This window comes from Curtobacterium sp. L3-7 (assembly GCF_048756585.1).
GTDB lineage: Bacteria > Actinomycetota > Actinomycetes > Actinomycetales > Microbacteriaceae > Curtobacterium.
This window is the reverse complement of sequence record NZ_CP151474.1, coordinates 2,030,186-2,085,538: the sequence shown is the minus strand read 5'-3', so window position 1 is coordinate 2,085,538 and position 55,353 is coordinate 2,030,186. Positions and strand designations below refer to the sequence as shown.

The 55,353-nt window shown below is 69.8% G+C and carries 57 protein-coding genes (2 of these 57 only partly in view); 38 read left to right on the top strand and 19 right to left on the bottom strand.

Annotated features, from left to right (window positions below):
- Positions 1-259, top strand: the final stretch of a protein-coding gene (locus tag AAEP80_RS10175) for a S1 family peptidase (protein WP_420364327.1). It extends 476 nt beyond the left edge of the window; only the last 259 of its 735 coding nucleotides appear in the window; its start codon lies off the left edge, out of view; the stop codon is at positions 257-259.
- A gap of 212 nt (positions 260-471) precedes the next feature.
- Entirely contained in the window at positions 472-1,350 is an 879-nt protein-coding gene (locus AAEP80_RS10170; RefSeq protein ID WP_420364326.1) for a patatin-like phospholipase family protein, read from the top strand.
- Between the two features lie 13 nt (positions 1,351-1,363).
- Here the strand turns inward: AAEP80_RS10170 and AAEP80_RS10165 are convergent, their stop codons facing one another.
- Positions 1,364-2,557: an acyl-CoA dehydrogenase family protein gene (locus AAEP80_RS10165; protein WP_420364325.1), complete on the bottom strand. Its 1,194-nt coding sequence runs from the start codon at positions 2,555-2,557 to the stop codon at positions 1,364-1,366.
- Between the two features lie 47 nt (positions 2,558-2,604).
- Between AAEP80_RS10165 and AAEP80_RS10160 the strand changes: the two genes are divergently transcribed.
- From AAEP80_RS10160 to AAEP80_RS10140, 5 genes are all read left to right on the top strand, one after another.
- Positions 2,605-3,147, top strand: coding sequence for a QsdR family transcriptional regulator (locus AAEP80_RS10160; RefSeq protein ID WP_281264127.1), 543 nt, complete (start codon positions 2,605-2,607; stop codon positions 3,145-3,147).
- Between the two features lie 93 nt (positions 3,148-3,240).
- A complete protein-coding gene (locus AAEP80_RS10155) occupies positions 3,241-3,633 on the top strand; it encodes a lactococcin 972 family bacteriocin (RefSeq protein ID WP_420364324.1) in 393 nt (130 codons plus the stop codon).
- A gap of 55 nt (positions 3,634-3,688) precedes the next feature.
- Positions 3,689-5,656: a hypothetical protein gene (locus AAEP80_RS10150; RefSeq protein ID WP_420364323.1), complete on the top strand. Its 1,968-nt coding sequence runs from the start codon at positions 3,689-3,691 to the stop codon at positions 5,654-5,656.
- Complete coding sequence (locus AAEP80_RS10145) at positions 5,653-6,306, top strand: ABC transporter ATP-binding protein (protein WP_420364322.1); 654 nt, start codon at positions 5,653-5,655, stop codon at positions 6,304-6,306. Before AAEP80_RS10150 ends, AAEP80_RS10145 begins: the two co-directional genes overlap by 4 nt.
- 20 nt (positions 6,307-6,326) lie before the next feature.
- Complete coding sequence (locus tag AAEP80_RS10140) at positions 6,327-6,758, top strand: acyl-CoA thioesterase (protein ID WP_420364321.1); 432 nt, start codon at positions 6,327-6,329, stop codon at positions 6,756-6,758.
- A 119-nt stretch (positions 6,759-6,877) separates the two neighbouring features.
- Here the strand turns inward: AAEP80_RS10140 and AAEP80_RS10135 are convergent, their stop codons facing one another.
- The gene (locus AAEP80_RS10135; protein ID WP_420364320.1) at positions 6,878-7,318 is read right to left on the bottom strand and encodes a VOC family protein; all 441 of its coding nucleotides are present in this window, start codon (positions 7,316-7,318) and stop codon (positions 6,878-6,880) included.
- Positions 7,319-7,422: 104 nt separating this feature from the next.
- Here AAEP80_RS10135 and AAEP80_RS10130 point away from each other — a divergent pair, with 104 nt between their 5' ends.
- Positions 7,423-7,647, top strand: coding sequence for a hypothetical protein (locus AAEP80_RS10130; protein ID WP_420364319.1), 225 nt, complete (start codon positions 7,423-7,425; stop codon positions 7,645-7,647).
- A 251-nt stretch (positions 7,648-7,898) separates the two neighbouring features.
- Here AAEP80_RS10130 and AAEP80_RS10125 read toward each other — a convergent pair whose 3' ends face one another.
- Entirely contained in the window at positions 7,899-9,044 is a 1,146-nt protein-coding gene (locus AAEP80_RS10125) for a DUF5677 domain-containing protein (RefSeq protein WP_420364318.1), read from the bottom strand.
- A gap of 154 nt (positions 9,045-9,198) precedes the next feature.
- A complete protein-coding gene (locus tag AAEP80_RS10120) occupies positions 9,199-12,666 on the bottom strand; it encodes a proline dehydrogenase family protein (protein WP_420364317.1) in 3,468 nt (1,155 codons plus the stop codon).
- Positions 12,667-12,748: 82 nt separating this feature from the next.
- On the opposite strand from AAEP80_RS10120, the gene AAEP80_RS10115 reads away from it, so the two are divergent.
- The 6 genes from AAEP80_RS10115 (at position 12,749) to AAEP80_RS10090 (ending at position 19,966) form a co-directional block, all read left to right on the top strand.
- Positions 12,749-13,651 carry a LysR substrate-binding domain-containing protein gene (locus tag AAEP80_RS10115; RefSeq protein ID WP_420364316.1) on the top strand — a complete coding sequence of 301 codons (903 nt, stop codon included), beginning with the start codon at positions 12,749-12,751 and terminating at the stop codon, positions 13,649-13,651.
- A gap of 166 nt (positions 13,652-13,817) precedes the next feature.
- A complete protein-coding gene (locus AAEP80_RS10110; protein ID WP_420364315.1) occupies positions 13,818-15,407 on the top strand; it encodes a hypothetical protein in 1,590 nt (529 codons plus the stop codon).
- Positions 15,408-15,455: 48 nt separating this feature from the next.
- Complete coding sequence (locus tag AAEP80_RS10105; protein WP_420364314.1) at positions 15,456-16,898, top strand: LPXTG cell wall anchor domain-containing protein; 1,443 nt, start codon at positions 15,456-15,458, stop codon at positions 16,896-16,898.
- 219 nt (positions 16,899-17,117) lie between these two features.
- Positions 17,118-18,656 (top strand): hypothetical protein, encoded by a 1,539-nt coding sequence (locus AAEP80_RS10100; protein ID WP_420364313.1) that lies wholly within the window; start codon positions 17,118-17,120, stop codon positions 18,654-18,656.
- Positions 18,657-18,924: 268 nt separating this feature from the next.
- Positions 18,925-19,281 carry a VOC family protein gene (locus AAEP80_RS10095; RefSeq protein ID WP_420364312.1) on the top strand — a complete coding sequence of 119 codons (357 nt, stop codon included), beginning with the start codon at positions 18,925-18,927 and terminating at the stop codon, positions 19,279-19,281.
- Between the two features lie 40 nt (positions 19,282-19,321).
- The gene (locus AAEP80_RS10090; RefSeq protein ID WP_413602248.1) at positions 19,322-19,966 is read left to right on the top strand and encodes an FMN-dependent NADH-azoreductase; all 645 of its coding nucleotides are present in this window, start codon (positions 19,322-19,324) and stop codon (positions 19,964-19,966) included.
- A 57-nt stretch (positions 19,967-20,023) separates the two neighbouring features.
- Here the strand turns inward: AAEP80_RS10090 and AAEP80_RS10085 are convergent, their stop codons facing one another.
- Complete coding sequence (locus tag AAEP80_RS10085) at positions 20,024-21,070, bottom strand: MBL fold metallo-hydrolase (RefSeq protein ID WP_420364311.1); 1,047 nt, start codon at positions 21,068-21,070, stop codon at positions 20,024-20,026.
- A gap of 173 nt (positions 21,071-21,243) precedes the next feature.
- On the opposite strand from AAEP80_RS10085, the gene AAEP80_RS10080 reads away from it, so the two are divergent.
- The 3 genes from AAEP80_RS10080 to AAEP80_RS10070 all read left to right on the top strand — a co-directional run bounded on the left by AAEP80_RS10080 (position 21,244) and on the right by AAEP80_RS10070 (position 22,699).
- Positions 21,244-22,287: an ATP-dependent DNA ligase gene (locus AAEP80_RS10080; protein WP_420364310.1), complete on the top strand. Its 1,044-nt coding sequence runs from the start codon at positions 21,244-21,246 to the stop codon at positions 22,285-22,287.
- A 119-nt stretch (positions 22,288-22,406) separates the two neighbouring features.
- Positions 22,407-22,568, top strand: a complete 162-nt coding sequence (locus tag AAEP80_RS10075) for a hypothetical protein (RefSeq protein ID WP_413602251.1) — start codon at positions 22,407-22,409, stop codon at positions 22,566-22,568.
- Complete coding sequence (locus AAEP80_RS10070) at positions 22,565-22,699, top strand: hypothetical protein (RefSeq protein WP_413602252.1); 135 nt, start codon at positions 22,565-22,567, stop codon at positions 22,697-22,699. Before AAEP80_RS10075 ends, AAEP80_RS10070 begins: the two co-directional genes overlap by 4 nt.
- On the opposite strand, the gene ligD is transcribed toward AAEP80_RS10070, so the two are convergent.
- The gene (ligD, locus tag AAEP80_RS10065) at positions 22,696-23,715 is read right to left on the bottom strand and encodes a non-homologous end-joining DNA ligase (RefSeq protein WP_420364309.1); all 1,020 of its coding nucleotides are present in this window, start codon (positions 23,713-23,715) and stop codon (positions 22,696-22,698) included. The genes AAEP80_RS10070 and ligD overlap by 4 nt on opposite strands.
- A 39-nt stretch (positions 23,716-23,754) precedes the next feature.
- On the opposite strand from ligD, the gene AAEP80_RS10060 reads away from it, so the two are divergent.
- The 3 genes from AAEP80_RS10060 to AAEP80_RS10050 are packed head-to-tail and all read left to right on the top strand — an operon-like array spanning position 23,755 to position 26,455.
- Positions 23,755-24,663 carry a DUF429 domain-containing protein gene (locus AAEP80_RS10060; RefSeq protein ID WP_420364308.1) on the top strand — a complete coding sequence of 303 codons (909 nt, stop codon included), beginning with the start codon at positions 23,755-23,757 and terminating at the stop codon, positions 24,661-24,663.
- A complete protein-coding gene (locus AAEP80_RS10055; protein ID WP_420364307.1) occupies positions 24,660-25,862 on the top strand; it encodes a glycosyltransferase in 1,203 nt (400 codons plus the stop codon). The genes AAEP80_RS10060 and AAEP80_RS10055 overlap by 4 nt, the downstream gene beginning before the upstream one ends.
- A complete protein-coding gene (locus AAEP80_RS10050) occupies positions 25,859-26,455 on the top strand; it encodes a uracil-DNA glycosylase (protein ID WP_420364306.1) in 597 nt (198 codons plus the stop codon). The genes AAEP80_RS10055 and AAEP80_RS10050 overlap by 4 nt, the downstream gene beginning before the upstream one ends.
- Positions 26,456-26,462: 7 nt before the next feature.
- On the opposite strand, the gene AAEP80_RS10045 is transcribed toward AAEP80_RS10050, so the two are convergent.
- On the bottom strand, positions 26,463-26,891 hold the full coding sequence (locus AAEP80_RS10045) for a DUF6892 domain-containing protein (RefSeq protein WP_420364305.1): 429 nt from the start codon (positions 26,889-26,891) through the stop codon (positions 26,463-26,465).
- 125 nt (positions 26,892-27,016) lie between these two features.
- On the opposite strand from AAEP80_RS10045, the gene AAEP80_RS10040 reads away from it, so the two are divergent.
- A complete protein-coding gene (locus tag AAEP80_RS10040) occupies positions 27,017-28,489 on the top strand; it encodes an APC family permease (RefSeq protein WP_420364304.1) in 1,473 nt (490 codons plus the stop codon).
- An 84-nt stretch (positions 28,490-28,573) separates the two neighbouring features.
- Entirely contained in the window at positions 28,574-29,194 is a 621-nt protein-coding gene (locus AAEP80_RS10035; RefSeq protein ID WP_281264105.1) for a hypothetical protein, read from the top strand.
- Positions 29,195-29,235: 41 nt separating this feature from the next.
- Here AAEP80_RS10035 and AAEP80_RS10030 read toward each other — a convergent pair whose 3' ends face one another.
- The 3 genes from AAEP80_RS10030 to AAEP80_RS10020 form a co-directional block, all read right to left on the bottom strand.
- A complete protein-coding gene (locus tag AAEP80_RS10030; protein ID WP_281264104.1) occupies positions 29,236-29,673 on the bottom strand; it encodes a hypothetical protein in 438 nt (145 codons plus the stop codon).
- Between the two features lie 92 nt (positions 29,674-29,765).
- Positions 29,766-30,086: a hypothetical protein gene (locus AAEP80_RS10025; protein WP_281264103.1), complete on the bottom strand. Its 321-nt coding sequence runs from the start codon at positions 30,084-30,086 to the stop codon at positions 29,766-29,768.
- Positions 30,087-30,154: 68 nt separating this feature from the next.
- Positions 30,155-30,541, bottom strand: coding sequence for a hypothetical protein (locus AAEP80_RS10020; protein ID WP_420364303.1), 387 nt, complete (start codon positions 30,539-30,541; stop codon positions 30,155-30,157).
- A 94-nt stretch (positions 30,542-30,635) separates the two neighbouring features.
- On the opposite strand from AAEP80_RS10020, the gene AAEP80_RS10015 reads away from it, so the two are divergent.
- From AAEP80_RS10015 to AAEP80_RS10005, 3 genes are all read left to right on the top strand, one after another.
- Positions 30,636-30,968, top strand: coding sequence for a hypothetical protein (locus AAEP80_RS10015; RefSeq protein ID WP_420364302.1), 333 nt, complete (start codon positions 30,636-30,638; stop codon positions 30,966-30,968).
- Between the two features lie 121 nt (positions 30,969-31,089).
- Complete coding sequence (locus tag AAEP80_RS10010; protein ID WP_420364301.1) at positions 31,090-32,499, top strand: amino acid permease; 1,410 nt, start codon at positions 31,090-31,092, stop codon at positions 32,497-32,499.
- Between the two features lie 120 nt (positions 32,500-32,619).
- Positions 32,620-33,330, top strand: a complete 711-nt coding sequence (locus AAEP80_RS10005; protein WP_413602263.1) for a M23 family metallopeptidase — start codon at positions 32,620-32,622, stop codon at positions 33,328-33,330.
- Between the two features lie 69 nt (positions 33,331-33,399).
- On the opposite strand, the gene AAEP80_RS10000 is transcribed toward AAEP80_RS10005, so the two are convergent.
- Entirely contained in the window at positions 33,400-33,849 is a 450-nt protein-coding gene (locus AAEP80_RS10000) for a BLUF domain-containing protein (RefSeq protein WP_420364300.1), read from the bottom strand.
- 110 nt (positions 33,850-33,959) lie between these two features.
- On the opposite strand from AAEP80_RS10000, the gene AAEP80_RS09995 reads away from it, so the two are divergent.
- On the top strand, positions 33,960-37,223 hold the full coding sequence (locus AAEP80_RS09995; protein WP_420364299.1) for an SNF2-related protein: 3,264 nt from the start codon (positions 33,960-33,962) through the stop codon (positions 37,221-37,223).
- Positions 37,224-37,238: 15 nt separating this feature from the next.
- Here AAEP80_RS09995 and AAEP80_RS09990 read toward each other — a convergent pair whose 3' ends face one another.
- Together AAEP80_RS09990 and AAEP80_RS09985 are read right to left on the bottom strand one after the other, a co-directional pair.
- Entirely contained in the window at positions 37,239-37,787 is a 549-nt protein-coding gene (locus AAEP80_RS09990; protein WP_420364298.1) for a cysteine hydrolase family protein, read from the bottom strand.
- 10 nt (positions 37,788-37,797) lie between these two features.
- Positions 37,798-38,577, bottom strand: coding sequence for an aldo/keto reductase (locus AAEP80_RS09985; RefSeq protein WP_420364297.1), 780 nt, complete (start codon positions 38,575-38,577; stop codon positions 37,798-37,800).
- A gap of 85 nt (positions 38,578-38,662) precedes the next feature.
- Here AAEP80_RS09985 and AAEP80_RS09980 point away from each other — a divergent pair, with 85 nt between their 5' ends.
- The 4 genes from AAEP80_RS09980 (at position 38,663) to AAEP80_RS09965 (ending at position 41,913) form a co-directional block, all read left to right on the top strand.
- Positions 38,663-39,442 (top strand): HNH endonuclease family protein, encoded by a 780-nt coding sequence (locus AAEP80_RS09980; RefSeq protein ID WP_420364296.1) that lies wholly within the window; start codon positions 38,663-38,665, stop codon positions 39,440-39,442.
- Positions 39,443-39,509: 67 nt separating this feature from the next.
- On the top strand, positions 39,510-40,169 hold the full coding sequence (locus tag AAEP80_RS09975) for a GOLPH3/VPS74 family protein (protein WP_420364295.1): 660 nt from the start codon (positions 39,510-39,512) through the stop codon (positions 40,167-40,169).
- 241 nt (positions 40,170-40,410) lie between these two features.
- A complete protein-coding gene (locus AAEP80_RS09970; protein ID WP_420364294.1) occupies positions 40,411-40,842 on the top strand; it encodes an SseB family protein in 432 nt (143 codons plus the stop codon).
- Positions 40,843-41,214: 372 nt separating this feature from the next.
- Positions 41,215-41,913: a hypothetical protein gene (locus AAEP80_RS09965; RefSeq protein ID WP_420364293.1), complete on the top strand. Its 699-nt coding sequence runs from the start codon at positions 41,215-41,217 to the stop codon at positions 41,911-41,913.
- A 3-nt stretch (positions 41,914-41,916) separates the two neighbouring features.
- Here AAEP80_RS09965 and AAEP80_RS09960 read toward each other — a convergent pair whose 3' ends face one another.
- Positions 41,917-45,372, bottom strand: coding sequence for a TM0106 family RecB-like putative nuclease (locus AAEP80_RS09960; RefSeq protein ID WP_420364292.1), 3,456 nt, complete (start codon positions 45,370-45,372; stop codon positions 41,917-41,919).
- Between the two features lie 83 nt (positions 45,373-45,455).
- On the opposite strand from AAEP80_RS09960, the gene AAEP80_RS09955 reads away from it, so the two are divergent.
- The 6 genes from AAEP80_RS09955 (at position 45,456) to AAEP80_RS09930 (ending at position 50,076) form a co-directional block, all read left to right on the top strand.
- Entirely contained in the window at positions 45,456-45,737 is a 282-nt protein-coding gene (locus tag AAEP80_RS09955; protein WP_420364291.1) for a hypothetical protein, read from the top strand.
- The gene (locus AAEP80_RS09950) at positions 45,734-47,434 is read left to right on the top strand and encodes an alpha/beta hydrolase (protein WP_420364290.1); all 1,701 of its coding nucleotides are present in this window, start codon (positions 45,734-45,736) and stop codon (positions 47,432-47,434) included. Before AAEP80_RS09955 ends, AAEP80_RS09950 begins: the two co-directional genes overlap by 4 nt.
- Positions 47,431-47,916: a hypothetical protein gene (locus tag AAEP80_RS09945; RefSeq protein WP_420364289.1), complete on the top strand. Its 486-nt coding sequence runs from the start codon at positions 47,431-47,433 to the stop codon at positions 47,914-47,916. Before AAEP80_RS09950 ends, AAEP80_RS09945 begins: the two co-directional genes overlap by 4 nt.
- 118 nt (positions 47,917-48,034) lie before the next feature.
- Positions 48,035-48,466: a hypothetical protein gene (locus AAEP80_RS09940; protein ID WP_420364288.1), complete on the top strand. Its 432-nt coding sequence runs from the start codon at positions 48,035-48,037 to the stop codon at positions 48,464-48,466.
- 685 nt (positions 48,467-49,151) lie between these two features.
- On the top strand, positions 49,152-49,547 hold the full coding sequence (locus tag AAEP80_RS09935; protein WP_420364287.1) for a hypothetical protein: 396 nt from the start codon (positions 49,152-49,154) through the stop codon (positions 49,545-49,547).
- Positions 49,548-49,845: 298 nt separating this feature from the next.
- Positions 49,846-50,076, top strand: a complete 231-nt coding sequence (locus tag AAEP80_RS09930) for a hypothetical protein (RefSeq protein ID WP_420364286.1) — start codon at positions 49,846-49,848, stop codon at positions 50,074-50,076.
- A gap of 70 nt (positions 50,077-50,146) precedes the next feature.
- Here the strand turns inward: AAEP80_RS09930 and AAEP80_RS09925 are convergent, their stop codons facing one another.
- The 3 genes from AAEP80_RS09925 to AAEP80_RS09915 all read right to left on the bottom strand — a co-directional run bounded on the left by AAEP80_RS09925 (position 50,147) and on the right by AAEP80_RS09915 (position 52,540).
- On the bottom strand, positions 50,147-50,947 hold the full coding sequence (locus AAEP80_RS09925; RefSeq protein ID WP_420364285.1) for a hypothetical protein: 801 nt from the start codon (positions 50,945-50,947) through the stop codon (positions 50,147-50,149).
- Positions 50,948-50,987: 40 nt separating this feature from the next.
- A complete protein-coding gene (locus tag AAEP80_RS09920; RefSeq protein ID WP_420364284.1) occupies positions 50,988-51,512 on the bottom strand; it encodes a GrpB family protein in 525 nt (174 codons plus the stop codon).
- 83 nt (positions 51,513-51,595) lie between these two features.
- On the bottom strand, positions 51,596-52,540 hold the full coding sequence (locus AAEP80_RS09915; RefSeq protein ID WP_420364283.1) for an ADP-ribosylglycohydrolase family protein: 945 nt from the start codon (positions 52,538-52,540) through the stop codon (positions 51,596-51,598).
- A gap of 83 nt (positions 52,541-52,623) precedes the next feature.
- Here AAEP80_RS09915 and AAEP80_RS09910 point away from each other — a divergent pair, with 83 nt between their 5' ends.
- Positions 52,624-53,259 carry an NUDIX hydrolase gene (locus tag AAEP80_RS09910; protein WP_420364282.1) on the top strand — a complete coding sequence of 212 codons (636 nt, stop codon included), beginning with the start codon at positions 52,624-52,626 and terminating at the stop codon, positions 53,257-53,259.
- 207 nt (positions 53,260-53,466) lie between these two features.
- On the opposite strand, the gene AAEP80_RS09905 is transcribed toward AAEP80_RS09910, so the two are convergent.
- The gene (locus tag AAEP80_RS09905; protein ID WP_420364281.1) at positions 53,467-54,159 is read right to left on the bottom strand and encodes an SDR family oxidoreductase; all 693 of its coding nucleotides are present in this window, start codon (positions 54,157-54,159) and stop codon (positions 53,467-53,469) included.
- A 118-nt stretch (positions 54,160-54,277) separates the two neighbouring features.
- On the opposite strand from AAEP80_RS09905, the gene AAEP80_RS09900 reads away from it, so the two are divergent.
- Positions 54,278-55,090 (top strand): LysR family transcriptional regulator, encoded by an 813-nt coding sequence (locus AAEP80_RS09900; RefSeq protein ID WP_420364280.1) that lies wholly within the window; start codon positions 54,278-54,280, stop codon positions 55,088-55,090.
- Between the two features lie 44 nt (positions 55,091-55,134).
- Here the strand turns inward: AAEP80_RS09900 and AAEP80_RS09895 are convergent, their stop codons facing one another.
- On the bottom strand, positions 55,135-55,353 hold the 3' portion of the coding sequence (locus tag AAEP80_RS09895) for a DUF1653 domain-containing protein (RefSeq protein ID WP_420364279.1). It continues 6 nt past the right edge of the window; 219 of the gene's 225 nt are visible here — the last part of the coding sequence; the start codon falls outside the window, past its right edge — the gene reads right to left on this strand; it ends in the stop codon at positions 55,135-55,137.

Here is a 55,353-nt window from a genome sequence, read left to right as displayed (position 1 = left end):
CGACGGGCTCTACCAGGCGAGCGTCTCGCTCTCCGGGCACTCCACGGACGCGTACTCCGGCGACGCGCAGCACGTGACGGGGATCTCGGGAGCGTCGAACCACGGCGACTCCGGCGGGCCGCTCATCGTCGGTGGCGAGATCGTCGGTGTCTGCTCCACCGGTGACGTCGCCGACCCGGGCTCGAACACGAACGCCGGGTCGAACTACGCGATCCTGTCGCAGAGCGGCGACTGGATCGCCCAGACCGCAGGCCTGTAGTCGGCAGGCCGGGTCGCGTCGTCCGACGCGACCGCAGGTCGGACGGGAGGCACGGTGCGGGCCCGCACCGTGCCTCCCGTCCGTCAGTCCGCATTCCATCACCGGTATGCGTTCCCCCGAGCGGGCGAAATACCAGGGTGCGGATGCATGCCCACGCGGGTACTTCGCCCGTTCGTGGGTCGGGAAGGCCGCGAGGTTGGTAAGCATGGTGCATGAGCGAACTCGCGCCGCCCGCTGCCGGAACCCGAGCGATCGTCCTCGGAGGTGGTGGAGTCGCCGGGATCGCGTGGGAGCTCGGGGTCCTCTCGGCACTCGAGGACGCCGGCGTGGACCTCGCCGCAGCCGACCTCGTGGTGGGCACCAGCGCCGGCAGCGTCGTCGGGACCTTCGTGCGCAGCGGGGGCGTCCGCGGCGCGTTCGAGCAGCAGATCGCGCCGCTGCCGACGAGCTACGAGGAGCCCGGCGTCATCGACGGCGAGGCGATCCAGCAGCAGATCGGGCAGGTGCTCGCCGGCGCGACCTCCGAGCAGGACGGCCGCGCACGACTCGGCCACGCGGCGCAGCAGGTGACCGCCGGGCAGTCCGACGACGAGCGCGCCGCGACCTTCTCGGAGACCCTGCCGTCGACCATGTGGCCGGACCGCCCGCTCGCGATCACGACCATCGACGCGACCGACGGCACCTTCCACGTCCTCACCGCTGCCGACGGTGTCCCGCTCCCCCGCGCCGTCGCCGCGAGCTGCTCGGTGCCGTTCGTGTGGTCACCCGTCCACATCGAGGGGCGGCCGTACATCGACGGCGGGATGCGCTCGGCGACGAACGCCGACGTCGCCGCTGGGTACGAGCGCGTCCTGGTCATCGCCTGCGGCCCCGAGGCTCCGTCTCCGCTCGGGCCGTGGCTGGACCAGGCCGTCGAGGCACTCCGCGCGGGTGGGTCGAGCGTCGAGGTCGTCGTCGCGGACAGCGCCTCGACGCAGGCGTTCGGCGCGAACTCGCTGTCGTTGTCGACCCAGCGACCGAGTGCCGAGGCCGGTCGCGCGCAGGCCTCCGCGATCGCGGACCGGATCGCGGAGTTCTGGGCCGCGAGCTAGACGAACGCGGCGGCTAGACGAACGCGGCCTGGCCCGTGATCGCGCGCCCGACGATGAGGGTGTTCACCTCGCGGGTGCCCTCGTACGAGTAGATCGCCTCGGAGTCGGCGAAGAACCGCGCGACGCCCTTGTCGAGCACGATCCCGTTGCCGCCCTGCACCTCGCGGCACCATGCGACCGTCTCGCGCATCCGCGCCGTCGCGAACGCCTTCGCGAGCGCCGAGTGCTCGTCGCCACCCACTCCGGCGTCCTGCATCGCCGACGCCTGGGTGCAGAGCGCGATCGACGCCGTGATGTTCGCGAGCGACTTCACGAGGAGGTCCTGCACCATCTGGTGCGCGGCGATGGGCTTGCCGAACTGGATGCGGGTCTTGGCGTAGTCGAGCGCTGCCTCGTACGCGCCGACCGCGATGCCGACGGCCTGCCACGCGACCTCGGTACGCGTCAGGCGGAGCACCTCGGCCGTGGTGCGGAACGACGTCGCACGCTGCAGTCGGCGGGCCTCGGGGACCCGGACGCCCTGCATCACGATGTCGGCGTTCTGCACGCCGCGGAGCGCGATCTTGTCCTCGATCTTCGTCGCGGTGAACCCGGGGGTGTCCGTCGTGACGAGGAAGCCCTTGACCTGCCCGTCCGCGACGTCCTTCGCCCAGATCACGACGACGTCCGCGAACGTGGCGTTGCCGATCCAGCGCTTCTCGCCGTCGAGGACCCACTCGTCACCCTCGCGCCGCGCGGTGGTGCGCAACCCCTTCGCGGAGTCGCTGCCCGAGTACGGCTCGGTGAGGCCGAACGCCCCGATCAGCTCGCCGGCGGCCATGCGCGGCAGCCACTCCTGCTGCTGCTCGTCGCTGCCGGCGACGGCGATCGAGTTCATCGCGAGGCCGGACTGGACGCCGATGAACGTGGCCACGCTGGCGTCGACGCGACCGAGCTCGAGCGCCGCCCACCCGCGGTACACGGCCGAGTTCTCGAACTGCCGCACGAGCGGGACACCCGGCCCGTACATGCCGAGTTCCGCGAGCGGCTTGACGACCTGCATCGGGAACTCGGCGCGCGCCCAGTACTCGTCGGCGATGGGCGCGACGTCGCGCTCGAGGTACTCCCGGAGTCGCCCGATCGACGCCCGCTCCTGGTCGGTCAGCTGAAGCGCGAAGCCGTAGAAGTCCGATTCGAGCAGGGTCGTGGTGGGCGTCGTCGTTGACATGGGACCAACGATGCATCATTCTCGGAAACGTTGCAAGGGAGGCTCGCGTGTACACGTCGGATTCCGCGCTGCGCGCCTTCCGGGAGGCTCGTCACACCTTCATCGCCGGGTCCAGGATCGACATGGGTGCCTTGGCCGCGTCGCTCGGCGTGGACCGCACGTCCCTGTTCCGGTGGGTGGGCAACCGTGACCGGTTGCTGTCCGAGATCCTCTGGTCCCTCGCCGTCCCGACGCTCGACGCCGCTTCCCGATCGGCGGCGCCGTCCGGTGCCGAGCGGGTCGTCGACGTGCTGGACCGGTTCACCGCCGACCTCATCGCCGCGCCGTACTTCCGGGCGTTCCTCACGAGGGAACCCGCCCGTGCGCTGCGGCTCCTCACCACCTCGGACAGCGATGTCCAGGGACGGCTCGTCACCGCGATCACGGCGCTGGTGGCGGACTCGTTCGACCCGTCCCCGCTGTCCGCCGAGGAGCTCGCGCGGCTGCTCGTGCGGATCTCCGAGTCGTTCACCTACGCCGACCTCATCTCGGGCGAGACCCCGGACCCCGCACGGGCCCGAGCGACCTTCTCGTACGTGCTGCGTATCTGACGTATCACCGGAGGCATTCTTTCTGCTACGTTTCCTGGTGCCGGACCAGGGGGTCCGTCCGCGTCAGCGATGACGCCACCAGATTGGGGAATCATGCGAATTCGTTTCATCACAGCCGCAGTCACTCTCGCCGCAGCGGGTGCGCTCGCAGTACCGACCGCCGCGAGCGCGACTCCGGTCGCCGCGACGAAGACCGCGAACCCGGTCCTCGAGGAACACCGCGTGGCGATGCCGTCCGTCGGTTCCATCGCACCGAACTACACGGTGACGCCGGAGGGCGGCGGCTCGTGGACGTACGGGACGAACGGCCCGAACAACACGGCGTTCTCGAACTTCTACCACGCGTCCCGGAGGCACGGGTCCTCGGTCCAGAACGGCCAGGGCCACGTCTCACGGAGTCCGGACACCGCGGGCGGTGCGACAGCGAAGTCGTCCATCACGAAGACCTTCGCCGGCAACAACGCCTACTACCGGTTCGTCAAGTAGACCGATCAGGACCAGGCCCCCGGATCGGTGACGATCCGGGGGCCGCTCCGACGACATGTTCCGGACACTCATCGCGGGGACCGTCGCGCTCGTCCTCGGGCTCGCGTTCCTCGTCACAGCAGTCCTCGACGACCTCGCGCCCGCCGGTTCGACCGACATCATCACCGTCTGGGACGCCGACGCCTCAGACGACGGCGCCTTCCAGCGCCTTGTCCGTGATTTCGCCGCCGAGCACGACATGACCGTCCTGAAGGAAGAGCGAACCGACTCCGGAACCGGCGTCAGGCGAACGGAGTACGTCACGAACCGCGGAGCCATTCGCGGATTCGGTGCCCTCGACCACGATGTCGCGGGCTTCGATCCGACGCTCGTCACCACGTTCCGGCCGATCGCAGACCTCCCCGATAATCAGATCAACGGGATGTACGTCACCGATGCGGGCAGCGTGTCCGCGCGGGCGTTTGCGGCTTCGATGTCGAACGCCGGCGTCGCTGTGACGGTGAACCCGCTGTCACCGCTTTTCGTCTCGCTCTGGATCGTCAGCGAGGTCCCCGCAATCCCACTCACGGGGTGTCTCGTGGTCGCGATGATGATCGGCGTCGCCGGCTGGCAGGCTTCCCGCCGCAACGCCGTCGCGATCGCCGCTTCCCACGGTCGCGGCGTCCTGCGGTCCGCGAGCCTCGATGCCGTCGCGATCGCCGCGTGCGTCGTCGTCTGCGGTCTCGCCGGCATCGGTCTCACGGCCACGGCGCTCTCGATCGTCAACGGTGGGGCTCGACTCGGGACGTTCGTCGTCGCCGCAGGACTCGGCATCGTCGCGTCCGGGGCGATCCTGGCGTTCGTGACGCTCGCCACGGCGGTGGTTCCCGCCAGCTCGATCACCCGGAGCATCGCCGGCGAGCGTCCGTGGCGCACCCTGCTCGTCGTCGCGATGGTCGGCAACGTCGTCGCCCTCGCGCTGTCATCCGGTGCGGCCGCCTCCGCGTGGCGCAGCGTCGAGCTCGCACGGCTCGACACGTCGGAGCGCAGCGTGTGGCGCAAGTCGCTCGACAACGTCCAGCTGCGGTTCCAGTCGTCGTTGACCGAGTTGGACACGGCCGAGGTCGGACTGGCTGGCGTGTACACGCGTCTGAACGCCGCCGGGTCGGCGATCCTCGCCGACCACCCACTCGCACCGGACCCGGCGCGCCACGATCCGAACGACGGCAACGTCCTCATCGTGAACGCGCAGTACCTGCGGGAGCAGCCCGTCCGTTCTCCCGCCGGCAGCCGGGTGGTCCCGTCGCAGCTCGATCCCGACGCGCTCACCCTGCTCGTCCCGGAAGGTGAGCGACTGACGGGTGGCGAGCGTCGTGCGTGGCGGGACTTCCTGTCGTTCCAACGCGAGAACTCGACCGACCCCGGAGCGATCCCGACCACGATCGACATCGACGAGGTCCGTGTCGAACAGGGTCGGGTGTTCGACTACGCCACGGACGACATCGCGGCGACCAGCACGCTCGAGTCCCCCGTCATCGCCGTCCTGCCGGCTTCGACGGTCTCCATGTCGGAGAACTACCTGACCTCGAACATGACGACCGGTGAGATCGTCTTCACCGACGAAGCTGCGTTGCGGTCAGACCTGGAGGCGCACGGGCTGACCCGCAGTGTCGCCACCATCGAGCCGCTGCGGGACTTCGTGACCTACCGATCCGCCGTGATCGACCGTGGGCTCCGATACGCGGTCGCGGCGCTCATCGTGGTCCTCCTCGTGCTCCTGTGGTCCGCCGCGCTCACCGGTCGCGCGGTCACGATGATCCGGAGTCGCCGCACGATGATCGGGCTCCTGTACGGCCGTCGGCTCTCCGTCGCCGCGGCCCCGGTCCTCGCACTCCCACTGACGGTCATCGGCGCGACGACCGTGGCGCTCATCGTCGCCGGACCACAGGTGAGCGCGCCGGCGGTGTTCGCGAGCGCCGCAGTCGACATCCTGTTCGTGTCGGTCACGATCGCCCGACGGTTGCACAAGGAGGAACTGCGATGAGCAACGAAGCCATCCGTGCTGCGTCACTCGGCAAGGCGCACGGCGGGACACCGTTGTGGTCCGACGTCACGTTCGCCGTGCCAGCCGGCAGCTCGCTCGCCATCACCGGGCCGAGCGGGAGCGGGAAGTCGACGATGCTGCGCTGCCTCGGGCTCCTGTCGCCGCTCGACACCGGCACGATCGAGATCGAGGGTCACCATGTGACGAACGTCCGAGTGCGGCAGCGCTCGGCGTTGTTCCGATCGACGATCGGTCACCTGTTCCAGAACAGCGCGCTGGAGGACAACTGGTCGGTTCGGCAGAACCTCGACGTCGCGTTCATCGGATCATCGACGAAGCGCCGCGACCGCGCGCTCCCCCGACGTGCGGCTCTGTCGTCCGTCGGGCTGAACCGTGCGGAGGGAGCGAAGGCACACACCCTGAGCGGCGGTGAGCGTCAACGCCTCGCACTCGCACGACTCTTCATCCGCAGGCCGCCGGTCGTCTTCGCGGATGAGCCCACCGCGGCACTCGACGTCACCACCGGAGCGGCGATCCTCGCACGACTCTCCGAACTCCGAGACGCCGGTGCGGCCATCGTCGTGGCAACGCACGACCCGGCCGTCATGGCGTGGGCTGACGACGGGCTGGACCTTTCTCCGAGAGGATGAGGGTCACCGATCGGAGACCGATGACCATCGACGAGTACCCCTTCCGCCGCCAGTACCCCACGCGGTGGAACGACAACGACATGTTCGGGCACGTGAACAACACGATCTACTACAGCGCGATGGACAACGCCGCCACGTACTGGTTCCGTGAGCAGGCCGGGCTCGACCCGTTCACATCGGAGTGGATCGCCGTCCTGGTGTCGTCGAGCTGCCGGTTCGTCGAGTCCGCCGTGTGGCCGGACGTCATCGAGGTGGGGATGCGCTCCAAGCACCTCGGGAACACGAGCCTGTCGTGGGAGTTCGGCCTGTTCCGGCAGTCCGACGGTGCGCTGCTCGCGACGGGTGAGTTCGCGCACGTCATCATCGACCGCGAGGGTGCCCGCCGCCCGATCCCCCTGCCGGAGTCCCTCCGCGCGCTCGTCACGTCGACGATGGTGTCCGTCGACGCCTGACCGCGTCCGCGGCCGCGCGGCGCGTTCTGCTGCCGCACAACCGAAAGTAGTCCGCACCGCGGAGTTTCGCGGTGCGGACTGCTTTCGGTTGGGCGAGAGGACCGGCGTCGAGCGGCGCGTCAGCCCTTCAGCGCGGCGAGCTCCAGGTTGATGTCGTCGGGGTCCTGCACGGACAAGATCACCATGCCGGCGTCGCCGAGGTCCGTCACCTCACCGTGCTCGACCCCCGCGGCGTCGAGTCGCGCGGCCGCTTGGTGTAGTTCGTCGACCGAGCCGACGACGAAGCTCACGTGGTCGAGTCCGACCGTGTCCGGGTCGAACCGCTGCCCAGCCGGTGCGACCGGACGCAGCCCGAACACCTGGTCGCCGAGCCGGAAGACGCTGCCCCCGTAGAAGCGCTCGCGGTCCTCGCGGATGCCCGGCTCGTCGACCTGGTCGCTGAAGTCGATCGCCGGGTCGGTGCCGAGCAGCTGCTGGTAGAACGCCTTGCTGCGGTGGATGTCCGTCACGGTCACGCGGACGTGGGCCAGTGCGGACGGTCGTGCAAACGGTTCTGTCATGCGCCCGACCCAACGCCCGACGCCTCGGAGCGCCCCGTGCCCGCGCGCCGACCGGACAGCGGGAAGCGACACCTCCGGCCGTTTCCGTCGCTAGGGTCGGCCACGTGGGCGTGATGTTCTGGGTATCGATCCTCGCCGTCGTCTACGGCGTCGTGCTGAACGTCTTCCCGAAGTCCTTCGCGCGCTTCGGGAAAAAGGCCGAGGAGATGCAGGGTGACCGGTGGTCCGCGGCGGTCATCACGCCGGCGTGGGTCCGTGTGATCGGCATCATGTTCATCGTCGGGGGTGGCTTGTTCCTGGTGGAGCGGCTGCTCGGCAGAGGCCCCTGACTGCCGTCACGCCGACGCCCGATGTCGCCGCCCGACTAGATCAACGCGTCCGTCAGGTGGTTCGGCGTGCCGAAGCGTGCATAGTGCGCTCTTGAGGCAGTCTCGTGGTCGAGCACTGCGTGACCACGCTGACACGCGTATTGAAGAACGTTCTTCCCAGCGGCTGCCCGGCTGTGCTCGGAAACTAGACCGACGCAGCTCCGCTACGTCGGTTCGGCGCGGAAGCGCGTCAGCAGGAAGATCCCTCTCTGTCACTCGTCCAATCCGCGAAGCCAGGTGGAGCGGCCTCTAGGAACGACGCTCGCAAGAGACGTGAGCAAGCCAGGCTCGATAGTGATGTCTGACCAGAGCGCTTCAGTGCTGACGTCGAGGCTCACCATGGACGCTATTGCTGACCAGTACGCAGACTCCTCGTTCCAAAACACGTTCCAAGCAAAATCCTGCAGAACATCCGTGATACGCATCAGCCCCAGATTGAGCGCAGTAGCGGTCGCAGCGAGATTACCTGATGCTGGCATGAACACTGGCCCCTGTGCCAAGACTCGCTTCCTTAACATGGCTGTGGAAGAAGCACGCACCCCATGTCCGTGCTGACTCGCCCGTAGGTAACGAATGTAATCCGAGCGGAAGACGTGATCCGCAGGCACGGTCTCCTGCGCCAGGGCGATGACATCGGCTACGGTGAATCGGTTCTTCTTCGTGGGGAATCTTGAAGCCACCCAACCATACGGACCGAGTTCGCGTGAGGTATATATTCGCGATATGCGGTCAAACTCCCGTTGAACTCGCTGTCGGTAAGCAACGATCTGAGGGTCCGAGGCGTGAAGATCAGCAATTTTCCTCTGTGTTCGATGCTCCTCCGCCGCGGCGCTCACTTTATACACCCTGGCCGCTCGGTCACCGCCAGTCGCCAGCACTCGAATAACTGCCTCTAACTCGTAGATGGTGCGCCAGCGAACTTGCGCGGCGATGGGATGGCCCATCTCGAGAAGCACGAAAGCCTCCTCCGCGACGAGAAGTGCTTGCGCATGAACCTCAAGAAGCACGTCGACTACATTTCCCGCGCGCCGATCCGTTCGCCAACTGCTCGAAGAGCATTCATTGATGTGCCATAAAACGATCAGAAGTGCCCGGTAGTGACGCGTGACCGCCCCGAAACGCTCGTCAATGATGTCTGCTTCGGCTTTTCTGACTTCCACGGCCGCGCCGCCCAGCGACAGACCAAATTCCTGAATCAGAGCCTCGCGTGCATCGACGAACTCTAGCGGCGCGCCTGGCCGAGAGTCCTGATCGAGGCGATGCGATCGCGCGATACTTGCCCGGACGCTCCTCTGAAGGCTTTTCATTCTCTCTCGAATGAGAGCCGACCCTACCGCGAACGGCTCATCTTTTGACACAGAAGCATCGTAGCCAAATCCGGTGGCGTGAAGACACTCACGTGCGCTCGAGGCAGACAATTCGCCGCCTAGTCCCCGTGAGCACTTGGCTCCCAATCACGATTGATCGGTTGCGCTTGGGCCGAAAGAACGAACTACTCGTTGCGTGGGCGACTCAGATGAGGCGGTCTGTCAGGTGGTTGGGCGTACCGAAACGGTGCGCGGTGATCGACACCGCCTGCTCGCGGAGGAAGGGCAGCAACTCGATGCGCCCTGCCTCGGTGACCGGCGAGTCGTACACCGCGATGTCGGGGCGCCCATCGACCGCGGAGTACAGCGACGACGCGGACCCGCCGATGAGCCGCACCCGGGTCGACGGGCCAGCGGCCACGCGCGCCCCGAACGCCGCGTCGGACTCCGACGACGTGACCGACCGCACACAGTCGAGCGCGGCGATCGCGGCCGGCACGTCGCCCACCGAGGAGACGTCGATCGTCGTACCGGCCCGGAGCGCAGCAGCGACGACACGGACCAGATCCTCCGACGAGGACGACGCGGACGCAGACGACGACCCCACCCGCACGTGCACGCCCGGGTACGGCAGGTACCGCGCGACGTTCCGCTCCGCCGACAGCGCGGACACGTCCACCGCGGTCCCGAAGAGGGACGTCCACGCGAGCTCGTCGGACGCCACGGCTCGGGACACCGAGGACGACGAGACACCGGAGTCGCGGACGAACGCCGCGACCGCTGCCGACACGGGAGCCCCCGCGGTGGCCGGAGCCGGCGTCCAGGAGCCCAGCCCGAACAGGTAGTTCACGCCGCCGGCCTTGGTGCCCGCGCCGACGGCCGACTTCTTCCACCCGCCGAACGGCTGCCGACGAACAATCGCCCCGGTGATGCCGCGGTTGACGTAGAGGTTGCCCGCGTCGATGCGCGACAGCCACGTACCGATCTCGGACGGGTCGAGCGAGTGCAGCCCCGAGGTGAGCCCGTAGTCGACCTCGTTGACGATGTCGATCGCCTCGTCCAACGACGACGCGGTCATGATGCCGAGGATCGGGCCGAAGTACTCGGTGCGGTGGAACGCCGACCCACGCTTGACGCCGGCGCGCACGCCCGGGCTCCACAGACGACCGGACTCGTCGAGCTGCCGAGGCTGCACGGCCCAGCGCTGCCCGGGCTCGAGCGTGGTCAGCCCCTCGAGCAACTTGCCCTCCGCCGGCGAGACGACCGGCCCCATCTGCGAGGTCGGGTCGGTCGGGTAGCCGACCGTGAGCGACGACACCGCGTCGAGGAGCTGCGACCGGAAGCGCCGCGACTTCGCGACCGAGCCGACGAGCACCACGAGGGACGCCGCCGAGCACTTCTGCCCCGCGTGCCCGAACGCCGACGCCACGACGTCCTTCACCGCGAGGTCGAGGTCCGCCGACGGCGTCACGATGATCGCGTTCTTGCCAGAGGTCTCGGCGAGGAGCGGCAGGTCCTTCCGGAACGACCGGAACAGCGACGCCGTCTCGTACGCGCCGGTCAGGATCACGCGGTCGACGAGCGGCGACGACACGAGCGACTCCCCCAAGGACGACTCGGGAACGTCCATGAACGCGAGCACGTCGGCGGGCGCGCCCATCGCGTCGAGCGCCGTGTCGATCACCGAAGCCAGCACGGCCGCGCACCGGGCAGCGGGCGGCGCGGGCTTCAGCACGACGGCCGACCCGGCGGCGAGCGCGGCGAGCGTGGACCCGGCGGGGATCGCCACGGGGAAGTTCCACGGCGGCGTGACCAGGGTCAGCGCAGCCGGCGAGAACGTCGCACCGTCGACGTCGTCGAGTGACGCCGCGAGCTCCCCGTAGAAGTGGGCGAAGTCGATCGCCTCCGAGACCTCGGGGTCGGCCTGGTCGATGGTCTTCCCGGTCTCGGACGCCATCACCTCGACGAGGGCAGCGCGGTTCGCCTCGAGCGCGTCGCCGACGGCGTGGAGCACCGCGCCACGCGCCGGACCGGACCAGGTCCCCCAGACGGAACCAGCGGCGCGGACGCGCTCCAGGGCGGACGTGAGTTGCGACTCCGACTCGACCCGAGCCTCCCGGACGGCCGACTCGCCCAGCGTCGACGACGCGACCCGAGCGGTGATCGCCGCACCCCATTCGCGCACCGCGGCGACCGACGGGTCGCTGTCCGGCGTGTTCTCGAAGTGGCCGGGCGCCGGGCGGCCGACGGCGGCGTACCGGTCGGCGACGCGGTGCGATTCCGGCGCGGCGAGCCCACCGGGGAGCGACAGCGGCGCCAGAGACGCGCGGAACCGCGACTCCTCCCGCTCGAACAGCGTCGGCGAGGACTGCAGCGAGAACACCGCTGACATGAAGTTGTCCTGCGACGCGCCTTCTTCGAGCCGACGGATCAGGTACGCGATCGCGACGTCGAACTCACCGGGGTGGACGACCGGCGTGTACAGCAGCAGGGATCCCACCGTGCGACGGACCGCAGCGGCCTGACCCTGCGCCATCCCGAGCAGCATCTCGAACTCGATGCCGTCGCGGACACCGCGCTCCCCGGCGAGCAGCCAGGCGTGCGCGACGTCGAACAGGTTGTGCCCGGCGACGCCGACCCGCACGTTCGCGATCCGGTCCAGGGTGAGCGCCCAGTCGAGCACCCGCTTGTAGTTCGTGTCGGAGTCCTGCTTCGTGTGCCAGGTGGCGAGCGGCCAGCCGTGCACCGAGGCCTCGACCTGCTCCATCGGCAGGTTCGCGCCCTTCACCAGGCGCACCTTGATCGCGGCACCGCCACGGGCGCGACGAGCGGCGGACCACTCCTGCAGCTGCTGCATCGCGGAGAGTGCGTCGGGGAGGTACGCCTGCAGGACGATGCCCGCCTCGAGCCCGAGGAACGCGGGTTCGTCGAGGAGCTTCGTGAACACCGCGATCGTCAGGTCGAGGTCCTTGAACTCCTCCATGTCGAGGTTGATGAACTTGGCGGGCGACGATGCCGCTGCCCGCGAGAACAACGGGCGGAGCTTGTCGACGATGTCGTCCACCGCGTGGTCGAACGCCCACGGCGAGTGCGGGTGCACCGTCGAGGAGACCTTGATCGACACGTAGTCGACGTCGTCCCGCGCGAGCAGCTTGTGCGTGCCGTCGAGGCGTCGAGACGCCTCGCGCTCACCGAGCACGGCCTCGCCGAGCAGGTTCACGTTGAGCCGGACGCCGTCCTGCTTGATCTTCGCGATGGCCGGACCGAGCTTCGCATCGGTCGCGTCGACGATGAGGTGGCCGACCATGTTCCGCAGCACGCGTCGGGCGATGGGGACGACGACACCCGGGAGGCTCGGTGCCAGTCCGCCACCGAGGCGCACCAGTCCGCGGAGCGCGCCGGGCAGGAACCCGGGTGCGTCCGGCGCGATCTGCTTGAGACGACGTGCTGCGACGCCGAGGTCCTCCGGACGGACGACGCCGTCGACGAAGCCGACGGCGAACGCCAGGCCCTTCGGGTCGGCGAGCACCCCGGCGAGCTGCTTCGCGGACCCGTCGACCGGGTACGTCTCCGCCTCGGCGAGCCACTGTCTGACGAGCGCGACGGACTCGTCGGCGAGGAGGTCGTGGTCGGTCGTGGGCGCAGCGTCGGCGTGCGGCTGGACGTCGGTCATGGCATCAGTGTGCTGCTCCGCGTTTCGGTAGCGGAAGCAACTCTTTCTGATCGGATCCGTTCAGTTCACCTATCCTTTCTGCATGCTCGACGTCCGCCGTCTCGTCCTCCTCCGGGAACTCTCGATCCGGGGCACGGTCGCGGCCGTCGCCGAGGCGCTGAACTTCACCCCGTCGGCGGTGTCGCAGCAGCTCGCGGTCCTCGAGCGGGAGGCCGGCGTCCAGCTCCTGCGCAAGGCGGGACGGCGGCTGCAGCTCACCCCGCAGGCGGAGGTGCTCGTGGCCGCGGCGAGCGACGTCCTCGACACCCTGGAGCGTGCCCAGGCGTCGGTCGAGTCGACACTGACCACCGTGCAGGGACGCATCCGGGTGGCCGTGTTCCAGTCGGCGGCGCTCGCCCTGATGCCGAGCGCGCTCCGGACCATGGCGATCGAGCACCCCGACGTCCGCGTCGAGATGGTGCAGCGCGAACCGGAGACGGCGCTCGGCGAGACCTGGGCGCGGGACTTCGACATGGTCGTCGCCGAGCAGTACCCGGCGCACGCTGCTCCGCGCTTCCCCGGGCTCGACAGCCGCGACCTGACGACCGACCCCGTGCGACTCGCACTCCCCCCGGAGGACACGGCTCTCTGGCAGGTGTCGTCCCTCGCCGAGGCCGCCGAGCTGCCGTGGGTCATGGAACCACGAGGAGCCGCATCACGGCACTTCGCCGAGCAGACCTGCCGCCGCGCGGGCTTCGAGCCCGACGTCCGCTACGAGACCGCCGACCTGCAGGCCCAGATCCGGCTCATCGAGTCCGGGAACGCCGTCGCACTCATGCCGGACCTCGTCTGGGCCGGTCGGTCCACGAGCTGCCGGCTGCTCGAGCTCCCCGATCCGGCACGTCGCACGCTCTTCACCGCGCAGCGCATCGCGAGTGCCGAGTCACCGGCGGTCTCGGCGTTCCGCGACGCCCTCGAACGGGCAGCAGCCGCCCCGCGTTCCTGAGCGCTCCATGTCGGAAAATCCCCGATCATGACAAGGTTTGCGGAACTTTTTCCGTTGCCGGATCGTGATCGAACGAGGCGGTTCCTGAGCGCCCGCTCACCCTACGCTCACTGCTGAGCGGCCACTCCGGACCGCCACTGACGACACGTTCCTCTGGGGGGAAACGATGACCACACACTCCACGTCGAGGGTTCGCAGGTACGCGGCCGTCGGCACCGCCGTCGCGATCGTCGCAGGCTCGTCGGCGTTCGGCCTCGGGCTCGGCGCGACCACGGCGTCCGCCGCCGAGCCCGAGGCTGCTGCGGCGACGAGCGCGGTGAGCACGACGAGCGCCGCGAGCGCCGCGGGCACGACGAGCGCCGCGGGCGCCGCGAGCACGACTCCGGGAGCCTCGGCGGCGCCCGAGGTGGCCCCGACCGCGACCGCGACGGACGACCCCGCGCCGACCGACGGCACCACCGCACCGGTCCCGGCGGACGAGCCGGCCGGGGACACGGCTCCGGCGGGAACCGACACGCCCGCGGACGACGCAGCCACACCGGACGACGCGGTGCCCGCGGACGACGCAGCGCCAGCAGATGACGCAGCGCCCACGGGCGAGACGTCGGCCGAGGGCGGTCCCGACGTCACGACCGATGCCGTCACGCCGGCCGGCACCGTCGCCGTGACCGGCACGACGACGATCTTCCACACGCTCTCGGCGTCCACGGACGGCTGGCCCGCGGACACGACGTTCACCTACCAGTGGGTGTTCACCGACCGCGACGGAACGACCGACGTCGCGGGGGCGACCACCGACACCTACGTCGTCGACCCGCAGGACGTGGACGGCACGGTGCAGGTCCGCGTGACGGGCACCGCACCCGGCGAGGACCCGACGACCGTCACCAGCGCCGCGACCGCCCCGATCGCGGACGACCCGACCGGATTCCGCCCCTTGGCCATCCGCGACGTGCCCACACGGGTGGGCGAACCGTTCTCGGTCAGCCTCGCCGCGTTCGAGGGAGACGGCCTGCAGTACTTCGTCAACGACCAACCGGGCGGCTCCTCGGCCCCCGGCGTCCTGCCGGCGGGGGTGTCCTTCAGCCCGGACGGGACGCTGTCCGGGACACCGACCGTTGCTGGGTACACCATGCTCTGGGTGCACGTCTCGACGTCGAGGCACCCGGACGGCGGGACCGCGATGCGCGTGTTCTTCACGACCGAGGCCGCCCCGGCGGTCTCCATGCGCGTGTGGGCGTACACGTCCACCGACGACCGTCCGTACGACCTGTGGCAGATCGCCCCTGACGGGTCCACGCGCTACACGAGCAACCCCCAGGACTGGTACGGCGATCCGGCCACGCCGTTGCGGGTCCCCCAGACCGCGGAGGTCAACCTCGACGTCGCCGGGACCGACGCGTTCGGCGACACGGTGCTCTTCGAGGACGGCGGTGTGCGGTGGAGTTCCTCGGTCGCCGGGGACTCGTTCGACACGTCGCTGTCCCCCGGGGCCCTGGACGCCGGAGCGGCCCGCCTGACGTTCGCCCACGCGAGCGAGCACGTGATCACCGCCACCCACGGCGACCTGTCGATCTCGTTCACCATCGACGTGACCCCGACGGCGACGACCGTGGTCGCGACGAAGCCGGCGTCCGGTACGGGCCAGCTCGCGTACACGGGTGCCGATGCGACCGGTCCGATCGCCTGGGCGCTCGGACTGCTCGCCGCCGGCGGCGCACTCCTGGTGCATCGCGCACGGCGACGCCGCGCCTGACACCCCGTCGCGACCTTCATCACCACCTGACGCTCATTGGGGGCCTCCTTGTTCCGCACCACCACCATCCGCCGTTGCACGGTCGTCACCGCCGTGCTCGTCGGCATCTGCTCGACGACGCTCGGACTCGGCGCCACAGCGGCCGTCGCCGACGACACGTCCACGGCGACGTCCGCGACGACCGCCGGTGCCGATGCCCCGACCGAAACGGGGACTGCGACGTCCACGACGACCGCCACGGCCGATGCCGTCACCCCGGCCGACGCGGGCGGCACCACCGACGCCGGTCCGACACCGTCCGGTGCCGCCTCGGCTCCGACAGCACCCCCGACGGACGTCTCGAGCACGGACGTCTCGAGCACGGACGTCTCGAGCACGGACGTCACACCCGCGGGCACGGTCACCGTCAGCGGGATCGTCGAGGACTGGCACACCCTGACCGCCGACACGGCCGGCTGGCCAGAGGGCACGACGTTCACCTACCAGTGGCAGTCGTCCTTCGCCGATGGCGAGCCGATCGACGTCGTCGGCGCCACCGACGCGAGCATGACGATCAGCCCGACGCTCGGCCAGCTCGACCGGCTGCGCGTCCGGGTCACCGGGACCGCTCCGGGACAGGAGCCGACGACCGTCACGAGCGAGTTGACCGCGCCGGTCGCCGAGAACCCGGACATGCGTTGGGGCTACCTGGGCACCCAGACCGTCCACGCGTCCATCGACGAGCCGTTCTCGCAGAGCCTCGCCGCGTTCGACGGCGACGGGCTGCAGTACTACGTGAGCGATGGCCCCGATGCCCCGGCGGACGACAGTGTGTTGCCGGACGGTGTGACGTTCTCCGCTGACGGCACGCTGTCGGGTACGCCGACCTCGCTCGGTGTGTCCGAGTTCTGGTTGCACACCTCGACGGGGCTGCACCCGAACGGCAGCGAGATCTCGAAGGTCGTGCTCGACGTGTCGTCCGGTCCGGCGGTCGGGTTGCGTGTCGTCGTCCGCGGCGAGATCACGTCGACCGGCTGGCCGTCGTGGGTCGTGGACACGGACGGATCCGTCACCTCCATCGACTCGACCGAGGTCCAGACCGGCGACCCGACCAAGCCGATCCGCGTCCGCCAGGACGGCTCGCTGGAGGTGGGCGCGCTCGGCTTCGACCGACTCGACAACGTCGCCGAGCTGCCGGACCTGACCTGGTCCTCGTCCGTGGACGGCGACACCTTCACCCCGACGGACAGCACCGACACCGTCACGCTTCGGTTCACGCACGCGAGCCCACACGTGATCACCGTCCGATCGGGTTCACTCACCCAGACCTTCACGGTCCAGGTCGATCCACTGCCCGCGGTCACGACGACCTCGTCGACGACGACGCGCACCCCCTCCGGCCAGCTGGCGTACACCGGCGCGGACACCAGCGGGCCGCTCGCATCGGCGCTCGGACTGCTCGGCGCGGGTGCTGCGCTCGTCGTCGCACGCATGCGGCGACGCCGGGCGTGAGCGTCACTGCCACCTGAGCGACCGGCGCGAGGCAGGCACGTCCGACACGGTCGCGCCTGCCTCGTCCGTGCGTCGGGACCTGCACCCCCAACCCGGGTCACATTCCGGACAGCCGTGTTCTGCGGGCGCGCGCTTATCAGTACGATCCGAGCACGCCTGAGATTCTCGGCGGATTCTTACGATCCGGCACCCGTCCGGACCCGAACACTGGGGGAACCCGTGCACCGCAGCACCTCCGGTGTCCGACGCGCCTGCGCCGTCGGCACCACGATCGCACTCATCGGCCTGACCACCGGCCTCGGCATGGTCACCGCAACCGCCGCGTACGCCGACGACTCGACGCCCGCCGTCTCCGCGCCCGCCGACCCGAACGCGCAGACGAACACCGACACGACGCCCGCTTCATCGGAGACGCCGACGACGCCCACCGCCGACGAGCCCGGTGCCGACGAGCCCGGCACCGAGCCCACCACCCCGGTGTCGACCGACCCCGCGCCGTCGACGGACCCGGGTACCTCGACCACGACGGACAAAACCGACTCGGCAGGCAAGCAGGCCCCGACCACCTCGTCGACCTCCACGGACGCGGCGTTCTCCTCGAAGGCCGCAGTGGCCTCCGACGCGAAGATCGTCGGCGACGCCAAGGTCGGCAGCACCCTCCGCGTCGACGCCCCGGAACTGAGCGGCACCTACCAGTACGCGTGGTCGACCGACGGCGGGCAGACCGTCGCGGAGATCACGCCGACCTACTCGGTGACGACCGCTGACCTCGGCAAGCGGATCTCCGTCCTGGTCACCGACGGGAACGGGAACACCGCGACCTCCGAGACCGACGTCGTCACCGAGGACGTCGCGTACGACACGAAGACGACCGCCGACGCTCCGCGCAGGATCGAGGTCACGGCGGGCGACACGCTCGACGAGACCTTCGCCGTGTCGAAGGGCAGCGGCGACGTCGCGTACGCCATCGGCTACACTGACCCGGACAGCTCGGACCCGACCGACCCCGACGACCAGCCCGAGTCCTACCTGCCGTACGACACGGTCTTCGACGCTGCGACCGCGACACTGCGCGGCGAGGTCACGGCCGCGAGCACCTTCGACTTCACGGTCGTCGCCTCGAACGGCACCTCGAGCGCGACGGAGTACGTCGAGGTCGCCGTCGACCCGGGTGCCGCGGTGGGCGTCATGGCCTCCGCGACCGACACGTCGGCCCAGGACGCGTTCGACGGCGTCCACCCGACCAACTCGTGGATCATCGAGCCGAACGGGGCGATCACCACGATCTCCTTCCCGGCCGACCTGGACGCCGAGCCGACGATCGTCGACGGTGGACAGCCGACCGTGCAGCAGGGCGGCTCGCTGTGGGTTGACGGCTCCCCCGTGGACGAGTTCGGCAACAGCACGGTCGAGTTCGACGACGACGGCAACTTCCCGATGGCGACCGTGACGAGCGACCACGCGGACGACCAGATCGCCTGGGACGACGACTCGTTCTCGACCAAGGTCACCTTCCCGCACGCGTCCACCCATGTGCTGACGGTCGCCGAGGACGGGCTCTCCGTCTCCTTCCCCGTCACGGTGAACCCCACCGTGGTGACGGCCCCGGTCGCAGCGGTCACGCCGACGACGGCCAAGGGCCAGCTCGCCTACACCGGCTCGGACGCCACCGGCGCCCTGCCGTGGGCGCTCGCGATGCTCGCCGCCGGTGCCGGCCTGGTCGGCCTGCGCGCGCTGCGTCGCCGCACCCAGCGCTGATCCGCATCCAGCGCTGATCCGCACCTGGCACTGATCCACACAGCGCCGGTCGACCGTCCAGGCCGACCGGCGCTGTCGCGTTCCACGGTCCGGACGGGAGGCTCCTGCCGGAGTCCGGCAGGAGCCTCCCGTCCGTCCCGTGGCCGCGGCCGGCGCCGGAGCCGTGAGGGCACACCGGTGCGGCAGCGCACACTCGAATCGGGTCGCCGCGGATGCGGGAGGCCCCGAGCGGGCGGGCCTCGGCCCACCCATGACCCGAGGAGTGCACATGGCAAACGGAGTCGCAGCAGTGTGGGTACCGGTGACCGACATGGACCGGGCGGTGGCCTTCTACCGGGACGCCCTCGGTCTCACCGTGACGAGCCAGGACGACGACTGGTCGGAGATCGACGCGAACGGCCTGATGATCGGGCTGAACGGCCGCGAGGACGCCTCCGGCTCCGTCGACGGCGGCGCGGTGATCACCTTCCAGCCGGACGGCACCATCGACGCCGAGGTCGAGCGGCTGAGCGACGCGGGCGTCGACTTCACGGGCGGCATCTCGGACCACGAGTGGGGTCGTATCGCCCCGTTCAAGGACTCGGAGGGCAACGACCTGCAGTTCTACGCACCGCCGACTGCCTGATCGCCCGCCGGAGGACGGCGGACGTCGATAGCGTTGGGGCATGCCCACGCTGCTCCAGATCGACTCGTCCGCCGACCTCTCCCACTCCCGTTCCCGTGCGCTGACCGCTGCGTTCGCCGACGCGTGGCGCGCTCGGGGTCCGGAGTACACCGTGGTGCACCGGGACCTGCACACGGCACCGCTCCCGCACCTGGAGAGCTCGGCACTGCACTGGGCCGCCGCCGACCGCACCGCCGAGGAGTCCGTCGCGCCCGAGGCCGAAGCGCTCCGCCAGGAGATCATCGACGAGCTGCTCGACGCCGACGCCGTCGTGGTCGGATCGCCGCTCTACAACTACACGGTGCCGTCGTCGCTCAAGGCCTGGATCGACCGCATCCACGTGCCGGGAGTCCTCGCACCCGCGTTCGACGGGGACGCACAGCCGCTCGCCGGCAAGCCCGTCGTGACGATCGTCAGCCGCGGGGCGACCTACGACGCCGGGACCCCGACGGAGCACTGGGACCACGGATCGCCCGTGCTGGAGCTCATCCTCGGGACCGCCCTGGGGATGCGTCAGTACCCGATCACGGTGAGCGCCACGCTCGCGGACCGGCTCCCGGCGCTCGCACCGCTGGCCGACCACGCGGCCGCCGAGTTCCACGACGCCAAGACGACGCTGGAGCGCCTCGCGACCACGGTCGTCTGACCACCGTCGTCTGGCCGGAGCGGGCCCGGCGGCCGGGGCCGGCGGCGGCGAGTGCGTTCAGGTGGGGCGGATCTCGTCACCCCGCCCGAGCAGGTCGGCGTGGAACGCCGTCTGCGTCAGCGCGCTCGCGAGCAGGAACCCCGTCATCGACTCGATGCCGCCACTGAACGGCACGCGCGACGCGACCTCGAACAGTGTCGGGGCGTCCAGCGTGTCGAGCGCCTCGGCGACGTGGCGACTCCGTTCCTCCCGGTGCCGAGCGAGGGTGCGGGCGCGGGACACCACGTCGCGGAACCGGTACTCGTGCCCCGGGCACACCTCGAGGTCCGCGTACGGGTCGAGCTTCGCCAACGACGCCAGGTAGTCCCCGAGCGGGTTCGAGTCGGTGCGGCCGCCGAGCCCGATGCCGGAGTTGATCCGCGGCAGCACGTGGTCGCCCGTGAAGAGCAGCCCGTCGGCTTCGTCGAGGAAGCAGAGGTGCCCTGCGGTGTGGCCCGGCGTCCAGAGCGACCGGATCGTCCGCCCGGCGATCGGCAGCAGGTCCCCGTCGTCGAGCAGGACGTCGGCGTACGGCGGCTCGATCGCGCCGAGCCCGATGTGCCGACCCGCTCCCCACGCTGCGGTGAGTCCGTCGCGCAGCTCGTGCGGCACGCCCCACGTCGCGATCTCGGTCTCGTGCGCTGCTGCGTCGTCGCGCTCGTGGTCGAGCGCCCGGACCTCGGCTGCGTGCATCGCGATGGGCGCCCCGGACATCCGTCGGACGGCGGTCGCGGCGCCGAGGTGGTCAGCGTGCAGGTGTGTCACGGCGACCAGTCCGACGTCCCGCACCGACCGGCCGATCGACCGGAGCCCGGCGTCCAGGACGTCGAGCGCGCCGTCGTCGCTCCACCCGGGGTCGATGAGCGTCAGGGAGCCGTCCGTGGCCTCGACGACGTAGACGAGCGTGGCGTCGGGCACGCCGAACCGGAACGGGACGGCGAGCGTCCACACGCCGGGGCGGACCTCCTCGACCGGGGGCAGCACCCCGTCGGCGAGCGCCCGGGCCTGCACGGGACTGATCGGCGTCGGGGACGGCGATGCGGGCGGAACGGGACTGCTCGTCACGGCGCCCACCCTACCGAGCCGCTGCCTCCGCCCCGAGACTCGCCCGGCCGGGCCCGAGACTCGGGGCAGGCGACAATTCGCGGGCCAATCGGCCCGAGAACCGTCGCGCAGGCCGAGTGTCAGGCCCGGCCCGGGCCCGGGGCCACCCGGGACGAAGCGCGTACACATGACCCATGGAGATCGCACCGATGCTCGCCAAGGCCGTCCCCGAGGTACCGGAACCCGACCGTGTGACGGGTGGCCTCCGGTACGAACCGAAGTGGGACGGGTTCCGGGGCATCGTGACGATCGACGGCGACGACGTCGAGATCGGCAGTCGTGGCGCGAAACCACTCACCCGGTACTTCCCCGAGCTGGTCGAGGCGTTCCGCACCCAGTTCGGCGGGCGTGACCACCCGGTGGTCCTCGACGGCGAGGTCGTGCTGCGCGCCGGCGAACCCGGACACGAACGGCTCGACTGGGAAGCACTGTCCCAACGCATCCACCCGGCGGAGTCCCGCATCCGGAAGCTCAGTGCGGAGACCCCTGCGCAGTTCGTGGCCTTCGACCTGCTGGCTGCGGACGGCGAGGAGCTCGTGGACCTGCCGTTCGACGAGCGGCGTACCCGGCTGGAGGCCCTGGCCGACGAACTCGCCGACCCGCTGTTCGTGACGCGGACCACCCTCGACGTGGACCTGGCGCGCGAGTGGCTGACGACGTTCGAGGGTGCCGGGCTCGACGGAGTCGTCGCGAAGCCCCGGGCTCGGCCCTACGAGCCCGGCAAACGATCGATGTTCAAGGTCAAGCACCACCGGACGGCGGACGTCGTCGCGATCGGGTACCGCGTGCACAAGAGCGGCAGCGGGGTCGGCTCGCTGTTGGTCGGGTTGTACGGGGAGGACGGCGAGCTCCGGCAGGTCGGCGGCGTGTCCGCCTTCTCCGACAAGCGCCGACTCGCGCTGGTCGAGGAGCTCGACCCGGTGGTCCTCCGCGACGCGGACGGGAGGCCCGTGACCGGTGACGGGGAGAAGTCGCGGTTCTCGTCGGGTCGCGACACGTCCTTCGTCCGCCTGTCGCCGGAGCGCGTCCTGGAGGTCCGGTACGACCAGATGGAGGGCGCGCGGTTCCGGCACACGGTGCAGTTCGAGCGCTGGCGGCCGGACCGCGATGCCCGGTCGTGCGGCTTCGAGCAACTCGAGGTCCCCGCTGCCTACGACCTGCGTGACGTGCTGTCCTGACGGTGTTGCCGCTTCGTGATGTCCGATCTCCGAACTAGTTAGCCAAACTAGTAACTTCGTGGAATGATCGGATCACGGCAGCCGACCAAGGGTGCCACCACGGATCGGAGCGGACCGACATGAGCAACGCAACTCTCGTCCGACACACGCAGCGCAGCCCGCTGAGCGAGGTCCGCGAAGCACGTCACCAGCGCATGCTGCAGCTCAGCGCAGTCATCAGCGGCATCGCCGGCGTCACCGCCACGGCGCTCGCACTCGTCACGATCGGCCTCGGCGCATGATCGTCGACGGCATCAGCGAGGCACACCGCCCCACCTGGTCCAAGCTCGCGCGCTTGCACTCCGCCACGATCGAGCTGCCGATGCACACGACCCGCGTCGAGGACCTGCTCCCGGACGACTCCGCGCTCTAGGGCTTCTTCGCCCGGGACGGCTGGACGCGCGGGGGCTCGCCGGGCATCTTCGGGAAGTCGGGCGGGAAGGGCAGCTCACCGAGACCGTTCTCCAGGTCCCGCTCCCACCACGTCAGCAGTGGCGCGATCGACGCCGACTCCGTGCCCATCGTCTCCCACGGGTCCCCTGTTCCCCGCAGCCGGTCGGGCATGGTCAGCACCGTGAACGCCGTCGGGTCCGCATCCGGGAGCTCGTCCCACGTGATCGGTGCCGAGACCGAGGCGTGCCCCAAGGCCCGAGGACTGTAGGCACCCGCCATCGTGCGGTCACGGTTCGCCTGGTTGAAGTCGACGAACACCCGGCTCCCCCGTTCCTCCTTCCACCACGCCGTCGTCACCCGGTCGGGCATCCGCCGTTCGAGTTCGCGTGCCGCGGCGATCACGGCATGCCGGACGTCCAGGAACTCGTACTCGGGGACGATCGGCGCGAAGACATGCAGCCCGCGGTTCCCGCTCGTCTTGATCCACGCGGTGAGCCCGACCTCGTCGAGGACCTTCCGCAGCTCCTCGGCGACGGGGACGGTGTCGTGGAAGTCGGTACCGGGTTGCGGGTCGAGGTCGATCCGGAGCTGGTCCGGGTGGTCGCTGTCCGAGGCCCTGGACGCCCATGGGTGGAACACGACGGTGTTCATCTGTGCTGCCCACACCGCCACGGCCGGTTCGTCGAGCACGAGCTGCGGGTGCTGCCGACCGCTCGGGTACGTCACCGTCACGGAGCGGACGTAGTCGGGCGCTCCCTTCGGCGGGTTCTTCGAGAAGAACTGCTCGCCGTCGACACCACCGGGGAACCGCTGCAGCGACACCGGGCGGTCCCCGTTCGCCCGGACGAACGCGTCTCCCACGGTGACGAGGTAGTTCGCGAGGTCGAGCTTCGTGACGCCGGCGTCCGGCCAGAGCACACGCGACGGGCTCGTCAGTCGGACCTCCCGGTCGCCGTCGGGCCCCGGAACGGTCAGCGTCGTCGCTTCGCTCGCCATGCAGCGGAACCTACACCGGCCGCGCGAGAGGATGGGCGTGTGAGCGCGTACCTCGGAGTGGACCTGGCGTGGGGACTCGGGACCGAGCGGCGAGCGGCGAACGAGACGGGGCTCGCGGCGCTCGACGAGCACGGGACCGTCCTCGACGCCGGGTGGGCCCGTGGCGTGGACGCCGTGACCGCGTGGGTCGTCGAACACCTCGGCCCTCGGACCCTCATCGGCGTGGACGCGTCGCTCGTCGTGACGAACCCGACGGGCATCCGCGAGGCCGAGCGACAGGTCGGACAGCGCTACGGCCGGTGGAAGGTCGCCGCGAACCCGACGAACCTCGCATCAGCGGCGAGCGCCGGCGCGCGGCTGCTCGATCGGCTCACCGCGCTCGGCGTCGGGTACGTCTCGGACACCGCGGGGATGCACGCGCGGACCACGCCCGTGCTGTTCGAGTGCTACCCCTACACGACGCTCGTGGGGGTAGCAGAGCTCGGCTACGACGAGGAACGCCCCCGGTACAAGCGCCTCGACACCAGGATCCCGCCCGCGACGGCCAGGGCCAGGCGGGCCGAGGCGTTCGACGACCTCGTGCGACGACTTCGCGAGACGCCGCTCGACCCACCACTCGCCCTCGACTCGCACCCGCTGACGGCTGCGCTCGCCGATCCGTCCGTGCTGCACGGCCCGACGCACAAGCACCGGGAAGACCTGCTCGACGGCGTGCTGTGCGCCTGGACGGCCGCGTTCTGGGACCGGCACGGCGACCAACGGGTGCAGGTGCTGGGAGGTGATCCTCCCCACCGGCACGGCCCGGACGCCGCTGGCGCGTCGCCCGGGAACCGGCGGCGTGGGCCCAGCCTCCCGTCCGACCCGGTCGACGAGGCAGGCCGGAAGCCGGTGGTCGTGGCCCCGACCCGTGAGTCGCAACGGCGCCCGCGGCTAGGGTTGGAGTCGTGAGCACGACGACCGAACCGCTGCGCATCGGGCTCGTCTCGCTGCACACCTCCCCCGGTGACGAACCGGGTTCCGGCGAGGTCGGCGGCATGAACGTCGTCGTCCGGCACCAGGCAGAGGCCCTCGCCGACCGCGGCCACCACGTCGAGATCATCACCCGCCGCTCGGCACCCGCGCAGCCGGACTCCGTGTCGCTCGTGCCCGGCGTCTGCCTGCGGTTCCTGTCCGCCGGGCCGGCCGAACCCGTGCCGAAGGGCGAGCACGACGCGTTCATCGAACCGTTCCGGCACGGACTCGCAGCGCTCGGCCCGTTCGACGTGCTGCACTCGCACCACTGGTTCTCCGGCGCGGCCGCGCTGCCCGTCGCCCGAGACCGCGGCATCCCGCACGTGCAGTCCTTTCACTCGATCGCCGCCGACTCCGCGTCCCCGCTGTCGGAGGGCGAACGGCCGGAGTCCGCTGGTCGCATGGCCGGCGAAGCGATGCTCGCGCGCGAGTCCGATGCGGTCGTCGTCGTCAGCGAGTCCGAGGCGGAGACCGTCCGCACCCGACTCGGCGGCGACCCCGGCCGCCTGTGGATCGTGCCCCCGGGCGTCGACGGCTCGGTGTTCCGACCGGCTGCCGCCGGCGCCCGCCGCGCCGACGTCCCGTACGTGGTCGCCGCAGCACGCGTCCAGCCGCTCAAGGGCCTGGACCTGGCGATCGAGGCGATCGCCGGCATCAGTCAGGAGGCCCGCCCCACCCTCGTCATCGCCGGGGACTCCTCGAGCGAAGCGGGCGACTACCTCGCCGAACTGCGTCGGCTGGCGGCCGCGCACGGCATCGCCGACCGCGTCACCTTCATCGGACCGCAGTCACGGGCCGACCTGGCGTTCCTGTTCCGCGGCGCGGCAGCCGTGCTGGTCCCGTCGCACTCGGAGACGTACGGCCTCGTCGCGCTCGAGGGATCCGCGTCCGGTGTGCCCGTCGTGGCCGCCGCTGCCGGTGGGCTCCGCGAGGCGGTGGTCGACGGGGAGACCGGCGTCGTGCTGGAGTCCCGGGCCCCGGAGGTCTGGGCCGCGGAGATCGAGCGCATCCTGACCGAGCCGTCGTACGCCGCCGAGCTGTCGGCAGCGGGTCGCGAACACGCGGAGCACCTGAGCTGGGAACGCTCGGCCGCGGGGCTCGAGCAGGTCTACCGTCGGGTGCTCGGTCGCTCGTGACCGCACCGGACCTCGACGGCTTCTGGGCAGCGCTCGACGCGGTGCCGGTGGCGGACGACGCCGAGGCGCTCTACGACGTCCGTACCGCCGAGGGGCGACTGCGCCGGGCGAACCTGTCGCGGTACCTGTCCGATGTCGGCAACGGCGCGGACACGTTGCTCGTCGCGGAGGCCCCGGGGTGGCGCGGCATGACGAACACCGGGGTGCCGTTCACGAGCGTCCGCGAACTCGGCCCGACCTACCGGATGCCGCCGGAGCCGACCGCGCCGTGGGAGGCGTCGTCGCGGGTCGTGCACGCGGCACTCCAGGACTGGAGCGGACCGCTCCCCGTCGCGTGGGCGATCTTCCCGCACCACCCGTTCGTCGCACCCGACCGGCTGACGAACCGGACGCCGCGTCCGGCCGAGGTCCGCGACGGGGCGCCGGTCGCGCTCGCGCTCATCGAGGCGCTCGGGGCATCGCGGGTGATCGCCGTCGGGCGGAAGGCCCAGGGGGCGCTCGCGCTCGCCGGCATCGAGGCGATCGCGGTCCGGCACCCGGCGCAGGGCGGCGCGACGCAGTTCACGGAGCAGCTCGCGGCGCTGAACCGCTGACGGAGCGTCAGGCGGACTGGACCTCGACGCCCTTCGTGGCGAGGGCATCCGCCACGTGAGCAGGCAGCCTCGTCGTCGCGTACACGGTCGTGAGCGCCGGGAGCTCGAGCAGGTCGTCCCAGTTCTGCGGGTCGTAGCGGTCGTCGGACCCGTCCCACCCCGGGTGCACGTCCTGCAGGATCTCGAGGTCCGGATCGAACGTGACCTCGGTGACGAGGGACAGGTGCGAGGGGAGCAGGTCGATGTCGTCGTAGTACTCACGGGCCCGGTCGTCCTGCCCCTCGACGTCGAGGTCCTCCTCGGTCTCGTCAGCGGACTCCCCGTCGTACGACTCGATGACGTCGAGGTCGTAGCAGAGCACGTCGAGCACGAGCAGCTTCGCGTTGAAGTCGGCGAACTCGACGGGTTCCTCGGTGGTGTTCGACTCGTCGTCCATGGTGCGCAGCGTATCCGTGCGGTCCGGCGACTGCCCGGTTTCGAGCAGGACACGTTCGTGTTGCGATCGGCGGGGAGAACCCTGTGAAGCCGGACAGGATACTGTCCCCCGGAAGAGGGTGGTGCATGACCACCACGAACACCGAGGCCCCGAAGCAGGAGCAGCCTGAGCTCCGTCGGGTCATCGGCCCCAAACTCCTGCTGCTGTTCATCGTCGGGGACATCCTCGGCACGGGCGTCTACGCCCTCACCGGTCAGGTCGCGGCCGAGGTCGGCGGAGCAGCGTGGCTCCCCTTCCTCATCGCGTTCGCCGTCGCCCTGCTCACCGCGTTCTCGTACCTGGAACTCGTGACGAAGTACCCGCAGACCGCGGGAGCCGCGCTGTACGTCCACAAGGCGTTCGGCATCCACTTCGTCACGTTCATCGTCACGTTCATCGTGATGTGCTCGGGGATCACCTCGGCGTCGACGGCATCCCGCGCGTTCGCTGCGAACCTCGGCGCCGGCTTCGGGCTCGAACTGCCGAACGTGGTCGTGATGCTCATCGGCATGGGCTTCATGCTCCTGGTGATGGCGGTCAACTTCCGGGGCGTCAGCGAGAGTGTGAAGACCAACGTCGTGCTGACGCTCGTCGAGCTCAGCGGTCTCGTCATGGTGATCATGATCGGGTTCTGGGCCATCGCCGGGGGCAACGCGGACTTCTCGCGCGTGGTCATGTTCGACACTCCCGAAGACAAGGGCCTGCTGCTGTCGGTGTCGACCGCGACGTCGTTGGCCTTCTTCGCCATGGTCGGCTTCGAGGACTCCGTGAACATGGCCGAGGAGACGAAGGACCCGTCCCGGATCTTCCCGAAGGTGATGCTGACCGGCCTCGGGATCACGGCGGTGATCTACGTGCTCGTGTCGATCTGCGCCGTCGCCGTCGTGCCGATCGGGCAGCTCGCCGGCAACGAGACGCCGCTCGTCACCGTCGTCCAGACCGCCGCCCCGGACTTCCCGATCGCGGACCTGCTGCCGTTCATCTCGATGTTCGCCGTCGCCAACACCGCCCTGATCAACATGATGATGGCGTCCCGGTTGCTGTACGGCATGAGCAAGCAGGGCGTCCTGCCGGGGTTCCTGTCGAAGGTCTCCCCCACCCGTCGCACCCCGTCCACCGCGATCGTCTTCACGACGCTCATCTCGCTGGCGTTGATCGGCTGGGTCTCGCTCAGCCCGGACTCCCCCATCGTCGTCGTGCTCGGCGGCACCACGTCCCTGTTGCTGCTCTCGGTGTTCGCCGTCGTGAACCTGTCCGTGCTGGTGCTGCGCCGCGACAAGGTCGGGCACAAGCACTTCCGAGCGGGCGTCGTCATCCCGGTCATCGGTGTCGTCACGTGCCTGTGGCTCGTCCTGCCGTTCTCGTCCGGACGTGACATCGAGCAGTACCAGATCGCCGGGGCCCTTCTCGGACTCGGGATCCTGCTGTGGATCGTGACGTGGTTCACGCACGGCAGGAAGCAGGCCGACAAGGCGCCGACCGGCCTCGTCACGGAACCGACGAGCGTGGTCCGCGACGGAGCGCAGGGCGGCTCGCACGAGGGAGACCACCGGAACTGACCCGAACTGGGGCGGGTACGAGGGCGGCGCTTCCCAGGTCGCCCTCGTACCCTCGTTCAGGCACCCGGACGAGAGGACCCCCGCATGCACCGCGTCGGCATCACCCTGGCGTCCGTGTTCGGTGCGGGGATCGTCGCCGTCGGGATCGGTGTCGTCGTGCTCGTGGTCATCGCGGTGAACTCCCTGTCGGGCATCGGTGGTTCGTCGTCCACGCCGCGAGCCGTGACCTGTCCGGCCGCCGCCACGAAGACCGTCGGCGGCATCGCGGTGCCCGAGGGACCGGTCGCCGGCTACTGCCAGGACCGGCTCGTCAACGCAGCGGCCGTGATCGAGGCCGCACGGGCACTCGGCATCGGGCCGCACACGCAGGCCGTCGGCGTGATGACCGCGATCGGCGAGTCCGGGCTGCAGAACCTGGACCACGGCGACGCCGTCGGGCCCGACAGCCGCGGACTGTTCCAGCAGCGGGACAACGGCGCGTGGGGCACCTACGAGCAGCGGATGGACCCGTACACCGCGGCGTCGATGTTCTACGCGAAGCTCGTGAAGGTCCCCGGCTGGAAGACGATGACGCCGACGCAGATGGCGCACGCGGTGCAGGTGAACGCCGACCCGGACCACTACGCGAAGTTCTGGCCGACGGCGAAGCAGGTCGTCGAGGGTCTGACGGGCGAGACCGTCCCCGACACAGCGCCGCAGGGCTGACCCAGCGCGCAGCGCCGGGTCCGTTTGCGCCACCGCCACCGTCACGCGGCGGCCTCGGTCACCTCGTCCTCGTCGAGCTCCACGAACGCCGCGCCGCCGTCGTGCACCACGACCTGCCCGCGGACCCGCACCCGGTGTTCGTCGAGCGTGCACGCCATCGCGTCGACCCACTCCCAGTCGACCGGGTACATGTGCAGGGCACCCGGCCGTTCCCAGGCCAGGATCACATCGGCCGCGCCGACCTGTTCGACGATGTCCGCCACGAGGGCGCCGAAGTCCTCGACGTGGTCGTCCGGTTGGTACGGCAGGTCCCCGATGGGGATGACGAAACGGATCGGCACGGCGTCGGCGCCGAGGAACAGCACCCAGCACTGTCGGCGGTGCGGGCGTTCGAGGAGCGCGACGACGAGGTCGACGACGTCGTCATCGGTACGGACTGCGGTTCGCTCGAGTCGGTCGAGCACGTCGGTGTCTGGCATGGCTCAACGGTCGCGGACCGAGGCCCCGAGCAGGGCGCCCGGGTCGAACCGGTGGACGGACCGGTCAGAAAGGCTCCTGTGGAGGAGCCGGTTCAGATCCCGTGGGAGATGGCGCTGTCCACCAGCAGCAGCGCTGCGAAGAACGCCGCGACGACCGCCGCCAAGCCGATCACCGCGATCGGCCACGCCAGGCGTCGGCGCACCATCCGCAGCACCGAGAAGAGGATCGCGAGCACCAGGACCAACGCGACCGCCACCGGCCCCGCGTAGACGACGACCCCGCCGAGCGTCTCGTCACACCGGTTCCCCGGTGCGGTGCACGAGTGGAACGCGAGCGAGAGGAACACGATCCCCCACCCCGCGACCACCGCAGCCGCCGTCGCGATGGTGAGCACGGCGATGGTGGCGACCATGTCCGCGACGCGACGGCCACCCGTCAACTGATGCCGAGCCTCCAGTCCGGATTGCACGGGCACGGCGATCACGACCGCTGGCGGGACCCGCCACGCGTGGACCACAGCGCAGCGGCGACCAGCAGCGGCTGGCCGAAGAGACGGGCGATGCGCTTCTCGTCGGAGTCGAGGCCGAAGCCGTCCCGCCGGTTCAGCCACTGCGCGATGTTCCCGGGGAAGACCGCGACGAAGAAGAGCGCGACGACCGTCCCGACGAGCCGACGACGGCGGGACGCCAGCACCAGTGCGGAACCGAGACCGATCTCCGCGACGCCGGATGCCAGGACGGTGGTGTCCTCGTCGATCGGCACGAACTCGGGCACCTGCGCGCGGAACTCCTGGCGGGCGAAGGTGAGGTGGGACGTGCCGGCGAACACCAGCGCGAGACCGAGCAGGACACGGACGAAGGAACGCATGCACCCAGCATGCCCGTCTCGATGGACAGACGCCCGGTGGTACCCCCTGAACCGGCGTCTCCCGGACGTCTGAGAGCCCGGGTACGGTCAGGACATGGCTGCACGGACCCGCGATCAGGAGCCACCAGCCGCACCCGCGTTCGTCGCCGTGGTCCTCGGCTTCGTCACCGCGTACCTCGGTGCCGTCGTCCCCGCCGAGTCGATGGTCCGTCACATCCTCCTGTGCGCCGTCTTCGGCATCGTCGCCGTGCTCAGCGGCTGGCGCGCCATCGCCATCTCCGGCAGGCGGATCGGACCACGCGTCTGGGCCTGGGTCGGGATCGTGATCGGTGGCGCCGGCCTCGTCTCCCTCGTCTGGCAGGCGCTCGCCATCACGACCCACGGAGCGGTGCCGCCACCACCGTGGGCCCCCTACCTGCCGGGCTGACGGACTGGAGGCTCGTGGCGGGCCCGCCACGAGCCTCCCGTCCGCCACCTCAGCACCCCGACGGCGTCTGGCCGGACCGCCGGGCCGAGCGCAGGAGCGCCGCAGGGTGCAGAGTGGCCGGGTGACAACGACGCCGCAGCCCTCGCTCTTCCGCCGCAAGCCGATCGACCAGATCGACGACGAGACCGGGGGCGAGGACGGCCTGAAACGCCACCTCGGTCTCTGGCAGCTCACCGCGATCGGCATCGGCGGCATCATCGGCGCGGGCATCTTCACGCTCGCCGGCACCGTCGCGCACGGCATCGCGGGTCCTGCGGTGCTCATCTCGTTCCTCGTCGCCGGGGTCGCGAGCGCCGCCGCTGCCCTGTCGTACGCGGAATTCGCGGGCATGATCCCGAAGGCCGGCAGCGCCTACACGTACGGGTACGCGGTCCTCGGCGAGATCGTCGGGTGGTTCATCGGCTGGGACCTGCTGCTCGAGTACACCGCGATCGTGGCGGTGGTCGCGATCGGCATCTCCGGCTACGTCGGGTTCCTGGTCGGTCAGTTCGGCATCGACCTGCCCGCCTGGATGCTCGGCGCGCCGGGCACCGGGGACGGCCACGTGATCGACGTCTTCGCGATCATCCTCTGTCTGCTCACCGCGTTCGTGCTGACCCGCGGCATCCGGAGCGCCGCCCGGTTCGAGTTCGTCGCCGTCGGCATCAAGGTCCTGCTCGTGGTGCTCATCGTCGTGCTCGGCGTGTTCCACATCAACAGCGCCAACTACTCGCCGTACTTCCCGTTCGGCTTCGGCGGCGTGATGACCGGTGCCGCGACGGTGTTCTTCGCGGTGTTCGGCTACGACGCGATGTCCACCGCCGCCGAGGAGTCGAAGGACGCCCGCAAGCACATGCCGAAGGCGATCCTGCTGTCCTTGGCGATCTCCATGGTGCTCTACGTGCTCGCGACCCTGGTGCTCACCGGCATGCAGAAGTACACGGACATCGACCCTGCGTCCGGGTTCTCGTCGGCGTTCGCGTCCGTCGGGCTCGGCGGCGTGGCGAACATCATCGCGATCGGTGCCATCGTCGGCATCGTCACGGTGCTCGTGACGTTCATGCTCGGCGCCTCTCGCGTGTGGTTCTCGATGAGCCGCGACGGCCTGATGCCGAAGTGGTTCTCGAAGACCGACCCGAAGCGCCACGTCCCCACCCGCGTCACCTGGATCCTCGGCATCGCGTCGGCGGTCCTCGCCGGGGTACTGCCGATCGGCGTCGTCGCCGAGCTGACGAACATCGGCATCCTGCTCGCCTTCGTGGTGGTCTGCACCGCCGTCGTCGTGCTCCGCTACACCCAGCCGGACCTGCCGCGGCAGTTCAAGCTGCCGCTGATGCCGATCGTCCCGATCATCGGCGTCATCGCGTCGCTGTGGCTCGTCACGTTCCTGCAGTGGGAGACCTGGGTGCGGTTCGCGGTGTGGTTCGCGATCGGGCTCGGGGTGTACTTCGGGTACTCGCGGAAGCACAGCAAGCTGGCGGATCGGGTCTAGCGAGTAGACCCATGGTTCTGCCATGCTCATCGCATGGGGAAACTGAACGAGCCCTCAGGCTCACCACCTGACGTCACACGACGAAGGATCATCCAACTCGCAGCAGCAGCGGTCGCGGCGATGGCAGCCGAAGGGGCCTTCGCCGCCGCTCCGGCACTCGCTGCGACGACCTGGTACTACCCGCACACCCGCAAGTACTCCGTCACGTCGCCGTACGGGTACCGGATCCACCCGATCACCGGGGTGAGGACCTTCCACGACGGCGTCGACATCGGTTCGCCCAACAACGAACCGATCTACGCGATGCGGGACGGCGAAGTGATCGTCGCCGGCGTGCTCGGCGGCTACGGCAACTTCGTGCGGATCCGACATGCGGACGGCTCCACCACCGGATACGGACACATGAGTCGGATCCGCGCATCAACAGGACAGAAGGTCGTCGCCGGCACCCGCATCGGGGACGTCGGATCGACCGGCGACTCGACCGGCCCACATCTGCACGTCGAGTACCGCACCACGGCCGGATCGGCGGATCCCGGCTCCATCCTCAGCAATGCACCCGTCGCGGTGCCCGGTGGCGTCGTCACGCCGCCGATCGAAGAACAGGACCTCGGAATGGCATACCTCATCAACGACGGAAGCCGCGGCGCACTCGTGGGCGCTGGCTACTTCGGTTCGCTCAACGGCGAAGAGTTCGGAATCCTCATGCGCTCGGGGATCTACGACGTGAAGGTCATCAACGCGCGCGAATTCGACGTCACACGAGAAGCACACAACAAGACGCCGGTCTGGTTCAACAAGCTCGTGGACGCGATCGCCGCCAAGGTCTGATCGCACCCCGTCGATGATGGTCGGCGGTGGCGGCACGGTGAACGCGTGCTGGCCACCGCCGATCGACGTTCAGGCCTGTTCGCGTCGGTGCTTGCCCGCCGCGGCGGTCGGATCCGCCAGCGGGTGGTTCCGGAACCAGCGGAGCAGCTCGCGCGCTCGACTCTGGTCCGCGCTGGAGTCCCCCGCGCCGAGGAACGAGCTGAACCCCTCCGGCAGCTCCGACGACTCGTCGCGGTCGAACGCCATGGTCCACTCCGGGAAGCGCCGCGTGTGGATCGACTCCTCGACGAGCAGGGAGACGTCGTGGTGCCGATCGTCCTCGAGGATCCGCGCGTACGTCGCCATCACGGCGTCGTACGGCCCCTCGAGGAGCTGCATGAACCGACCGGCGCGGTACACCAGGAGGCCGGAGAGACCGTCGCCGGTGTTCCGCTCCCGTGCGTGCGACAGGACCGCTTCCAGCTCGTCGTCGTCGAAGCGCTCGCGAGCAGAGCTCATGTAGACCAGTGAATGCAACATCGTGCGTTCGAGCATGCCCTGCCGGCGCCGCCGCGGACAGCCCCTGTCCGGGTGGCCGTGCGCCTTCGGCTCCGGCCGCGGGGGTCGGTGGTTGCTGGCACGATGGACCCGTGCCAGCCGCCCCGATGATCGACGCCGTCGACGTCATCCGCTTCGTCGGGCCACAGACGTTCGGTCGTGCGCGGGACATCGTCCGCCGCGGGCTCGTCGACGAGGCCACCTGGCACGACGACGGCACGATCACCGGGGTCGTGGCCGGCTCCGCCGACGAACCGTACGAGGTGCACGTCGACACCACCGCCGCACGCGGCGAGTTCGTCCGCCCCGTCCGGTCGCGCTGCACGTGCCCGATCGGCGGCGAGTGCAAGCACGTCGCCGCCGCGCTCCTCACCATCAACGCCCGTGCCGTGGCCGCGCATGCCGGCCCACGAGCCGAAGAACCGGCTCCGGACTGGAGGCACGAGGTCGCCCGCCTCGCCGGCGACACCCCGCCACCGGTCACGTCCACCACGTCGACCCCGCTGGGTCTGCAGTTCGAGCTCCGCGACGCGGTGCCCGCCCGCATGGCTGCGCGCGCGCGATCGGCCGGTCGGGCGCTGCCGACGGCGTCGCGGTCGGTCCGACTCGGCGTCCGCCCCGTGACCCGCAGCAACGCCGGCAACTGGGTGCGTGGGCAGCTCACCTGGGGCACGCTCCCGTACTCGATGAACCGGCTCGGCCTCGGCGCCGAACAGCACGCGTGGTTCCTGCAGTTCGCCGCCCTGCACCGTGCTGGCGCGCTCGCCGGGCTGCCAGGTGAGAGCGACTGGATCCACCTCGACGACTTCCAGAGCCCGCTCCTCTGGGCACTGCTGCGACAGGCCCCGACGCTCGGGGTCGCCTTCGTGACCGGGAAGCGCGAGGGCGGTGCCACGCTCGGCACCGACGCCCGCGTGCTGCTCGACGTCGCTCGCTCGGACACCGGGCTCGTGATCGGCACCAGCGCCGTGCTCGACGGCAGGCCCGTGGTGGACGGCGCCGCCCGGCTCATCGGCGACCACGGGCTCTACGTGTTCCACGAGTCGCCGGAGTTCCGCGTCGAGCTCGCCCCGGCGCCGGAGCCCGTCCCAGCGGACCAGCGGCGCATGCTCGTCGAGGGCACCAGGATCCAGGTCCCCGCTGCCGAGGTGTCCGAGTTCCTGGCGGACTGGTCGCCGCGACTCCGGGGCGCGCTCGGGCTCGTCAGCTCGGACGGCTCGATCGAGCTCCCCGAGCGGACTCCCCCGGAACTCGTGCTCACCGTGACCTTCGAGCCGGCCCGCGCACCGCGGACCGACGACGTCGCACACCTGCAGTGGCGCTGGCACGTCGACGGCCGGAAGGACCCGGTGTCGATGCACGGGCCGCTGCCGGACCTGACCGGTGTCCGCGCCGCCGACGACGTGGCGGAGTCGCTGGCATGGTTCGTCGACGGCACGGTCGAGGGAGCAGACGTCGCGGTCCTCGCGAACGAGCTCCTCCCCGCGCTCCCCGACCACGGCGTGCGGGTCGTCGTGCAGGGTGAGCGCCTCGACTACGAACGCCTCACCGGCAAGCCGAACATCCGCGTCACGACGATGCCCTCCGACAAGCACGACTGGTTCGACCTCGGGATCATCGTCAGCGTCAAGGGCAAGGAGATCCCGTTCACCCCGCTCCTGACCGCACTCGCGAGCAGGCAGCGGCGGCTCAAGCTCGTCGACAACTCGTACCTGTCGCTCGCGGACCCGGCGTTCGACCGGCTGAAGGAGCTCATCGACGAAGCCCGTGACCAGAACGAGTGGGAGCCGTCGCAGCCGATGACGGTCACGCCCCTGCAGGCCGGGCTGTGGTCCGAGTTCGACCAGCTCGCCGACGAGACCGACCACGACGAACGGTGGGCGGCGATGGCGTCGCGGCTCCTCGACGCAGCACCTCCTGGTGATGTCCCCGTCCCGGACACCGTCCACGCAGACCTCCGGCCGTACCAGCTGTCCGGGTACGCCTGGCTGTCGTTCCTGGTGTCGAACGGCATCGGCGGGGTGCTCGCCGACGACATGGGACTCGGCAAGACCCTGCAGGCGCTCGCCATGATCGCCTCGCGCCGGGGTACCGCGCCAGACGACCCGCCGTTCCTCGTCGTCGCACCGACCTCGGTCGTCGGGAACTGGGCGGCCGAGGCAGCACGGTTCGTCCCGTCGCTGCGGGTCGCCACGATCGAGACGACCTCGTTGAAGGACCCCGCGCTCGTCGCCAGGACCGCTGCAGCGTCGGACGTCGTCGTGACCTCCTACGCGCTGCTCCGCCTCGACGCCCGCGCCTACACCGACCTGCCGTGGTCGGCGCTGCTCCTCGACGAAGCGCAGTTCGTGAAGAACCCGCAGTCGCAGACGCACCGGGCGGCCGCCGAGCTCCAGGCCCCCGTGAAGATCGCGATCACCGGCACCCCGCTCGAGAACGGGCTGACCGACCTCTGGGCGCTGTTCTCGATCGTCGCACCCGGGCTGCTGTCGTCGTGGACGCGGTTCGGCGACGACTACGTGAAGCCCCTCGCCTCCCCCGACCTCCGCGGCTCCGCGCGCCAGGAGCTCACCGCACGTCTGCGCCGTCGGATCCGCCCGCTCATGCTGCGGCGGACGAAGGAGAGCGTCGCCGCCGACCTGCCACCGAAGCAGGAGCAGGTCGTCCGGGTCACGCTCGACCCGGCGCACCGGGACGTCTACGAGCGGACGCTCAACCGTGAGCGCCTCAAGGTGCTCGACCTCATCGACGACCTCGACCGCAACCGGATGATCGTGTTCCGGTCGCTGACACTGCTCCGGATGCTCGCGCTCTCCCCCGCGCTGGTGTCGGGTGAGTCAGAGGACATCCCCTCCGCCAAGCTCGAGCTGCTGCTCGACGAACTGGAGCAGCTCGCGGCAGAGGGCCGTCGCGCACTCGTGTTCAGCCAGTTCACGTCGTTCCTCCGCATGGTGGCCACGGCCCTCGACGACCGCGGCATCGGGTACGAGTACCTCGACGGCTCGACACGGGCCCGCACGAAGGTGATCGACCGCTTCCGGAACGGGACCGCCCCGGCGTTCCTCATCTCGCTCAAGGCCGGCGGCTTCGGGCTGACCCTCACCGAAGCGGACACCGTGTTCGTGCTCGACCCGTGGTGGAACCCCGCTGCCGAATCACAGGCCGTCGACCGGACCCACCGCATCGGGCAGACCCGGTCGGTGAACGTCAACCGCCTCATCGCCGAGGACACCATCGAGGAGAAGGTCCTCGCACTCGCGGCCCGCAAGGCCCAGCTCTTCGCCACGATGATCGACGACGACGCCCTGTTCGCCGACGACGTGACCGCCGAGGACATCCGTTCCCTGCTCGCCTGATCCGGCGCGGCACGCTCAGCCGAGCGACGCGGTCCACTCGGCCGTGGTGACCACGTCTGCCTGGCGCGGGAAGACCTTCTCGAGCAGCACCCGGTGCACCTCCGGGTCGGGGTCGACGCACGCGTCCGACAACACCGTCAGCCCGAAGTCCAGGTCGGCGGCCTGCCGCACCGTCGACAGCACGACGCCGCTCGTGGCGATGCCGCAGAGCACGAGGTCCCGGACGTCGAGCCCACGCAGGAGCACCTCGAGGTCCGAACCCGCGAACGCACTCACACGCAACTTCGTGACGACGATGTCCTCATCGCCGGCACCGAACGCCGGGTGGATCTCGGTCGCGTCCGGTGCCTGCTGCGCCATCCGTGACGCCATGCCCCCGAACATCCTGTTCGTCGCCGCAGCCTCTGGCGCGCCGGGTCGGAACGCGACGCGGACGAACAGCACCGGGATCCGCCGCTCCCGCGCCGCCGACACCGCGGCCGTCGCCGCGGCGAGTCCTTCGTCGGTGCCGAGCCGCTCGACGATGCCGTTCTGGTAGTCCATGACGAGGAGTGCGGTGTTCACTCCGCCGACGCTACCTCCCGAGTCCGTCGATGCGGTCGACCTCGTCGTCGGTGAGCTCGACGCGGGCGCCGGCTGCGTTCGAGGCGATGCGCTCCGGCTGGGACGACTTCGGGATGACGACGAAGCCGTGTGCCACGTGCCAGGCCACGATGACCTGCGCCGTGTCGACCTCGTGCGCCTCGGCGATCGAGACCAGCGTCGGGTCCTGCAGGTTGCTCGCCTTGAAGGGGCTGTACCCCTCGAGCACGACGCCGCGGTCGCGCAACCCGTCGGCCACGGTCCGGTCGAACTCGGCCGGGCTCCACTTGATCTGGTTCACCGCCGGGGTGACACCGGTCGCCTCGGTGAGCTCGTCGATCTGGGCGAGCGAGTAGTTGCTCACCCCGACGGCCTTCGTCAAGCCGTCCTGCTGCGCCTGCACGACCTGCTCCCAGACGTCCGGTCGCGCCTCGCCGTTCGGCGGCCAGTGCACGAGCCAGAGGTCGAGGTGGTCGAGTCCGAGCTGGTCGAGGCTCTCCTCGATCGTGGCGCGGACCCGGTTGGCGTTGTCCGGCGGCAGCTTCGTCGTGACGAAGACGTCGTCGCGGGCGAGCCCGGAGGCCGCGACGGCCTTCCCCACACCACGTTGGTTGCTGTAGCCGGTGGCCGTGTCGATGTGTCGGTACCCGGCCTCGAGTGCTGCGTGCACCGCAGCAGGGGCGTCGGCGTCGGCGATCTGCCAGGTCCCGAAGCCGAGGAGCGGCATCGCTCCGCCGGTCACCGGTACGGACGGTTCTGCGAAATCGGTCATGCCATCGTGTCTACGCGGCGATGTCGGACGCTGCCACCAGGATCGTGGGACACACCACCGAGCACCACCTGGAGCACCACCCACCATGCCGTCACGCCGACGCCGTAGGACCCGCCTGACCCTGACCTCCGCGCTGATCGCCCTCGGCATCGCCGTCATCGGGTACGCCCTCCACACCACGGATCTCCAGCCGACTGAGGCAGACGCGGCACCAACGGCGACCACGTCCGTCGGTGCGAGCCCGGTCGGCGAACCGACGAACACGCCGACCGCAGCGAGCGCGCCGGAGCCGAGCCGAGCCTCCAGTCCGGCCGACGCGGCGCGTGCGCGCACCCTGCTGGCGGCCCTGCCCGTCAAGGGGAAGGCCGCGGCGACCGGGTACGACCGCACGGCGGACTTCGGCACCGCCTGGCTCGACGTCGACCGCAACGGGTGCGACACCCGGAACGACGTCCTCGCACGCGACCTGACCGAGATCACCAAGCGCGGCCCGTGCACGGTCACGAGTGGCGAACTCGTCTCGCCGTACACCGGCGCGACGATCGACTTCGTGCGGGGCGACACCACCTCGACCGAGGTCCAGATCGACCACGTCGTCGCCCTCGAGAACGCGTGGATCACGGGCGCGCAGCAGCTCGACCAGTCCGAGCGAGAGGCCCTGGCGAACGATCCGGAGAACCTCTTCGCCGTCGACCAGCACTCGAACGCGCAGAAGCGCTCCGGCGACGCCGCCACCTGGTTGCCGGCGAACACCGCGTTCCGCTGCACCTACGTGGAGCACCAGATCACGGTGAAGACGGAGTACCGGCTGTGGGTCGTCCCCGCGGAGCGCGACGCCATGTCCGGCGTGCTCGAGCGGTGCTGATCCCGAGACGGCTGCGCGACGGCAAGGAGGCACGACTCGTCTCCGCCGGTCGTGGCAGCATGCTGGCATGGCTGAGCAACTCACCGTCCCGCAGGCGTTCGCCCTGCTCCTGACCGAGCCCGACGGTCGTCGGGTGCTCGACGCCCAGCGGTTCGATGCCGGACTCGCGGGTGCGGTCCTGGCTGACCTCGCGGTCCGCGGCGTCGTCTCGCTCGACGGCAAGCACGTCCAGGTGGTCAACGGCACGCCCACCGGCAGTGCGGTCCTCGACGACGTGGTCGGGACCATCGCCGCGTCGGGCGGACCGCGAGGGGCGAAGTGGTGGGTGACCAGGCTCGGGAAGCGCCAGCTCCGCGACGACGTCTACGCCGAGTTGGTCAGCAAGGGGCTCCTGACGTCGACGCAGCGCACGACGCTCCGCATCTTCACGACGACGTCCTTCCCCGAGGCGGACGGGCGACCCGAGCAGCAGCTCCGGACCACGGTCCTGAGCGTCCTCGACGGGCATGCCGCACCGACCCCGTTCGCAGCTGCGGTCATCGGCCTGCTCGATGCCACCCGCACGCTGCGCGGACAGTTCGGCAAGGTGGACAAGGCGCGTGTCCAGGACATCACGTCCGGTACCTGGGCGTCGGTCGCCGTGAAGCGGGTGCTGCAGGACGTGCAGACCGCGATCATGCTGGCCGGCGTCACAGCTGCGTCGGCCGCGACCGCCTCATCGAGCTGAGCGCCGCCCGGAGCCGCGGTGCGACCAGCGACGCCGAGCCGGCGACTCCGAACGCACCCGTCAACAGCGATCGGCGGGTCAACTGCGATGGTGGCACGGAACTCCTCGGACGACGTCGGCACTGGATCGGGCACTGGATCGGACTGCATGCCCCTGCTCCGATACCGGTGTCCGGAGTGCGCATCCAGGCCCGTTGCCCTCGCCCGTGGGACGATGGCCGTCCACCACTTGGAGGAGTCCGATGAGCAACGACCAGTGGACCGGCTCGGCATTCGGCCGCGGCGTCGAGAACACCGCGTCCACCGCAGCGAGCGAGCTCCGGCGGCGCATGGCATCGTCGGCGGCCGGGTTCCTCGGGAGTGCCGCATGGGTGCCCTGGAAGTCAGCGGACGCCCCGGACGGCGGGAGCATCGCCCACGTGATGATCCGCGACCTGCCCTTCGTGCCGGTGTTCACCGACCCGGCTGAGCTCGCCGCAGGGCTCCCCGACACCGATGCACGCCCGGTCCGGATGGCCGAGCTCGTGACCGCCGTGCCCGAGGAGTTCGGCATCGTCGTCGACCCGACGAGCGGCGAAGCGGCGAACTTCCTGCATGCGGACGCCCTCGCGGCCATCCGTGCCGAGCTCCGCGGCGCGGTCGATCTCGACGACGACGAGGCCGACGAAGGCTGACCCGAGGTCCCGGTCGACGGACGTTTCTGGTCGGCCCGATGACGAATCCGGTTCCCGAACCGCGGGTTTCGGGAACCGGATCCGTCATCGCCGGATTCGCCAGATGAGCATCCACCCCGTTCTGGGGATCCCTCACATCGCGACCGCTCCGCCAGAGTCGATGTCGTCGCGAATGGATGAACGGGGGCGACGATGCCGTTGGGTGGACCAGGACCACGAGATTGGTCTCCGTCGGAACCGTCGACACCGGCTCCGCGGGCGCGGACCGGTCCGGCGCTCTACGACCCCACTCCCTGGGTCACCTCGGTGCCGACCCGGAGAACACGTCCGTGGGCGTACGCCACGCTCTCCATGCTGCTCGGAGGGGGAAGCGTGATCATGGCGCTCCTCGAACCACTGCTGAACGGCGTCCAGACCGGGTTCATCGTCTCGACGATCGGCGTCACTGCCATCGTCATGGGCGTCCGCGCTGTCAAGGTCGCCCGCTGGGGATCCGCGACGTCACGGGCGTTCGGTCGTGGAGGCACGATCCTCGGGTCCGTCGGCACGGCACTGATGCTCTACGCCGTCCTCGGTGTCGGATTGTCGAGCGTCGGCGTCGCCCTTCCGGCACTGTCACTCCCCGCTCCGGGTTGGAGCATGGGCGCACGGGCAGCCGCTCCGACGGCGTCTTCGGCTCCGGACTCCGCGCAGCCCGCCGTCGCGGCACCGTCCGTTCCGGCGGCACCCGACACCGCTGCGGACGCTCCCGTCGCGGGGCAGACCAGCGTCACACCGACCACTCGAGAAGCCGAGCAGTCCACGTTGGCCCAGAGCGCCGGGTCGCTCTCGTTTGCGATGCGACAGCAGTTCGGTGCCGGGCCCTACCCCGCCGACCTCCTGGTCGGGATGAGCGCGCCCCAACGCATCCTGACCACCGATGGCATCGGGCTCGCCCCGGTCCCGGACGGTACTCGCGTGCTCTACTCGGTCTCCTCCGACCACACAGCCTGGTCGGTGACGATCATCGGCGCGCAGTTCGGCTCGGTCGCGACCTACAGTTCGACCGTCGGAACGGTGCAGGTCGGCTGACGCTCAGGCCGGGCGGACCAGCTCGATGAAGCGGGACAGCAGGGACAGGCCGGGGATCGAGGGCGGCAGGGCCGTGGTCAGCGCGGGCGAGTGCACGAGGTACGCCGCCCACTTCGCACGGGAGAGCGCCACGTTCAGGCGGTTCGGCATGAGCAGGAAGTCGAGCCCCCGTGGGATGTCGGCCGCGCTCGACGCAGCGAGCGACACGATCGACACGACGGCCTCTCGCCCCTGGAACATGTCGACCGTCCCGACCTGGGTACCGGTCAAGCCCGCGCGGTCGAGCTCGTGGCGGATCACTGCGCCCTGCGCGTTGTAGGGCGCGACGACGATGATGTCCTCGTCCGTCAGCGTCCGCACGGTGTCGCCGTCGGTCCAGGACCGACCGACGACGTCCTTCGCCAGGGACACGACGCGTGCCGCTTCCTCGAGGGAGGACGTGGTGTTGCCCGCGTGCACGACCGGCACCGGGTGCACACCGGCGTCGATGCCCTCCAGGTGCCGCCCGGTCGCCATCGACGTGAGCTGTCCGTTGTAGGACAGCCCCGACACCGCTGACGTCAGCGCCGGCTCCATCCGCCGGGTCCGCGCGAGGAAGTACCCGAACTCCGCCGGCAGCACGTGCTCGCCGTCCGCCAGCCACCCGAGTGCCGACTCGTCGACGGGCTCGGGGTGCGACCCCTGCGAGACCTGGGGCAGCTGCTGCGGATCACCGAGCAGGAGCAGCCGGGTTGCGGCGATCGAGGACGCGATCGTCGGGGCGAGGGAGAACTGTCCGGCTTCGTCGACGACGAGCAGGTCGAGGGAGCGCCGCGCGATCGTCGACTCGTTCGCGAACGTCCACGCGGTGCCGCCGACGACTCCCCCGTTGCCGCTCTGCTCGCAGGACTCCAGGAACGCGGCGACCGCGGCGCCGTTCTTCACGGGGGTCCACGCTGCCGCCTCGATCTCGTCGGCGTCGGCACCGGCCTTCGGCTGCTTCACGACGCGGTCGGCCGGCACTCCCGCTCGGACCACCGAGGTCAGGAAGTTCTCGCTCGTCGCGTGCGACTGTCCCACGACGCCGACGCGCCAGCCGTGCTCACGCACGAGTCGCGCGACGACGTTCGACCCGACGTAGGTCTTGCCCGTGCCGGGAGGGCCCTGGATCGCCAGGTACGACCGGTCCAGCCCGAGCAGCGTCGCGACCACCGCGGCGACGGTGTCGTCACCGACCACTTGCGTGATCGCCCCGCGCGGGGGCACCCGCCGGAGCAGGTCGAACGCCGGGTCGGGCAGTATCTCCGGCAGCGCGTCGAGGACCTCGGCACCCCACTCGGCGATCGCCTCGGGCTGGGGCTTCGCGCGTGGCGGCGAGGACGGCGCGAGCGCGACCGGGAACTCGTGGTGCGGCTCCCCACCGACGGGCAGCCGTTCGAGCACGAGTACCTCTGTCGCCTCGCCGTCATCGTGGACGTCCAGGACCACGGCGCGGTCCGTCGCACCCTTCGACCCGGGGCCCGGTGAGCCGACCGATGGCGGAGGCGGGGCGTCGTAGACGAGGTGGGGCGAGCCTCCAGGCCGGAGCCGACTGCCGGGCGCGAGCGTCCCCGACAACCGGAGTTCTCGGGACTGCGATCGGGCACGCGGCAGCGTGTCCCAGTCGCGTTCGACGGACGCACGCTCGACGACGAGGACGTCGCGGGTGTCCGCCCACTCGTCGACCGGGTTGCGGAGCCGGTCGAAGTGGTCCTGCCAGAACGTCTTGGCCTCCCGCCGGTGGTAGTCGATCGCGGCAGCGGCGAGCGCCAACGCGGTCTGGTCAGGGGTGCGGTCGAGCGCCTCGACGTGCTCGAGCTCGGACGCCAGGGCGACGTACACGGGGTTCGGTTCGCGCTCGACGGGGATCGGCGGCAGGTCGAGTTCGGCTGGCGCCTCCGTGGACGGCGGCCGGAGCGACAGCAGCCAGTCGCGCAGCCGCAGGGTCGAGCGGCAGTCGTACGCGTTGTAGTCCGCGACCTGGTCGAGCATCCGCTGACCCTCGGCGGCGTCACCGGTGCGGAGTTCCTCGATCGCGTCGACGTAGGCCGTGATGCTGTCCGCGGCGTTCGTCACGTCGCTCAGGCGCAGGTCCTCGCCCATGTACAGCGGCTCGAGTTTCTTGATCGAGTAACTGTGACTGCCGACGACGAGCGCCTTGCGGACGATCGGGTACAGGTCGACGAGCACACCCGCGCGGAGCAGGTCGTCGACGGCTTCCTCGCCGACGCCGTGCCGCGCGGCGAGGGACAGCAGGTGCGTCCGCTCGTAGGCGGCGTAGTGGTAGACGTGCATGCCGGGGTGCTCGCGTCGACGCTCCTCGACGAACGCGAGGAAGTCCACCAGGGCCTGTCGTTCGTCGCGGATCGTGTGCGCCCAGAACGCCGTGAACGCCGCGCGGTCGTCGACCAGGCCGAAGAGGTAGTCGAGTCCCCAGTGCACGCCGTCCTCGGTGTGGAGCGGGTCCCCCTCGAAGTCGAAGAACACGTCGCCCGCGTCCGGTACGGGGATCGCGTCGAGGGCTCTTGCGTCCGCCAGTTCCCATGCCGGCTTCTTCGTCGCCGTCCGCTCCGACTCGACCTGGAGGCTCGCCTGACGGACCAGGCGACCTTGCGTCGTGCTCGACATGCCGGGCACCGGTGCGGTGCGGACCGCCAGGTCGTCGATCGTCAGCACCCCCTGCCGGATCAACTTCGTCCGCTGGTCGAGGCGCATCCCGGCGACGAGGACCAGGTCACGGTGCTCCTCCACCTGGGTCTGGCAGACGGCGCAGCGACCGCAACTGCTGTAGCGCGGATCACCCCATCGCAGGGGCTCGTCCGCTGCGATCCGCTCCGCGATCACCCGTGTGAGCTCGGCGCGCTGCGTGCGGTACACCGGCGTGATGTCGGCCAGGTCGTGCGTGGTCGTGGTGCGGTCGCCGAGGACCAGGTGGACCTGCTCGCCCGTCGGGATGTCGTGCGCGCGCATCTGCTCGGCGTAGGCGGCGAGCTGCAGCAGGGCGCTGATCTTGGCGTGACGGGCGAGCTTGGTGTCGTAGACCTCGTACTCGCCGCGGTCGTTGCGGATGATGAAGTCCGCGAAGCCGATGAAGCCCGCCTCCTCCGCGGTCGGCGGTCGGTGGAACGTCGGCTGGTAGAGGACGTCCGCGCCCGTGCGCATGGTCTGCAGCGCTGCTTCCGCTGCTGCGCGGTACTCGGGCGGCGCCGGGCGGTCGAACTCGACCACATCATGGGTCGCCTTGAGGATCTCGAGGTAGTCGAGCTCGTGCTTGTCCCCGAGCTTCGCCGTCCGGTCGAGCATGTCGTCGTGCAACTCAGGAAGGGCCTCACCGCGGCCGAGCTTGGCGTCGAGTCTGCGCAGGAACGCCCACTCGCACGACGCCCACGTGGTGAGGTCGCTCGGGCTGAGGAGCGCGTGGCCCTCGGGCGTGATCTGCATTGCTGCACCGTAACAGCGGCGCCCGACACCGGGATCGTGGCTGATATGCTGCCGGACGTACCACTTCGGGGGAAGGCGATTTCGTGGCAAAACTGGTGTTCGACAAGGGGGCCGTCGGTCACATCGCGGACAAGGTCAGCAAGAGCGGCGACGATCTGTCCGCGGTGACGCTGAGCGCACGAGCCGGGGGCGCGGACACCGGCAGTCCGACCGTCACATCCGCGATCGAAGAAGCGGTTCGGATCCAGTCGGCGATGGTGCAGTCGGTCGCGACGTCCGCCGCAGCGCTCGCATCTGGCGTCCGAGCGACCGTCACGAGCTTCACGCGCGCCGATGACGAACTCGCGAAGAAGGCGCGCGGATGAGCGTCGACCCCATGGCCGGCGACGTTGACTCGATCCGACGGCTTGCCCAAGTACTCGAACAGCGGTCGATCTCCGTCGACACGGCTGGGGACTCGATCAGCACGGCCGCGTCCTCGGCGACCAGCAGCGTGTGGGAAGCAGCCTCGCGGACGGCGTTCACTTCCAAGGCTCAGGAGCTGGAGACGCAGGTTGGTCGGGTGTCGAGCCGGATCGAGAACGTCGCAGTCGCGCTGTCCGAGTACGCAGCGAAGCTCGACCAGATCCAGACCGACGCACGGACCGTCCGCGCCGCCCAGCTCCGGAACGATCAGGACATCGCCTCCAACGCTCGCACGCTCGATCGGCTGAACTCCGCTGACGACGAGGATTCGATGACGAAGGTCGTCACGGCATCGGCGCTCGGGGTCGCGTACCAGACCACAAAGCTCGCACTCGATCGGTCGTGGACGGACCTCGTCGCCCGCCGTCAGTCCGCCGACACCGCCGTCGTCGCGAAGCTCCACGGTGACGCCGTCCTCGGCACGCCGCCTCCGTCGGCCGCGACGGTCAACGGCATGAGCGACACCGCATTCCTCGCGTGGCTCGCGGGTCAACCGGCAGATGCACTCCCCCGTATCGGACTCGACAAGGCCGTGGCCGATCGGCTCGGACAGATCAAGGACCCGCAGGTCATCGCTGCCTGGTGGAACTCGCTCGGCGGTGCGGACGGCAAGGGAAGCTCGGCGAAGCACAGCGACGTGCAGCAGGCCCTGGTCAGCGGTATCCCGTTGTTGATCGGCAACCTCAACGGTGTCGCGTACTGGGCGCGTGACAAGGCGAACCGAAGCACCCTGGAGTCACAGGTGAAGACTGCGACCGGGGAAGACGCCGTCGCGTACGAGAACATCAAGACCGCCCTCGGCAAGTTCCCGAGTGTCGCCCTGGTCACGCTCAAGCCAGACCACCCACCACTCGCGGCGGTGGCGCTTGGAAACCTGGACACGGCGGAGAACGTGACCTACGTCGTGCCCGGAATGAACTCGGACACCCCGAACACCACAGTCGTCGAGCGCGCAGCACACAACCTGAAGATCCGTCAGGGCATGTGGTCAGACGAATCCACTGCCGTCGTCGCCTGGCTGAACTACCGGACTCCCGGAGGGCCTCCCGCGGTGCTGCACGGTGACATGGCCCGAGCAGGCGCAGAGCGGCTCGGCGACGACCTCGCGGGCTTCAACGCCACTCGCGGCGACACCAAGGGACACCTCAACGTGGTCGCGCACTCGTACGGCACTACGACCTCGTCGATCACGCTCGCCGAACGCGACTACGGCGTTGACAACTGGGTGTCGGCCGGTTCCGCAGGGATCGAGCGCGACATCCCCACCGCTGCAGACATCCACGCCGACCATGTGTACGTCGCGCAGGCACCACGCACCATCGGCGACGACGGCCTGTTCGGCACGAAGGGCGACGGCTGGTCGTGGATGGGCCAGATGGGCAGCATGACCCGTCACGATCCCGCAAGCCCGTCCTTCGGTGGCACCTACCTCCCCACCGCGGGCGTGCCGCGGGACCCGGACATGCACGGTGTCACGACGCACGATCCGCTCGCCAACAGTGACACACGTCCGAACTCGTACGGCTACTTTGACCGGAAGACCGAATCCCTCGACAATCTCGCTCGAGCCACCACAGGGAGCTTCCCGACCAAATGACGCTCACGATGCGCTCCATCGGCTCTGCGGCGCTGATCCTGACGCTCGCTGTCACCGCAACGGCATGCACTTCGACTCCGGGAGGTTCATTGAACGCGAAACAGGCTTCCGAACGGATGCAGACCTTGGTTCGGGACACCATGAAGGTCGCGGGCGGGGAGTGGACGAGTGCAAGCAATGGCCCCGCTCCCGATCCCTGCAGCACTCCCGCCGGCGAGGACGGGGTCACGTTCTCGTGGGATCAGACCGCTCCTGGAGTCGACGATCCGAAGGCGGTCATGGAGCGGGTGGATCAGGCCTGGCGTGATGGGGGGCTGACGACCAACACGCAGAGCGTCAAGCGAGGAGACGGCAAGATCCTGCACCGAGTCGGCTCCACAGGGAAAGACGTCGACTCGATCCTGTTCGCGGCCACGACGAGCCGTATGACGATCGAGGTCCAGTCACTCTGCGGTGAAGGCAACGTCGACGACTTCACGTGAGTTCGAATCGGCAGCACGACTCGAGCCACGACCGGGAACCTCCTGACCCGATGACTTCCTTCATCCGCAGCACAGCGACCGCCGCGCTCATCGTGGCGATCGCTTGCTCCATCGCCGCATGCTCCTCAACGAAGGGGCCCCGGCTGTGGACGCCGAACAGGCTTCCGAGCAGATGCAATCGCTCGTCCGCGACACGATGGATGTCGCGGGAGGGAAATGGACGAGCACGAGCAACGGTCCGGCACCGGACCCATGCACGACTCCGGATGGTGGCGAGGGGGTCTGGTTCTCGTGGGATCAAGATGCCGACGGCGTGCGCGATCCGGAGGCCGTGATGCATCGGGTCGACCGGGCCTGGCGAGACCACGGCCTCACGACGAAGACGCAGAGTGTCAAACGGGCGGACGGTGAGACCCTGCACCGGGTCGGCTCGGCAGGGCACGATGTCGACTCGATTCAGTTCAATGCCACGACGGGCGGGATGTCCATCAACGTGCAGTCGCTTTGCGGTGCAGGCAACGTCGACCACTTCACCGACGACCGCGGTTGATTCCGGTGGTCGACACGCGAGCAATGATTGATCTGGCGGGTCCTGATCGGGCCAGAGGCTGTGACACGAAGGTGACACGCACCCGGGCCCTGAGGAAGCCGTTGACAGCCATCCTCATCACCGCCACCACACTGATCGCTGGCTGCTCAGCAACGGGAGCAGACACGGCTGACCTCCAAAGAAGTCGTGAGGCAGCAGCGACCGCACGCGAACTGGTGCTCGATGTTCCGGGTTCCGAGTGGCCTTCGGCTACTCGCACTGTTATCCCGGCTCCGACCGAGTGCAGGCAGAGTGGCCATCCTCACGGCGGGGTGCAATTCCACTGGAACTCTCGCGGCACTCCTCCGGCCGATCCGGAGGCTTGGATCAACGCGGTCGCTGCCAACCTTCGGGATGCGAACTACACGGTGTCCATCCGAAGCACGGATTTCGGCAGGTACGGCGTTCTCTACCAAGTACACACCAAGGACAAGGACCGCCCTGCGGTGTCAGCGACCGCGAACCAGCAGACCTCTTCTCTCACCGTCGATTCGGTGTGCGCAGCCGGCGATCTCGCGGATTACGACTCGAATGACTCAGGAGCCCCACGTTGAGTTGCCACCTCCGCGCCGTCATCTCAGTGCTCCTGATCGGAGCGATGGTCACTCTTGCCGGATGCGCCCACCATGATGGTCAGGGGAACACCGTGGATGCAGATCAGGCACGCAGGCAGATGCGTGAGTTCGTGCAGTCGACGATGGACCTGACAGGTTTCGCTTGGGTCAGCGACGGTGGGTCACCGATCGCATTCGAGTGCGGCACGGGCGACGGTGGCGAGGGCGTCGCATTCTCGTGGGATCAGCACGCGACAGGCGTTGAGCAGCCCGGCGCGCTCGTGAAGAAGGTCGGCGCGGAGTGGAAATCCAGAGGTTTGTCGCCGTCCTACCGGACTGCCAAGCGCAATGACGGCCTCACGCTGTACACCGTTGCAGCCGAAGGCGACCCGGTTCGCACCATCTCGTTCAACGCCACCGAGCACCGAACATCGATCCTTGTCGACTCATCTTGTGGCACCGGGAACGTTGCCGACTACAAGCAGTGACGTCTCTGCGGGAGCATCGCCCCATGGTGAACGTATGAAACAGTCGAGAACGATCATTGCCGCCTTGGGTATCGCGGTCGCACTGACCACGACGATGTCGGGGTGCTCGGGACCTCCGCAAGGAGGGATCGCCGTGGACGAGAAGCAAAGCAGACAGGCCGCCGAGCACGTGTTGCACCAGGTGTTCGAGGTCGACGGATCCGAGTGGCCCGAAGATGACCGCAACGCTGAGCCAGCGCACGCCGAGTGCACGGCTGATGACGATCCGCATGGTGGAAGGTAGGACCACTGGAACGCCATGGGGTCAGCGCCGAGCGATCCGAAGGCGTACATTGAGTCCGTCGCGAACATGCTGCGCGAACACGACCGAACCGTCGCCGTGCGGTCAGCCGATGGCGGGAAGTACGGAACGCTCTACCAGGCAATTGCAGACGAGGACGGCAAGCCGATGGTTGCGGTGACTGCGAACCCTCGGACGACCACCGTCACCGTCGAGTCGATGTGTGCGTCCGTTGCCGAACAGGGATGACGTCGTGGCGGCTATGTCTCGCACACGCAGCATCGGCCGATGGAACGTCGGCACCGCGGACCGCGAGACCTCACTGACCCATCGGCCGAGCCGGCTCATCGATCAAGCACTCCGTCCGCGTGACGAAGGTCCGGTTCTCCGGCGTGTACTTGATGGACCCAACGGCGTTCAGCGCGAGGACGAGCGCCCTCTGTCCCTCGACGAAGTCGCCCTCGCCGGCAGCCGACTGCTTCGCCCACATCGTCGACACCTCGGCCTGAGCACGGCCCCGGTCGACGGACGACGGCAGGGTGAAAGACTCGAGGTAGGTCGTACAGGGGTTCCCCGCGGGGCTGGTGCCCGGACGGGCGCGCTGGGTTGCGCCACCGGGCACGTTGTCGTACGGAATGTCATCGTCCTCGAACCCCAAGTCGTGCGCGATGGCGTCGACCCGCTTCTGCAACGCGTACTGCGCGTCGTCCGGCCTGAAGTCCGAGCCTGGATCGCCGTCGGCGAAGTAGCCGAGGCGGACGCGCTCGTGGAACACCGCATCATCAGTTGGCGCAAACCGGAAGACCGTGAGAGCCGGGGGCACGATCAGCACTCCCACGAGGCTCAAACAGACGATGTCAGCGACGAGCACCCACACGGACGACCGACACCGACCGCGCCGAACCACGAAACGGATCGCGACCGTCAAGGCGATCAGGGACGGCAGGATGCCGAGGACCAGCGCAGCGTACTGGTAGCCCAGGTAGTCCCCACTCCCGTGGCTGACCGGTCGCAGCGCGAGGACGATCCAGATCCAGAGCTGCAGCGCCAGTGCCATGCAGGTGCCGACCGACGCCGCAATGGCCCATCCGATCAGGCCGCGAGGGAGCTTCGACGTCACGGCAGCAGCCTGCCAGACGGAACGCGATCAACCTTGATGGTCACTTGTCCCACGCCGACGTCGGGGGCAGCCGCCGTCGTGCTCGCTCGGCGTTGAGGAGCTCCTCCACAAGGTCGCGCTTCCCCGCTGTGTAGTCCCGCCCGTCGTCGGCTTCGGCGAGCGCCCGCTTCAACGCCCCGTACCGTGCTCGAGCCGCGTGATCCCGGAGCAGTGCGTCGCGGAAGAGCCGCTGGTTGCAGGTCTCCCACTCATCCGACGCGAACACGTGCAGGATGTGCGTTCGCAGGTCCCCTGCCGAGCGGACGTAGATGCCGTGGTTCTTCGGCCCATGACGGTGTTGCGCGTAGCCGAGCGGAGCCACGAGGGACGACAGCGCGAACGGGTCGACGTCCGTGGCACTACGAACCGCGAGGTCGATGATCGGCTTCGCTACGAGCCCGGGGACCGCGGTGCTCCCGATGTGCTCGATCGCGGTGACCGCCGGGCCCAGCGCGGGAGCGAGCCGATGGGCTTCCGAACGGAACAACGCGCCCCACTCCGCTCGGTGCTCCACCAGCTCGACCATCACCCGCAGCCTATCCACGTGTACGGCGGCGCCGGAGGCTCCCCCCATCGAAGCCTCCGGCACCGCCGAGAACACCGCCGAGATCAGGCCGCTCGGACCCGCAGCGCCTGCGAGCTCAGCGCGACGAGGTCGTCCGCTCGAAGCCCAGGCCAGCCGTGCAGCAGCTCCCGCCAGTCGCCCGGCAGCGCAGACGCGCCGTACAGCGCCCCGGCGAGTCCCCCGGCGATCGCCGCCACCGTGTCGGTGTCGTTGCCGGATCGGACCGCTGCGACGAGCGCCCCCTCGAGCGAATCGCTCCGGAGCACCGCGGCGTACGCAGCCTGCAGCGCGGACACGACCCAGCCGTTCGTCGCGGTGAAGTCGACGGGCTGCCCGGCCTCGGCGGCGGACAGTCGATCGGCCCAGAGTCGACGCCGCTCGCTCGGCAGCTGGTCGAGACCGCGACGGACGTCGAGCGAGCCCGTCAGCACGGCGTGCCGGATCGCGACGCACCAGAGCACGCATGCATCGCCGGCATCGGCCTCGTAGTGCGTGAGGTCACTGACCGCCCGGGCAGCGTCCGCGAGCCGACGATCGGTGTCCTCCGCCGGCTCCAGGTACGCCAGGACCAGTGGCGTCGTCCGCATCAGCGATCCGTTGCCAGCGGAACGACCGCTCTGGTCGTGGACCCGCCGGGCCGACGCTCGCGAGGCGGACGCGGTCCGAGCCTCCAGTCCGCTCAGAACGCTGCGTGTCTGGATGCCGACGTCGGGCGCGGTCCGCGCCCAGTCCGCCCAGGCCGCGACGAGCCCGTCGAGCGCCGCGTCGTCTGCGAACGAGCCGCCGCGAGCGGCGGTGCGCAGGATCGGGACGGCCATGCTCGTGTCGTCGGTCCACTCCCCCGGTGCCCAGTTGAACGCGCCGCCGCCCTTCATGCGGATGGGCTTGGGCTCCGGGACGGGTGGCTGGAACTCGTAGCCGGCGCCGAGGGCGTCGCCCGCAGCGGATCCCAGGACTGCGCCGACTGCACGGTCGAGTGTGTTCGTCATGGCCCCTCCAGATTTACGCGGAATTGCGTAAACCCAGCATGCACCCGTCGACGGGTTTACGCAAGCATGCGTAAACTCGTGGCGTGACTGAGTACCGCGATGCGAACGGCAAGCGCCTGGCCGACTACCCGCGACCCTCCGTCGCGGTCGACACCGCTGTGCTCACCGTTCCGGTCGGCGGGGCGCTCTCGGTCGTACAGGTCCGGGACCAGACAGACGGAGACTGGCGACTGCCGGGGACGTTCGTGCACGAGAGTGAGCGGCTTGCGGACGCCGTCCTGCGGTCGCTGCGCGACAAGGCGGGCGTGACCGGGCTCGCGCCGAGGCAGTTGCACGTGTTCGACGATCCCTCGCGGGACGACCGCGGGTGGGTGTTGTCCGTGGCGCACCTCGACGTGGTGCCGGCGGCGTCACTCGACCTCGGGGACGGCGCGCGACTCGTACCGATCGGCGAGGCGACGGGCATGGTGCACGGGCACGACGACATCCTCGGATTCGCGGTCGATCGGCTCCGTGCCGATCATCGTGGGGCGCCGGACCCGCACGGGCTCCTGCCCTCGCCGTTCACCATGTCGGCGCTCCGGGGGCTGCACGAAGCCGTCCTCGGTGAGCGGCTGCTGCCGGACTCATTCCGGCGGGCGATGGTGCCGCTGCTCACGGCGACGGACGCCAAGGCTGCGGAGGGGCCGGGGAAGCCGGCGACGTTGTACGTGCGGTAGCGCGGATGTCGCCGAGGGCGGGCAGTCGCTGCGGTCCGGCGTGGGGTCCGTCATCGACCGCGCCGACCGCTTCAACCGCGTCCGTCCCGAGTTCTGCATCCCACTCGACCAGCCCGCGGCTGATCCGCGCGGTCGAGTCCGCGCGGCGGCGCTGGCCGGCCGGGAGGCTCGCCCCACCCCCGGCAGGCACCGCACGACCTCGGCGACTCACCCCAGGCGGCCGCCGCCGTCGACGTGCAGCGTCGTCCCGGTGACGAACGTGTTGTCGATCGCCAGCAGAACAGCCGACACGACGTCGGCCGGCGATCCGACGCGGCCCACCGGGTTCGCTCCTGCCGTCTCCTCGAACATCTGCCGCTTGGCGTCATCGCCCATGCCGTCCCACGCGCCGGAGTCGATGATCCCCGGAGAGACGGCCACCGCGCGCAGCGGAGCGAGCTCGACCGCGAGCGCCTCCACCAGGAACGACACCGCACCGTTCGTCGTCGCCATCACCGCCAGCCCCGGTGCCGGCTTCCACGCTGCGACGCCCGAGAAGAGCACGAAGACGCCGCCGGGCCGCATCACCGGGGCGAGGTGCTTCGCGAGCAGGATCGGCCCGACGACCTTGGCTCCGAACGCGCCCTCCACAGCCTGGCGGTCGAGCTCGCCGACGGGGCCGTTGGCGTGCGCCGCAGCGAGGGAGACGACAGCGTCGAACGAGCCCGCTTCGGCGAGAGCGGCGATCGAGGCCTCGTCGCCGAGATCGGCGTGCACCACATGAAGGTCCGGGAAGTCCACTGCCGTCCGTGCGGTGTCGCGCGCGCCGATGAGCACGTCGTCGCCGCGGGTCGTGAGCTCGCTCGCGAGGGCGCGCCCGATGCCAGACCCGCCGCCGATGATGAGGATGCGCTTGGTCATGTCGATTCCTTCCGTTCTGGTGCGCAGCGGTCGCTGCTTGGTGGTTGCAACCTGCCCGTACCGCTCGCCAGTCCCAAACCTCGATCGATGGTTGTTCTCCTTTCCATAGAATGCTTCTATGCCAAACCTCAGAGCGTTCGAGGTCTTCCTGTCCGTCGTCGAGGCCGGCTCAATCTCCCGCGCCGCGCGGAAGCTGCACCTCACGCAGCCGGCCGTCTCACACCAGGTGTCGAGCCTGGAGCGGGACCTCGGCGTCCCGGTGTTCGACCGAGGACGTCGTGGTGCGACCCTGACGCCCGCCGGTCGCGCGTTCGCTCCTCTGGCGCGTGATGCCCTCGACGCCGCACTCCGCGCCGAGGAAGCAGCGCGGGGCTCAGCACCGATCCGACTCGTCGTGGCGCAGACGTTCACGGTGCCGTTCGTGGTGCCGGCACTCCGCGCCCTGGGCGGCCCGCTTCCCGAGCTCAGTGAGGGCTCGAGCGCACTCGGGATGGTGGACGAGGTCCGTCGTGGGACGCAGGACGTCGCGATCGTGCCCGGACCGGTGGACGCTCCCGACCTCATCGTTCGGGAGGTCGGGACGGAGGAGATCGTCGTCGTCGGCTCGCCGCAACCGGACGTGACCCTCGAGACCGTGGTGACCGGCCCGCTCATCGGGATCTCCGGCGACACGGGCTACGGGAGCTGGCTCGACGCGCTGTTCGTCGAGCGTGGGCTCGTACCCGTCGTCACGACGACCGTCGGCTCCCCCGCTGCCGCTGCGGCGCTCGCCTCAGCCGGGTTCGGGTTCGCAGTCGTGCCGGAGTCCACGCTGACAGGTGACGCGGAGCGGTCACGGCTCCGGCCGCGGGTCAATCGCGACATCGTGGTGGTCGGGCGGTCGGAGGAGGCGGTCGGGCCGTTCGTGGAGGCGCTGACGTCCGCGCGGTAGACGCGGTCTGGGCGCGGATTGGAGGACCGGGCTGATCCGGGCGGTCAGGTCCGGTCCGGTTCGACACGGCTGAATCGCGGGCCGTGGTAGTCACCGCGGGTCACGTGCGCGGTGAAGTCGGCAAGTGACCGGACCCAGTGCCCGCGCTCCCCGTAGAGGGCCTGGTACACGACGACGGGCTCCTCGGTCTCCGTGTCGAGGGCGATGAACAGGACCTCGTACTCGCCGCCCTTGAAGTGGCGGTAGCGGCCGGGCGTCACATC

What these genes read in the sequence shown, in the direction of transcription:
- AAEP80_RS10070 (WP_413602252.1), top strand. Translation starts at nt 22,565, where the DNA reads ATGATCGTCGACGGCATCAGCGAGGCACACCGCCCCACCTGGTCCAAG.
- AAEP80_RS10015 (WP_420364302.1), top strand. Translation starts at nt 30,636, where the DNA reads ATGGCTGCACGGACCCGCGATCAGGAGCCACCAGCCGCACCCGCGTTC.
- AAEP80_RS10115 (WP_420364316.1), top strand. Translation starts at nt 12,749, where the DNA reads ATGCTCGACGTCCGCCGTCTCGTCCTCCTCCGGGAACTCTCGATCCGG.
- AAEP80_RS10140 (WP_420364321.1), top strand. Translation starts at nt 6,327, where the DNA reads ATGACCATCGACGAGTACCCCTTCCGCCGCCAGTACCCCACGCGGTGG.
- AAEP80_RS09945 (WP_420364289.1), top strand. Translation starts at nt 47,431, where the DNA reads ATGACGCTCACGATGCGCTCCATCGGCTCTGCGGCGCTGATCCTGACG.
- AAEP80_RS09960 (WP_420364292.1), bottom strand. Translation starts at nt 45,372, where the DNA reads ATGCAGATCACGCCCGAGGGCCACGCGCTCCTCAGCCCGAGCGACCTC.
- AAEP80_RS09980 (WP_420364296.1), top strand. Translation starts at nt 38,663, where the DNA reads ATGCCGTCACGCCGACGCCGTAGGACCCGCCTGACCCTGACCTCCGCG.
- AAEP80_RS09905 (WP_420364281.1), bottom strand. Translation starts at nt 54,159, where the DNA reads ATGACCAAGCGCATCCTCATCATCGGCGGCGGGTCTGGCATCGGGCGC.
- AAEP80_RS10080 (WP_420364310.1), top strand. Translation starts at nt 21,244, where the DNA reads ATGGAGATCGCACCGATGCTCGCCAAGGCCGTCCCCGAGGTACCGGAA.
- AAEP80_RS09970 (WP_420364294.1), top strand. Translation starts at nt 40,411, where the DNA reads ATGAGCAACGACCAGTGGACCGGCTCGGCATTCGGCCGCGGCGTCGAG.
- AAEP80_RS10165 (WP_420364325.1), bottom strand. Translation starts at nt 2,557, where the DNA reads ATGTCAACGACGACGCCCACCACGACCCTGCTCGAATCGGACTTCTAC.
- AAEP80_RS09915 (WP_420364283.1), bottom strand. Translation starts at nt 52,540, where the DNA reads ATGACGAACACACTCGACCGTGCAGTCGGCGCAGTCCTGGGATCCGCT.
- AAEP80_RS10145 (WP_420364322.1), top strand. Translation starts at nt 5,653, where the DNA reads ATGAGCAACGAAGCCATCCGTGCTGCGTCACTCGGCAAGGCGCACGGC.
- AAEP80_RS09985 (WP_420364297.1), bottom strand. Translation starts at nt 38,577, where the DNA reads ATGACCGATTTCGCAGAACCGTCCGTACCGGTGACCGGCGGAGCGATG.
- AAEP80_RS10005 (WP_413602263.1), top strand. Translation starts at nt 32,620, where the DNA reads ATGGCAGCCGAAGGGGCCTTCGCCGCCGCTCCGGCACTCGCTGCGACG.
- AAEP80_RS10020 (WP_420364303.1), bottom strand. Translation starts at nt 30,541, where the DNA reads ATGCGTTCCTTCGTCCGTGTCCTGCTCGGTCTCGCGCTGGTGTTCGCC.
- AAEP80_RS10110 (WP_420364315.1), top strand. Translation starts at nt 13,818, where the DNA reads ATGACCACACACTCCACGTCGAGGGTTCGCAGGTACGCGGCCGTCGGC.
- AAEP80_RS10025 (WP_281264103.1), bottom strand. Translation starts at nt 30,086, where the DNA reads ATGGTCGCCACCATCGCCGTGCTCACCATCGCGACGGCGGCTGCGGTG.
- AAEP80_RS09900 (WP_420364280.1), top strand. Translation starts at nt 54,278, where the DNA reads ATGCCAAACCTCAGAGCGTTCGAGGTCTTCCTGTCCGTCGTCGAGGCC.
- AAEP80_RS10150 (WP_420364323.1), top strand. Translation starts at nt 3,689, where the DNA reads ATGTTCCGGACACTCATCGCGGGGACCGTCGCGCTCGTCCTCGGGCTC.
- AAEP80_RS09975 (WP_420364295.1), top strand. Translation starts at nt 39,510, where the DNA reads ATGGCTGAGCAACTCACCGTCCCGCAGGCGTTCGCCCTGCTCCTGACC.
- ligD (WP_420364309.1), bottom strand. Translation starts at nt 23,715, where the DNA reads ATGGCGAGCGAAGCGACGACGCTGACCGTTCCGGGGCCCGACGGCGAC.
- AAEP80_RS10120 (WP_420364317.1), bottom strand. Translation starts at nt 12,666, where the DNA reads ATGACCGACGTCCAGCCGCACGCCGACGCTGCGCCCACGACCGACCAC.
- AAEP80_RS09920 (WP_420364284.1), bottom strand. Translation starts at nt 51,512, where the DNA reads ATGGTCGAGCTGGTGGAGCACCGAGCGGAGTGGGGCGCGTTGTTCCGT.
- AAEP80_RS10090 (WP_413602248.1), top strand. Translation starts at nt 19,322, where the DNA reads ATGCCCACGCTGCTCCAGATCGACTCGTCCGCCGACCTCTCCCACTCC.
- AAEP80_RS10155 (WP_420364324.1), top strand. Translation starts at nt 3,241, where the DNA reads ATGCGAATTCGTTTCATCACAGCCGCAGTCACTCTCGCCGCAGCGGGT.
- AAEP80_RS10000 (WP_420364300.1), bottom strand. Translation starts at nt 33,849, where the DNA reads ATGTTGCATTCACTGGTCTACATGAGCTCTGCTCGCGAGCGCTTCGAC.
- AAEP80_RS10030 (WP_281264104.1), bottom strand. Translation starts at nt 29,673, where the DNA reads ATGCCAGACACCGACGTGCTCGACCGACTCGAGCGAACCGCAGTCCGT.
- AAEP80_RS09950 (WP_420364290.1), top strand. Translation starts at nt 45,734, where the DNA reads ATGAGCGTCGACCCCATGGCCGGCGACGTTGACTCGATCCGACGGCTT.
- AAEP80_RS10035 (WP_281264105.1), top strand. Translation starts at nt 28,574, where the DNA reads ATGCACCGCGTCGGCATCACCCTGGCGTCCGTGTTCGGTGCGGGGATC.
- AAEP80_RS09940 (WP_420364288.1), top strand. Translation starts at nt 48,035, where the DNA reads ATGCTCCTCAACGAAGGGGCCCCGGCTGTGGACGCCGAACAGGCTTCC.
- AAEP80_RS10135 (WP_420364320.1), bottom strand. Translation starts at nt 7,318, where the DNA reads ATGACAGAACCGTTTGCACGACCGTCCGCACTGGCCCACGTCCGCGTG.
- AAEP80_RS10095 (WP_420364312.1), top strand. Translation starts at nt 18,925, where the DNA reads ATGGCAAACGGAGTCGCAGCAGTGTGGGTACCGGTGACCGACATGGAC.
- AAEP80_RS10170 (WP_420364326.1), top strand. Translation starts at nt 472, where the DNA reads ATGAGCGAACTCGCGCCGCCCGCTGCCGGAACCCGAGCGATCGTCCTC.
- AAEP80_RS09930 (WP_420364286.1), top strand. Translation starts at nt 49,846, where the DNA reads ATGGGGTCAGCGCCGAGCGATCCGAAGGCGTACATTGAGTCCGTCGCG.
- AAEP80_RS10045 (WP_420364305.1), bottom strand. Translation starts at nt 26,891, where the DNA reads ATGGACGACGAGTCGAACACCACCGAGGAACCCGTCGAGTTCGCCGAC.
- AAEP80_RS10075 (WP_413602251.1), top strand. Translation starts at nt 22,407, where the DNA reads ATGAGCAACGCAACTCTCGTCCGACACACGCAGCGCAGCCCGCTGAGC.
- AAEP80_RS10040 (WP_420364304.1), top strand. Translation starts at nt 27,017, where the DNA reads ATGACCACCACGAACACCGAGGCCCCGAAGCAGGAGCAGCCTGAGCTC.